General features: G+C 48.7%; 63 protein-coding genes and 1 riboswitch (1 of these 64 running past the window's edge). Of the genes, 23 read left to right on the top strand and 40 right to left on the bottom strand.

The window, feature by feature from the left end; all coding sequences use genetic code 11:
- Positions 1–102 precede the first annotated feature (102 nt).
- Positions 103–1,833 carry an acetate--CoA ligase gene (acsA, locus tag skT53_RS17670; RefSeq protein ID WP_200759084.1) on the bottom strand — a complete coding sequence of 577 codons (1,731 nt, stop codon included), beginning with the start codon at positions 1,831–1,833 and terminating at the stop codon, positions 103–105.
- A 195-nt stretch (positions 1,834–2,028) separates the two neighbouring features.
- Between acsA (skT53_RS17670) and skT53_RS17665 the strand changes: the two genes are divergently transcribed.
- The 10 genes from skT53_RS17665 to skT53_RS17620 all read left to right on the top strand — a co-directional run bounded on the left by skT53_RS17665 (position 2,029) and on the right by skT53_RS17620 (position 8,911).
- Positions 2,029–2,670: a GNAT family N-acetyltransferase gene (locus skT53_RS17665; RefSeq protein WP_200759083.1), complete on the top strand. Its 642-nt coding sequence runs from the start codon at positions 2,029–2,031 to the stop codon at positions 2,668–2,670.
- A gap of 11 nt (positions 2,671–2,681) precedes the next feature.
- Entirely contained in the window at positions 2,682–3,329 is a 648-nt protein-coding gene (locus skT53_RS17660; RefSeq protein ID WP_200759082.1) for a CBS and ACT domain-containing protein, read from the top strand.
- Positions 3,326–4,483, top strand: a complete 1,158-nt coding sequence (locus tag skT53_RS17655; protein ID WP_200759081.1) for an acetoin utilization protein AcuC — start codon at positions 3,326–3,328, stop codon at positions 4,481–4,483. The genes skT53_RS17660 and skT53_RS17655 overlap by 4 nt, the downstream gene beginning before the upstream one ends.
- A 211-nt stretch (positions 4,484–4,694) precedes the next feature.
- Complete coding sequence (locus tag skT53_RS17650) at positions 4,695–6,095, top strand: cbb3-type cytochrome c oxidase subunit I (RefSeq protein WP_200759080.1); 1,401 nt, start codon at positions 4,695–4,697, stop codon at positions 6,093–6,095.
- 30 nt (positions 6,096–6,125) lie between these two features.
- Positions 6,126–6,644 (top strand): cbb3-type cytochrome c oxidase subunit II, encoded by a 519-nt coding sequence (locus tag skT53_RS17645; protein ID WP_200759079.1) that lies wholly within the window; start codon positions 6,126–6,128, stop codon positions 6,642–6,644.
- Positions 6,645–6,655: 11 nt separating this feature from the next.
- Positions 6,656–6,811 (top strand): cbb3-type cytochrome oxidase assembly protein CcoS, encoded by a 156-nt coding sequence (ccoS, locus tag skT53_RS17640; protein WP_200759078.1) that lies wholly within the window; start codon positions 6,656–6,658, stop codon positions 6,809–6,811.
- On the top strand, positions 6,811–7,260 hold the full coding sequence (locus tag skT53_RS17635; protein WP_200759077.1) for a c-type cytochrome: 450 nt from the start codon (positions 6,811–6,813) through the stop codon (positions 7,258–7,260). Before ccoS ends, skT53_RS17635 begins: the two co-directional genes overlap by 1 nt.
- 39 nt (positions 7,261–7,299) lie before the next feature.
- Positions 7,300–7,773 carry a DUF1269 domain-containing protein gene (locus skT53_RS17630; RefSeq protein ID WP_200759076.1) on the top strand — a complete coding sequence of 158 codons (474 nt, stop codon included), beginning with the start codon at positions 7,300–7,302 and terminating at the stop codon, positions 7,771–7,773.
- Positions 7,774–8,000: 227 nt separating this feature from the next.
- Positions 8,001–8,672, top strand: coding sequence for a cell wall hydrolase (locus skT53_RS17625; protein ID WP_200759075.1), 672 nt, complete (start codon positions 8,001–8,003; stop codon positions 8,670–8,672).
- A 71-nt stretch (positions 8,673–8,743) separates the two neighbouring features.
- Positions 8,744–8,911 (top strand): hypothetical protein, encoded by a 168-nt coding sequence (locus skT53_RS17620; RefSeq protein ID WP_200759074.1) that lies wholly within the window; start codon positions 8,744–8,746, stop codon positions 8,909–8,911.
- A gap of 19 nt (positions 8,912–8,930) precedes the next feature.
- Here the strand turns inward: skT53_RS17620 and skT53_RS17615 are convergent, their stop codons facing one another.
- The 3 genes from skT53_RS17615 to hisC form a co-directional block, all read right to left on the bottom strand.
- Entirely contained in the window at positions 8,931–9,308 is a 378-nt protein-coding gene (locus tag skT53_RS17615) for a hypothetical protein (protein WP_200759073.1), read from the bottom strand.
- Between the two features lie 76 nt (positions 9,309–9,384).
- Positions 9,385–10,482 carry a bifunctional 3-deoxy-7-phosphoheptulonate synthase/chorismate mutase gene (locus skT53_RS17610; protein ID WP_200759072.1) on the bottom strand — a complete coding sequence of 366 codons (1,098 nt, stop codon included), beginning with the start codon at positions 10,480–10,482 and terminating at the stop codon, positions 9,385–9,387.
- Between the two features lie 156 nt (positions 10,483–10,638).
- A complete protein-coding gene (gene hisC / locus skT53_RS17605) occupies positions 10,639–11,760 on the bottom strand; it encodes a histidinol-phosphate transaminase (protein ID WP_200759071.1) in 1,122 nt (373 codons plus the stop codon).
- A 205-nt stretch (positions 11,761–11,965) separates the two neighbouring features.
- Here hisC and ilvA point away from each other — a divergent pair, with 205 nt between their 5' ends.
- Complete coding sequence (gene ilvA, locus skT53_RS17600; RefSeq protein WP_200759070.1) at positions 11,966–13,171, top strand: threonine ammonia-lyase; 1,206 nt, start codon at positions 11,966–11,968, stop codon at positions 13,169–13,171.
- A 23-nt stretch (positions 13,172–13,194) separates the two neighbouring features.
- Entirely contained in the window at positions 13,195–15,351 is a 2,157-nt protein-coding gene (locus tag skT53_RS17595) for a cell division protein FtsA (RefSeq protein ID WP_200759069.1), read from the top strand.
- A 40-nt stretch (positions 15,352–15,391) separates the two neighbouring features.
- Here the strand turns inward: skT53_RS17595 and skT53_RS17590 are convergent, their stop codons facing one another.
- Entirely contained in the window at positions 15,392–17,089 is a 1,698-nt protein-coding gene (locus tag skT53_RS17590) for a pyruvate oxidase (RefSeq protein WP_200759068.1), read from the bottom strand.
- A 167-nt stretch (positions 17,090–17,256) separates the two neighbouring features.
- On the opposite strand from skT53_RS17590, the gene skT53_RS17585 reads away from it, so the two are divergent.
- From skT53_RS17585 to skT53_RS17575, 3 genes are read left to right on the top strand one after another with little or no spacing between them, the layout of a single operon-like run.
- Positions 17,257–17,463 carry a spore coat associated protein CotJA gene (locus skT53_RS17585; RefSeq protein ID WP_200759067.1) on the top strand — a complete coding sequence of 69 codons (207 nt, stop codon included), beginning with the start codon at positions 17,257–17,259 and terminating at the stop codon, positions 17,461–17,463.
- Positions 17,463–17,723, top strand: coding sequence for a spore coat protein CotJB (locus tag skT53_RS17580; RefSeq protein ID WP_200759066.1), 261 nt, complete (start codon positions 17,463–17,465; stop codon positions 17,721–17,723). Before skT53_RS17585 ends, skT53_RS17580 begins: the two co-directional genes overlap by 1 nt.
- A gap of 18 nt (positions 17,724–17,741) precedes the next feature.
- Positions 17,742–18,311: a manganese catalase family protein gene (locus skT53_RS17575; RefSeq protein WP_200759065.1), complete on the top strand. Its 570-nt coding sequence runs from the start codon at positions 17,742–17,744 to the stop codon at positions 18,309–18,311.
- A gap of 457 nt (positions 18,312–18,768) precedes the next feature.
- On the opposite strand, the gene skT53_RS17570 is transcribed toward skT53_RS17575, so the two are convergent.
- The 5 genes from skT53_RS17570 to skT53_RS17550 all read right to left on the bottom strand — a co-directional run bounded on the left by skT53_RS17570 (position 18,769) and on the right by skT53_RS17550 (position 21,509).
- Positions 18,769–19,386 carry an MFS transporter gene (locus skT53_RS17570; RefSeq protein WP_200759064.1) on the bottom strand — a complete coding sequence of 206 codons (618 nt, stop codon included), beginning with the start codon at positions 19,384–19,386 and terminating at the stop codon, positions 18,769–18,771.
- Entirely contained in the window at positions 19,286–19,507 is a 222-nt protein-coding gene (locus skT53_RS17565) for a hypothetical protein (RefSeq protein WP_200761060.1), read from the bottom strand. The genes skT53_RS17570 and skT53_RS17565 overlap by 101 nt, the downstream gene beginning before the upstream one ends.
- A 192-nt stretch (positions 19,508–19,699) precedes the next feature.
- Positions 19,700–20,377: a LexA family protein gene (locus skT53_RS17560; RefSeq protein ID WP_200759063.1), complete on the bottom strand. Its 678-nt coding sequence runs from the start codon at positions 20,375–20,377 to the stop codon at positions 19,700–19,702.
- 267 nt (positions 20,378–20,644) lie between these two features.
- Positions 20,645–21,091, bottom strand: a complete 447-nt coding sequence (locus skT53_RS17555; protein WP_200759062.1) for a Fur family transcriptional regulator — start codon at positions 21,089–21,091, stop codon at positions 20,645–20,647.
- Between the two features lie 40 nt (positions 21,092–21,131).
- On the bottom strand, positions 21,132–21,509 hold the full coding sequence (locus skT53_RS17550; RefSeq protein WP_200759061.1) for a DUF502 domain-containing protein: 378 nt from the start codon (positions 21,507–21,509) through the stop codon (positions 21,132–21,134).
- Between the two features lie 342 nt (positions 21,510–21,851).
- Here skT53_RS17550 and skT53_RS18945 point away from each other — a divergent pair, with 342 nt between their 5' ends.
- Positions 21,852–22,517, top strand: coding sequence for a lytic transglycosylase domain-containing protein (locus skT53_RS18945; RefSeq protein WP_264175984.1), 666 nt, complete (start codon positions 21,852–21,854; stop codon positions 22,515–22,517).
- A 124-nt stretch (positions 22,518–22,641) separates the two neighbouring features.
- Here the strand turns inward: skT53_RS18945 and skT53_RS17540 are convergent, their stop codons facing one another.
- From skT53_RS17540 to acsA (skT53_RS17505), 8 genes are all read right to left on the bottom strand, one after another.
- Positions 22,642–23,889: an FAD-dependent oxidoreductase gene (locus tag skT53_RS17540; RefSeq protein WP_200759060.1), complete on the bottom strand. Its 1,248-nt coding sequence runs from the start codon at positions 23,887–23,889 to the stop codon at positions 22,642–22,644.
- A gap of 197 nt (positions 23,890–24,086) precedes the next feature.
- A complete protein-coding gene (gene cax / locus skT53_RS17535) occupies positions 24,087–25,127 on the bottom strand; it encodes a calcium/proton exchanger (protein ID WP_200759059.1) in 1,041 nt (346 codons plus the stop codon).
- A 28-nt stretch (positions 25,128–25,155) separates the two neighbouring features.
- A complete protein-coding gene (locus tag skT53_RS17530) occupies positions 25,156–25,410 on the bottom strand; it encodes a GIY-YIG nuclease family protein (protein ID WP_200759058.1) in 255 nt (84 codons plus the stop codon).
- A gap of 122 nt (positions 25,411–25,532) precedes the next feature.
- Positions 25,533–26,864 carry a solute symporter family protein gene (locus skT53_RS17525; protein ID WP_200759057.1) on the bottom strand — a complete coding sequence of 444 codons (1,332 nt, stop codon included), beginning with the start codon at positions 26,862–26,864 and terminating at the stop codon, positions 25,533–25,535.
- Positions 26,861–27,151: a DUF485 domain-containing protein gene (locus tag skT53_RS17520; RefSeq protein WP_226375469.1), complete on the bottom strand. Its 291-nt coding sequence runs from the start codon at positions 27,149–27,151 to the stop codon at positions 26,861–26,863. The genes skT53_RS17525 and skT53_RS17520 overlap by 4 nt, the downstream gene beginning before the upstream one ends.
- Positions 27,152–27,382: 231 nt before the next feature.
- Entirely contained in the window at positions 27,383–27,781 is a 399-nt protein-coding gene (locus tag skT53_RS17515; RefSeq protein ID WP_200759055.1) for a DUF309 domain-containing protein, read from the bottom strand.
- A 34-nt stretch (positions 27,782–27,815) separates the two neighbouring features.
- Positions 27,816–28,787: a magnesium/cobalt transporter CorA gene (gene corA / locus skT53_RS17510; protein ID WP_200759054.1), complete on the bottom strand. Its 972-nt coding sequence runs from the start codon at positions 28,785–28,787 to the stop codon at positions 27,816–27,818.
- Positions 28,788–28,928: 141 nt separating this feature from the next.
- A riboswitch (M-box (ykoK) riboswitch) is annotated at positions 28,929–29,098 on the bottom strand.
- Between the two features lie 86 nt (positions 29,099–29,184).
- Positions 29,185–30,867, bottom strand: a complete 1,683-nt coding sequence (gene acsA / locus skT53_RS17505; RefSeq protein ID WP_264175983.1) for an acetate--CoA ligase — start codon at positions 30,865–30,867, stop codon at positions 29,185–29,187.
- Between the two features lie 166 nt (positions 30,868–31,033).
- Between acsA (skT53_RS17505) and skT53_RS17500 the strand changes: the two genes are divergently transcribed.
- Entirely contained in the window at positions 31,034–31,525 is a 492-nt protein-coding gene (locus skT53_RS17500) for an inorganic diphosphatase (RefSeq protein ID WP_200759052.1), read from the top strand.
- A 106-nt stretch (positions 31,526–31,631) separates the two neighbouring features.
- Here the strand turns inward: skT53_RS17500 and skT53_RS17495 are convergent, their stop codons facing one another.
- Positions 31,632–31,889 carry a hypothetical protein gene (locus skT53_RS17495; protein ID WP_200759051.1) on the bottom strand — a complete coding sequence of 86 codons (258 nt, stop codon included), beginning with the start codon at positions 31,887–31,889 and terminating at the stop codon, positions 31,632–31,634.
- A 129-nt stretch (positions 31,890–32,018) separates the two neighbouring features.
- Here skT53_RS17495 and skT53_RS17490 point away from each other — a divergent pair, with 129 nt between their 5' ends.
- Positions 32,019–32,795: a cobalamin-binding protein gene (locus skT53_RS17490; protein WP_200759050.1), complete on the top strand. Its 777-nt coding sequence runs from the start codon at positions 32,019–32,021 to the stop codon at positions 32,793–32,795.
- 20 nt (positions 32,796–32,815) lie between these two features.
- On the opposite strand, the gene skT53_RS17485 is transcribed toward skT53_RS17490, so the two are convergent.
- The 14 genes from skT53_RS17485 to skT53_RS17420 form a co-directional block, all read right to left on the bottom strand.
- Positions 32,816–33,157 carry a rhodanese-like domain-containing protein gene (locus skT53_RS17485; RefSeq protein WP_200759049.1) on the bottom strand — a complete coding sequence of 114 codons (342 nt, stop codon included), beginning with the start codon at positions 33,155–33,157 and terminating at the stop codon, positions 32,816–32,818.
- Between the two features lie 59 nt (positions 33,158–33,216).
- Positions 33,217–34,356: a cysteine desulfurase family protein gene (locus skT53_RS17480; protein WP_200759048.1), complete on the bottom strand. Its 1,140-nt coding sequence runs from the start codon at positions 34,354–34,356 to the stop codon at positions 33,217–33,219.
- Between the two features lie 367 nt (positions 34,357–34,723).
- Entirely contained in the window at positions 34,724–35,329 is a 606-nt protein-coding gene (gene cysC / locus skT53_RS17475) for an adenylyl-sulfate kinase (protein WP_200759047.1), read from the bottom strand.
- Between the two features lie 35 nt (positions 35,330–35,364).
- Positions 35,365–36,519 (bottom strand): sulfate adenylyltransferase, encoded by a 1,155-nt coding sequence (gene sat / locus skT53_RS17470; RefSeq protein WP_200759046.1) that lies wholly within the window; start codon positions 36,517–36,519, stop codon positions 35,365–35,367.
- Between the two features lie 29 nt (positions 36,520–36,548).
- On the bottom strand, positions 36,549–37,259 hold the full coding sequence (locus tag skT53_RS17465; protein WP_200759045.1) for a phosphoadenylyl-sulfate reductase: 711 nt from the start codon (positions 37,257–37,259) through the stop codon (positions 36,549–36,551).
- 2 nt (positions 37,260–37,261) lie between these two features.
- Positions 37,262–38,344, bottom strand: a complete 1,083-nt coding sequence (locus tag skT53_RS17460; RefSeq protein WP_200759044.1) for a sulfate permease — start codon at positions 38,342–38,344, stop codon at positions 37,262–37,264.
- A complete protein-coding gene (gene cobA, locus skT53_RS17455; protein WP_200759043.1) occupies positions 38,341–39,108 on the bottom strand; it encodes a uroporphyrinogen-III C-methyltransferase in 768 nt (255 codons plus the stop codon). Before cobA ends, skT53_RS17460 begins: the two co-directional genes overlap by 4 nt.
- Positions 39,109–39,205: 97 nt before the next feature.
- Positions 39,206–39,451 (bottom strand): DUF3906 family protein, encoded by a 246-nt coding sequence (locus skT53_RS17450; protein WP_200759042.1) that lies wholly within the window; start codon positions 39,449–39,451, stop codon positions 39,206–39,208.
- Between the two features lie 31 nt (positions 39,452–39,482).
- Positions 39,483–41,111: a nitrite/sulfite reductase gene (locus skT53_RS17445; protein ID WP_200759041.1), complete on the bottom strand. Its 1,629-nt coding sequence runs from the start codon at positions 41,109–41,111 to the stop codon at positions 39,483–39,485.
- Positions 41,112–41,282: 171 nt separating this feature from the next.
- A complete protein-coding gene (gene trpS, locus skT53_RS17440; protein WP_200759040.1) occupies positions 41,283–42,266 on the bottom strand; it encodes a tryptophan--tRNA ligase in 984 nt (327 codons plus the stop codon).
- Positions 42,267–42,359: 93 nt separating this feature from the next.
- On the bottom strand, positions 42,360–42,950 hold the full coding sequence (locus skT53_RS17435; RefSeq protein ID WP_200759039.1) for a hypothetical protein: 591 nt from the start codon (positions 42,948–42,950) through the stop codon (positions 42,360–42,362).
- A gap of 111 nt (positions 42,951–43,061) precedes the next feature.
- A complete protein-coding gene (locus tag skT53_RS17430; protein ID WP_200759038.1) occupies positions 43,062–44,492 on the bottom strand; it encodes a sigma-54-dependent transcriptional regulator in 1,431 nt (476 codons plus the stop codon).
- Positions 44,489–45,775: a sensor histidine kinase gene (locus skT53_RS17425; protein ID WP_200759037.1), complete on the bottom strand. Its 1,287-nt coding sequence runs from the start codon at positions 45,773–45,775 to the stop codon at positions 44,489–44,491. Before skT53_RS17425 ends, skT53_RS17430 begins: the two co-directional genes overlap by 4 nt.
- Positions 45,772–46,935 (bottom strand): iron-containing alcohol dehydrogenase, encoded by a 1,164-nt coding sequence (locus skT53_RS17420; RefSeq protein WP_200759036.1) that lies wholly within the window; start codon positions 46,933–46,935, stop codon positions 45,772–45,774. Before skT53_RS17420 ends, skT53_RS17425 begins: the two co-directional genes overlap by 4 nt.
- Before the next feature lie 217 nt (positions 46,936–47,152).
- Between skT53_RS17420 and adhP the strand changes: the two genes are divergently transcribed.
- A complete protein-coding gene (adhP, locus tag skT53_RS17415; RefSeq protein WP_200759035.1) occupies positions 47,153–48,166 on the top strand; it encodes an alcohol dehydrogenase AdhP in 1,014 nt (337 codons plus the stop codon).
- A gap of 153 nt (positions 48,167–48,319) precedes the next feature.
- Here adhP and skT53_RS17410 read toward each other — a convergent pair whose 3' ends face one another.
- Entirely contained in the window at positions 48,320–49,003 is a 684-nt protein-coding gene (locus tag skT53_RS17410) for a sulfite oxidase-like oxidoreductase (RefSeq protein ID WP_200759034.1), read from the bottom strand.
- An 81-nt stretch (positions 49,004–49,084) separates the two neighbouring features.
- Complete coding sequence (locus tag skT53_RS17405) at positions 49,085–50,899, bottom strand: ABC transporter ATP-binding protein (protein WP_200759033.1); 1,815 nt, start codon at positions 50,897–50,899, stop codon at positions 49,085–49,087.
- Between the two features lie 163 nt (positions 50,900–51,062).
- On the opposite strand from skT53_RS17405, the gene skT53_RS17400 reads away from it, so the two are divergent.
- Genes skT53_RS17400 through skT53_RS17390 form a run of 3 tightly spaced genes read left to right on the top strand, consistent with a single transcriptional unit; the run spans position 51,063 to position 52,389 of the window.
- A complete protein-coding gene (locus skT53_RS17400) occupies positions 51,063–51,416 on the top strand; it encodes a DUF2512 family protein (protein WP_200759032.1) in 354 nt (117 codons plus the stop codon).
- A gap of 5 nt (positions 51,417–51,421) precedes the next feature.
- Positions 51,422–51,820: a DUF1540 domain-containing protein gene (locus skT53_RS17395; protein WP_200759031.1), complete on the top strand. Its 399-nt coding sequence runs from the start codon at positions 51,422–51,424 to the stop codon at positions 51,818–51,820.
- A gap of 41 nt (positions 51,821–51,861) precedes the next feature.
- Positions 51,862–52,389, top strand: a complete 528-nt coding sequence (locus skT53_RS17390; protein ID WP_200759030.1) for a YhcN/YlaJ family sporulation lipoprotein — start codon at positions 51,862–51,864, stop codon at positions 52,387–52,389.
- Here skT53_RS17390 and skT53_RS18940 read toward each other — a convergent pair.
- The 3 genes from skT53_RS18940 to skT53_RS17380 all read right to left on the bottom strand — a co-directional run bounded on the left by skT53_RS18940 (position 52,379) and on the right by skT53_RS17380 (position 54,075).
- A complete protein-coding gene (locus tag skT53_RS18940) occupies positions 52,379–52,831 on the bottom strand; it encodes an enoyl-CoA hydratase-related protein (RefSeq protein ID WP_264175982.1) in 453 nt (150 codons plus the stop codon). The two genes, skT53_RS17390 and skT53_RS18940, sit on opposite strands and share 11 nt — an antisense overlap.
- Positions 52,797–53,099, bottom strand: coding sequence for an enoyl-CoA hydratase/isomerase family protein (locus skT53_RS18935; protein ID WP_264175981.1), 303 nt, complete (start codon positions 53,097–53,099; stop codon positions 52,797–52,799). The genes skT53_RS18940 and skT53_RS18935 overlap by 35 nt, the downstream gene beginning before the upstream one ends.
- 538 nt (positions 53,100–53,637) lie before the next feature.
- Positions 53,638–54,075: a peptidylprolyl isomerase gene (locus skT53_RS17380; protein ID WP_200759029.1), complete on the bottom strand. Its 438-nt coding sequence runs from the start codon at positions 54,073–54,075 to the stop codon at positions 53,638–53,640.
- 126 nt (positions 54,076–54,201) lie between these two features.
- Here skT53_RS17380 and skT53_RS17375 point away from each other — a divergent pair, with 126 nt between their 5' ends.
- Positions 54,202–54,477, top strand: a complete 276-nt coding sequence (locus skT53_RS17375; RefSeq protein WP_200759028.1) for a hypothetical protein — start codon at positions 54,202–54,204, stop codon at positions 54,475–54,477.
- A gap of 313 nt (positions 54,478–54,790) precedes the next feature.
- Here the strand turns inward: skT53_RS17375 and skT53_RS17370 are convergent, their stop codons facing one another.
- Positions 54,791–55,663: a hypothetical protein gene (locus tag skT53_RS17370; protein WP_200759027.1), complete on the bottom strand. Its 873-nt coding sequence runs from the start codon at positions 55,661–55,663 to the stop codon at positions 54,791–54,793.
- 125 nt (positions 55,664–55,788) lie between these two features.
- Positions 55,789–57,154: the 3' portion of a class II fumarate hydratase gene (locus tag skT53_RS17365; protein WP_404828905.1), read on the bottom strand. Its footprint extends 38 nt past the window's final position; only the last 1,366 of its 1,404 coding nucleotides appear in the window; its start codon lies beyond the right edge, outside the window; the stop codon is at positions 55,789–55,791.

Genomic DNA, 57,154 nt, shown 5'->3' with positions numbered 1-57,154 from the left:
AATAGGCTTATAGCGCCCCAAAACAAGTTGGCTGAAAGACCCAATTTAAAACGCCGCAACCAATCACTATTGGTTGCGGCGAATTTTGCAGATTATAAACAATCAGTCTTCCAGCGTTGACAGATCGCCTGTTGGCAATCCCAATTCCCATGATTTCAAGACGCGGCGCATAATTTTTCCGGAGCGAGTTTTCGGCAGTTTGTCGCGGAACTCTATTTCGCGGGGCGCCGCATGAGCTGCCAATCCTTTTTTGACGAATTCTTGAATTTCTTTAATCAACTCATCGGAAGGCTGATACCCTTCCCGCAAGGAAATGAAAGCCTTGATGATTTCCCCGCGCACCGGATCCGGTTTTCCGATTACACCCGCTTCGGCGACAGCCGGGTGCTCGACCAGTTTGCTTTCCACCTCAAACGGACCCACCCGTTCACCAGCCGTATTGATCACATCGTCAACCCGGCCCTGGAACCAGAAATAGCCATCTTCGTCTTTATAGGCTGAGTCACCGGAAATATACCACGGCTGAAGGCGGAAGTATTCTTCGTATTTGGCCGGATTGTTCCAAATTTGCCGCATTATCGACGGCCAGGGAGCGCGAATCGCCAAGTTGCCCATTTGATAAGGCGGCAATTCGTTACCTTGATTGTCAACGATCGTCGCATAGATGCCAGGAAACGGTTTGCCCATCGAGCCCGGTTTCATTGGCATGCAGGGATAGTTGCTGATCAATTGACCGCCGGTTTCAGTCATCCACCAGTTATCGTGGATTCGTTTACCGTACACTTTCATCCCCCAACGCACCACTTCCGCATTTAGCGGTTCCCCAACGGACAAAATGTGCCGCAACGAGGACAGATCGAATTGTTTCATCAACTCATCGCCAGCCGCCATCAACATGCGGAACGAGGTAGGAGCGGAGTACCAGACCGTCACCTTGTATTTTTCAATTGTTTTGTACCAGTTTTCCGGCAAAAAGCGACCGCCTCGCACCACACTCGTTACCCCGTTCAACCAGGGGGACCACATGCCATAGACGGTTCCCGTCACCCAGCCGGGGTCTGCCGTACACCAGTAAATATCATCCGGTTTCAGGTCTAACACCCATTTACCTGTCTGCAAATGCTGGATCATCGCGTTGTGAACGTGCAATACGCCTTTCGGTTTCCCTGTGGAACCGGACGTATAATGAAGCTGCATACCGTCTTCCCGGTCCACCCACTGGATCTGCAATTCGTCCGACGCAGACTCCATTAACTTTTCATAACTCAGTTCCCGTTCGCCAAGTTCCCCTTCTGCCCCAACCACGATTACATGTTTTAAGGCGGGCAGTTCGGCAACCGGAATCCGGCTTTTTAATTGCGGGGTTGTTACAATCGCGACCGCTTCCGAGTCCTGCAGACGATCTTTGACAGCCCCCTCCATAAATGCTTCAAAAAGCGGCCCTACAATCGCACCGATTTTTACTGCCCCTACGTAAGAGGAATACAGTTCAGGGGAACGCGGCATAAATATGAACACACGATCCCCCTTGCTAATTCCCAGGGAACGCAGCACATTGCCGAATTTGTTTGAAAGGGCTTTCATCTGAGCGAATGTATAAGATTCATCACGGGTAGCATCGTTAAACAGGAGCGCAATCTTGTCGCCCCGTCCTTCATCCACATGGCGGTCTACCGCTTCGTAAGCTATGTTCACCTTACCGGTCTTCGACCAGCTAAATTCTTTCTCTACGTCTTCCCATTTGAAATTTTTATACGCTTCCTCATAATCTTGCAAATTGTTGTTTGTAGTCAGTACGGGAATCAATTCTTGTTCTTTCGCCTGTTCTGTCATATCTCCGCCCCCTTTTTCTCGAATGTTTTTGACTATTAGCATTACTTCGTTTATTTTATCATACTGACATATCGTCGACAATCCGAGCCTACACACGTGAAACTTTTCACGATATTTTCACAGACTTCATCAAACTGAAACATCAAGTTCGTATTGGCTCATGTATAATAACACTAGGAAACGGAGGTGGTTGGAATGACCAGCCTTGAACATAAAAAAACATACTATGCAAAAGAACTGTCTACAGCGAATGGAACGTTATTGATTGAAGGTCCCATAAGTCCCGAGGTGCTTGCCTCTCTTGAATTTCACGAAGGTCTGAAAGCATTCCGACCGGCACCCCAACAACATCAGGCGATGGTAGAAATTGCCGGACTGCCTGAAGGCCGCATCATTATCGCCCGCCAGGGAAAAACGGTTGTTGGTTATGTCACATACGTATATCCTGATCCGTTAGAACGATGGTCGGAAGCGCGGTTGGATGATTTGTTGGAACTGGGAGCGATTGAAGTGGTTTCCGAATTCCGTTCCCACGGCGTGGCGAAAGCATTGTTGGAAATTTCGTTTATGGACGACGCAATGAATGATTACATTGTGATCTCGACTGAGTATTACTGGCATTGGGATCTGAAAGATACAGGGCTCACCGTCTGGGAATATAAAGAAGTGATGCGAAAAGTAATGGGTTCCGTTGGAATGGAAGTATTTTCGACAGACGATCCGGAAATCACCTGCCATCCGGCAAACATGCTGATGGCGCGCATTGGCAGTCGAGTTCCGCAAACATCAATCGATCGTTTTAACAAGATCCGTTTTAAAAATAAAAATCTGTTTTAGGACGGTGCATTATGCTAGTCGAAAAAGTAATGACCGATAAAGTTCTCTGCGTGACCCCCAATACACCGATTGAGGAAGCGTTGGCCATTACCACTGTCAACCGCATCCGCCACCTGCCTGTAGTAGAAGGCGAAACGCTGGTTGGCATCGTATCTGACCGCGATATCCGCAATGCTATGCCCTCCACGCTGGGTGAGGAGCAGATCGCCTGTCTGAAGGACACCCCGATCCGCTCCATTATGCAAACGGAAGTCATCACTGTACATCCGCTTGATTTTGTGGAGGATGCGGCAAATATCCTTTATCAAAAGCGGATTGGCTGCCTGCCTGTTGTTGGCTGCGGAAAATTAGTCGGAATTATCACAGAACGAGACATTTTACACACGTTAGTTGAGATGATGGGCGTATCGTCTCCCTCCTCCCGCGTGGAGGTTGAAGTGCCTGACAAACCTGGAATGCTGGCCGCCGTGACCGATTTTTTACGTGCCCGAAACATTAACGTTACCAGCGTGATGGTGTTCCCCAGCCTCACCAGTAAAAATCAAAAGTCGATCGTCCTGCGCCTAAAAACAATGGATCCGCGTGGGTTTATTGCCGACGTCCAGAATGCAGGATATACCGTTGTGGAACCTCCTGTATCCAATGCGGAGCATGCATGATGGACCGCACAGCGTTTATTTACAGCGATGCGTTTCTTGCTTACAAATTTGGGGAAGAACATCCGTTTAATCCGAAACGCGTGGAGTTGACGGTTGATCTGATTCGGGAACTGGGTTTGTTGCAGCAAAAGCATATCTTTCAGCCAAGACCCGCCACTTTGGAGGAACTGTTTCGGGTGCACGACCCGAATTTTGTGCATGCCGTGCAAAAAGCGGGAAAGCTTCCACCCGGGCAGGATGGGTCCGATATCGGGTTCGGACTGGGGACGGAAGATACGCCTATTTTTCCGAACATGCATGAAGCGACCAGCCTGGTAGTCGGCGGCACCGTTGTGGCGGCCGATTTGGTCATGTCCGGCAAAGTCAACCATGCGTTAAACCTGGCAGGCGGCCTGCACCATGCCCGTCGCAGTGAGGCATCCGGCTTCTGTGTGTATAACGACATCGGTGCGGCCATCGCTTACATAAAAGACCGCTATCATGCGCGTGTGCTTTATATCGATACAGATGCCCATCACGGTGACGGGGTACAATGGATGTTCTACGATGACCCGGATGTGCTGACCGTCTCTTTTCACGAAACCGGAAAATATTTGTATCCGGGCACGGGAGATATCGAAGAACGCGGAACAGGACGCGGCTACGGGTATTCGTTAAACATTCCTTTGGAACCGTTTACAGAAGACGAATCCTGGTTGACGACGTTCGAATCGATCATTCCCCACCTGTTTCATAAATTCAGACCCGATGTCGTCATTTCACAAAATGGCTGTGACGCGCACCATTTCGATCCTTTAACACATCTGTCGGCGACTACCCGCATTTATCGGGATATTCCAAAAATGGTCCATCAGTTGGCACACGAAGTATGTGAAGGACGGTGGATTGCCGTAGGCGGTGGAGGTTATGATATTTGGCGCGTTGTACCGCGCGCGTGGACAATGCTCTGGGCAGAGTTGTCCGAACAGACACTGCCGGACGAAATCCCCCAAACATGGATCGACAAATGGCAGCCGCAAGCGCCTGTCACACTTCCCACTTCGTTCCTTGATCCGCCCGACCTGTTTCCACCCATTCCTCGTCGGGCCGAAATTGAGGAAAAAAATCGCATCACCGTCAGGCGCTCCCTGTTCGGTGCACCGTTTTTGTTGTAGGACGGACGGTAACCTTGTCTCCGCTCCCTGACGAGGGAAGACACCAAATCGAAAAGGCACGCCCGCAGAAAAAAGCACTGCAGACAGGATTGTTGGGAAACGATCCTGTCTGCAGTGCTTTTTTCTGTTTGCATACATAATTCCGGGCGACAAGGAAAAACTTTGATGGAAATCCAAACATTGCGACGAATACCGGGAGGGATTTGAATCGATGTCGACTACTGCGGTACGTCCGTATACGACTTCCAAAATGTTTATGTATTCTTCGATCGTCTGGTTACTGCTTGGCATGATCATGGCGCTTTTGGTTGCCATCAAATCGGTGCACCCCGATTTTTTGACGTTTAACCATTTCTTTCAACAATATTTTACGTATGGAAGAATACGCCCCATTCATACGAATATCGTGCTGTACGGTTGGCTCACACCCGCTTTTTTTGCGATGTGGTATTACATCACACCTGTATTGACAAAATCCCCCTTATACAGTGAACGGTTGGGAATAATGTCCGTTTGGCTGTGGAATTTCGTGCTGATCGTCTGGATTCTGTTACTGTTCATGGGCAAACAAACGCCGGTTGAATACCATGAATCTCCTCTTTTGATCGACATTATTGTCATTTTCCTGGCGGCGCTGGCAGGTTATAACCTGCTTCGCACGATATTAAACCGGAAAGAAAAAGTGATGTACGTTACTTTGTGGTACTATTTGGGAACCAGTATTTGGCTGCCCATGATCTGGATTGTCGGATTCATTCCCGAATATGCTTCGCTTCCCGGTATCGGCGAGTTTTCCATGGCCTATACGTGGGTACACAACATTATCGGAGTCTGGTTTACACCTGTCGGTGTCGGCACCATGTATTTCCTGCTGCCCAAATTAAGCGGCAAACCGCTTTACAGCCACAAACTGTCATTGATCGGGTTCTGGACGATCGCCACGTTTTACATCTGGAATGGGCCTCACCATCTGGTAAACGGACCGCTTCCACTGTGGTTGATGAAAGCGGGCATCGTACCCAGTTTATTGATGATCATACCCGTGTGGACCGTTCTGGCCAATTTTCTCGGGACAATGAAAGGCGCTTGGTATAAAGTAGCGGAGAATATTGAGCTGAAATTTTTGCTGACCGGAGGGCTGTTCTATTTCCTGGCCTGTATTCAAGGGCCATTTCAGGCATTAATGGCGCCCAACGCCATCCTGCATTTTACCTATTGGACGGTCGGTCACGCACATTTGCCTTTGTTCGGGGCATTTACGCTTGTGGCATTCTCCGGTTACTATTACGCTTTGCCGCGAATCGTCGGGCGGAAAATATACAGTACGGTTCTGATGAATTGGCATTATTGGCTATCGGTCATCGGATTCCTGATTTTTGCTTTTTCGATGTGGCTGGCAGGGGCGCTGCAAGGGTTTGGCTGGATAGACGGCAATCAGATCGGAGCCGGTTTCGTCAAACTGGTGGAATCGCTCCACATATATCTGTTCGCACGGGCGATTGGCGGCAGCATGATGTTCATGGGTGCAATCGTTTTCGCATGGAATATCTACAAAACGGCAACAGCCGGAAAACGGGCAGGAGCCGAAGAACCCATGCCCGCATTGCGATAACCAACAGATTTTGGGAAAGAGGTGAATGTTTTGTCCAGTCAATCGGAAAAACATATCGGTGTTTTGCTGGGGGGAGCCGTTTCCCTCTTTTTAATCGGGGTGATCGGTACATGCGTATTGCCATTCTTTGATGCATCTGTCAGCACCCCCACCGCCAACGCAAAAATGAGGCATTATCCGGTCAATTCAGCAGAAGCAAGGGGACGGGATGTCTACATCCGGGAAGGATGCATCTGGTGTCATTCACAGGCTGTCCGACCGGTCCAGGCGGATTCAAAATTAGGTCCTGTATCGGTGCCGGGTGACTATTACTACGACAGGCCACCTCTCATTATGACACAGCGGACAGGCCCTGACTTGACCTGGGTAGGCAGCCGTTACAGTCCGGAATGGCAATATCAGCATCTGAACAATCCGCAAAAATTTTATTCCGGTTCGATCATGCCAAAATTCAATTACCTGTCGGAACAGGATAAAAAGGATCTTGTGGCATACCTGATGAGTTTAAAACCGGCACCCGCTGAAAAGGCAAGAACGGCCAGTCACTAAGGGAGGAACTCATGACGATACAGGCGTGGATACTGTTAATCGTAATGCTGTCGATGTCGTTCAGCGCCGGGGCCATGTTCTATTGGGCCAAAAAGGGCGGCCAGTTTAAAGATACAGAATCGATCAAATATCGCATGCTTAAAGATCACGAGCGGGAGGGCTATTGATGGAGCAGGAAAAAAATCAAACCCGCAATGAAGAAGATGTATTCAAATACTATGGGGACACGGAAGAGATAAACGACATTCCAGTCAAAGAAACGAGGGTTCCCAAGTTTCTGAAAGCGACTTATGTCATATTGGCAGGTTGGGCGGCTTACTATGCCCTCACCGCCACCACCATTGATGACAGGTCGAAAGCGACTACTCCCGTGCAAGTCACAGCGGAAGCAGGCAAAGAAATTTTCAACACGACATGTACAGGTTGTCACGCCGTCACTTCACAACGAATTGTAGGGCCCGGTCTGTTGGGTGTCGAACAGCGATTGGGAGATCAAGGGCTGGATACGGTGCTACATAACGGCCGCCCGGAAAAAGGGATGCCCAACCCCACTTCGCTCGGTTTGAATGAAGATCAAATTCAAGCAGTTAAACTGTATCTGCAGACACTTAAGTAAAATCTTGTACGCTGGCAATCACGACGGGGGGGATCCGTTTTGAAACATTTGATAGGTTCGTTCGATCGAAGGGAAACGGCAGAAAGTCTGATTCAGGAACTTTCCAGACGAATTCCAAAAGATAAGATATCCCTGATCACAAAATCGGAACAGATGCCGGACACTGAAACACACCCAAAAGCGGACTTGCCGATTGATGGAGGCCTACTTGGTGCCGCCATTGGAGGTGCGATCGGAATCGCGTTTGCCGCCGGATCCGCTTTATTACCAGGCGGCTCTCCCTTGATTACAGGTTTTGGTCCTTTGTTCGGCGCACTCTACGGCGGTATGTCAGGCGGTATCGTAGGCGGATTAGTTGATCTGGGAATCAATCCGACATCCGCCAAAACACTGACTGAAGCAGTGGAGTCGGGGAGTGTTTTGGTGTCTGCCGAAATTTCAGAGCCGGATGTAAACGAGATGAAAAAAATTTTTGCAGAGTTCGGAGCCGATCATATCGCGGTTCAGGATTAATATTCCAATTAATATTAACCTGCCGGAAGCTTAACTTTATGCATATAATTTAACTTTTCCTGTTGTCAATTTGACAGCAGGATTTTTTTAGTATATTTTGGTTAAAGTGTCCAATTGGACATGGCCACGCGGAACCATTTTTTACCTAATGCCTTTCGTTTTCTGGGGGGAAACCGGAAGGTGCATCTTTCCGCTTTATCGCGGGGAGATGAAGAAAGGGGAAATCAATGAGGGAACAAACTGCTATGATGACGCTGGTCATGACGGTGGTGGTAGCCCTCACCGTCAGACTGGGTCCCGATTTGATGTCTAATCAGACAGGGATTCAGCCGGCTGGCGCCATCCATGCCTCTTCACCGGTCGCTGTTGCCGTAGCGGCAGATAACAGGAACCCGGTGGAAGGAAGTCCTGCAGCAACTCCTGTAGGACAAGCTGTGGAGCAATCCACTGCGGAAACTGCCGAGCAAAAGGAGCAAAATCCTGCGAATGCAGGTGTTTTGTCTTCCCGCAGCGGTCTATTACAAAATCAACAGCCTGCGTATACAGAAGAAGATCTTTATTGGCTGGCGCATGTGATTTCATCGGAAGCCAAAGGGGAAAGTTTAGAAGGCCAAATTGCAGTAGGAGCCGTCGTTGTGAACCGGGTGCGCGATCCGCACTTTCCGAAGACCATCAAAGACGTGATTTTCGCAAAGGGGCAGTTCGATCCTGTCCGCGAGGAAACGATTTACAACGAACCGTCTTCCTCTGCGGTCGAAGCAGCAAAACGAGTGCTAGCAGGAGAAAACCCCGTACCGGACGCTCTCTATTTTTATAACCCGAATACGGCAACCGATCCCTGGATTCGAAATCTCCGCGTGGTGGCGCGAATCGGGAATCACGCGTTTGCCGCCCGGTAAAAAGGTGGACCACGGTCCGCCTTTTTGCTTTTTTCAGCTCGTGTCGCGGCAGCCCGGGCGTATGGATATCTATGGCAAAAACAATTTTAATGGGGGAGTGTATACAACCGATCCTGCTTGATGAAGGGGTTTTCATGATGAGTGATGCCAATTTTTCCATTGATCCTAACATGATTCAAAAAGCAGTTGGCGCGATGGCCAGCGGCGATATGATGTTCGCTTTGAGGAGTCCTGATTAGCCCAGCAAAATCGGTTGGGCTATTCTTTTTTGTGAACTTTCAGCCTTGACAGCCTGTAATAATACCCGGCAAAAAAAATAATATGGCGACCGACCCAAGCGGGCAGCCAGCCCGCAAACAGATACAAACCGGATGCAATCACGAACAGAACAGCAAACAGCTGGTAGATTTTGATATTTTTACGATATTCCTGTTCACCGGCACGGTTCAGGAACCGCTCCTGCACTGTCTGCCCAACAGCCACTCCCAGCATCAACAACAGGACGAAATAAGCGATTTCCAATCCATAGCGAATCTGTATGTACCGGCTCGGACTTACGGATTGAATCGGCAAAAACGTTTCCGCAGCCAAAACCGCTGCCGCAGCCAATGCAAATACCCAATGCTTCCAGTTCACCAACATTCCTCCATTTGGAAAAAAGGAGCCGGTGCAAATCCCGGCTCCTCCTTGTTGTTATCACAATAGGCATAACTTATTTCACTGCAATCGGACTAACCCCTTGCAAATAACCGCTTTCCTGCAATCCTTTCATAAAGCGATTGAATTCCGGAATGTCCATTTGTTGTTTTGCATCAGACAGCGCGACGCTCGGTTCCGGATGGACTTCCACAATCAGTCCATCCGCTCCAACTGCCAATGCGGCTTTTGCAATGGGGAACATGATGTCTTTGCGTCCGGTCGAATGAGTAATATCAACGATTACAGGCAAGTGGCTTTCCTGTTTGAGAATCGGCACCGCCGAAATATCAAGCGTGTTGCGGGTCGCTTTTTCGTAGGTGCGAATGCCCCGTTCACAGAGGATTACCCGTTCATTGCCGCGGGAAACAATATATTCGGCCGCAAACAGAAGCTCTTCGATCGTGGCAGACATGCCTCGCTTCAGCAAAACCGGTTTGCGCACATTGCCCGCTTCTTTCAAAAGCTCAAAATTCTGCATGTTGCGTGCGCCGATTTGAATCACGTCCACATAGTCCAGCGACATTTCAATATCAGATGGCGATACAATCTCGGAAATCACAGCCATTCCGTATTTGTCAGCCGTTTGTCGAATCAGTTCCAGGCCTTTTTTGCCAAGTCCCTGAAAATCATACGGGGATGTGCGCGGCTTATAAGCGCCGCCGCGCAGCAGTTTAATCCCCTGCATCTGCAAACCTGCCCCGACTGTATCCATCTGCTCCCGTGTTTCAACCGAGCAAGGCCCCGCAATGATTACCGGTTGGCCGCCGCCGATGCGGACTCCGTTAATCTCAATGACCGTGTCTTGCGCCTGTTTCTTTCGGGAAACCAGCAGCGCTTTCTTTTCCTCTTCCATTAAACCAAGCGACGCTTGGAAAATTTGCTTGAACAAATGACGTACTGTATTGTCGTCAAACGGTCCTGGATTGGCTTCCACCAAGTTATCCAACATTTCCTTTTCACGAATCGGATCAAACCGTTCGGTTCCTTTTTGTTTTTTCAATTCGCCGATTTCCTGCACCAGCTCCGCTCGGCGAGATAACAAACCAAGAATTTCCAAATTGATTTCATCCAGTTGCAACCGGATTTCTTCCATTCTTTCACTTGTTTTCATTCGGTTTCTCCTCCTTGTGCTCCGTCACGGCACCTTTTGGGTGAACGGACGCTCCGCTAAACTAATCTCTGCTCAAACAGAATTACATAGAATAATAACACAAAATTGTCGCAATTGGCCTTTTTTTTACGAAAAATTTAGATTGGTTTTATATTCCTAAACGGTTGCCTTCAATTCCTGCAACGATACGGCCAATGCCTGCAAAAGGCGTTCATTTTCTTCCGGCAGCCCAATTGACACCCGAATCCAACTCGGCAATCCGAAAAAGCTGCCTGCACGAACAATCACACCTTCTTTCAATAACGACTGAAACAGTTGCATCGAATCCACACCGGCATTCACTAAAATAAAATTGGCTTCTGTAGGAATGTAGCGCAGCCCGAGTTTTGTGAACCCTTCGTACAAAACGCGTTTTCCTTGCGAATTGACACGACGGCTGCTTTCCGTATGTTCTTTGTCATGCAGTGCCGCAATGGCCCCCACCTGTGCCAGATGGTTGACATTGAACGGTTCCCGTACGCGGTTTACAAACCCGATTACTTCCGGCTTTGCCATCGTGTATCCAATTCGCAGCGCCGCCAACGCATACAGTTTGGAAAACGTACGCATCACCGCCACGTTGTACCCTTTCCGCAAAAATTCCAATCCCTGCGCACAGTCTTCCGATTCCACATACTCATTGTACGCTTCGTCAAGCACAACCAGAATATCTGGAGAAATGTTTTGCAGGAACGATTCCAGTTCCGCGTGTTTGATATAGGTACCGGTTGGGTTGTTCGGCACACACAGGAAAATCATGCGAGTCCGGTCGGTAATCGCCTTTGCAAAATCGGCCAGGTCATAGGCAAATCCTTCCCGCAACGGGACTTCCACCGTTTTCCCTGCCATCAATGTGGAACCAAACATGTACTCTGAAAAAGTAGGGCTCGGCACAATGATTTCATCGCCTGGCTCCAGGAACGTCGTACAAAAAAGTGTAATTACCTCATCCGAACCGTTGCCGACAATAATCATGTCTTCCGATATATTGTAAAATTTGGCCAGTTCGTGTTTCAATTCCAATTGGCCGCCATCCGGATAGCGATGCAGATCGCCAAGTGCCGCTTGAATGGCCTGTTGTGCATGTTTTGAGGGACCAATCGGATTTTCATTGGATGCCAGTTTCACAACCTCTGTCAATCCAAACTCTTTTTGCACTTCCGCAATCGGCTTGCCGGGAATGTAAGGTTTTAATCCATGCAAAGAAGGGCGAACAAATTTTAAAACATCTTTTGACATTTGAATCCACACTCCCGTAGTCCGAAACTTTTTGGTATATTAGAACGTATCGTACCACAATATTGTGTTTTCAGACAATGGGGTATCATTCGCAATTTGACAGCTTGTTGCGGCGGAAAACCGCCAGGTCGCTAAGCACCCAACGGGCACAAGTCTCCCCTTGGTGGCATAGCCACCAGGTCTCGCTAAGGAGGATAAAATGTAAATGTTGCAATTGGATGACTTTCAAGCCGCTCGCCAAAAACTTTCCGATATCATACATCTTACACCGCTCGAACACTCACACACCTACAGTAAGATGACCCATAACGACATCTATTTAAAAATGGAGAACCTGCAGCGCACAGGCGCATTCAAAATCCGTGGCGCCACCAATAAAATTCTGTCATTGACAGAAGAGGAACGAAAACGGGGCGTGATTGCCGCGTCTGCCGGCAACCATGCGCAAGGTGTCGCTTATGCGGCGAGCCGTCTCGGCATCCCCTGTACCATTGTGATGCCAGAAGGAGCTCCCCTGACTAAAGTAGAGGCTACGTCCAGTTACGGAGCGAAAATTGTGCTGCATGGCGCCAATTACGATGCGTCCTACCAGTATGCTTTGCAACTGCAGCAGGCAAACGGCATGACATTCGTACATGCGTTTGACGACGAGGCAGTGATCGCCGGGCAGGGAACGATTTCTTTGGAAATTTTGGAACAGCTGCCGGATGCGGATATCATCGTCACACCAATCGGCGGCGGCGGCTTGGCAGCCGGAGTGGCGCTGGCCGCAAAACTGGTCAAGCCGAACATTCAAGTCATCGGCGTCGAGGCGGAAGGAGCCGCCAATATGCTAACATCCCTCAAATCCGGACGCGTCGAAACACTGGATCATGTGGAAACAATTGCGGACGGAATCCAGGTGAAACGACCTGGTGATTTGCCATTCGAATTGGTTCGGAAATACGTTGATCAAGTGGTTACTGTGGGTGACGAACAAATCATGAAAGCGATGCTTTTGTTGATGGAACGAAGCAAACTGATCGTGGAGGGGGCCGGGGCGGTCGGGTTAGCCGCCATGCTCGACTCAAAGATCCACTGCATCGGCAAAAAAATCGTCGTGCTGCTGTCCGGCGGCAATGTTGACGTCAATCTTCTCTCGAAAATTATCGAACGCGGTTTGGTAGAAGCAGGACGTTATCTGCGGCTCGTAACAATTGTTCCGGATCGCCCGGGTATTCTTTTGACAATGGCAAAAATATTTGCGGAAGAAAAATCGAATGTGATCTCCATTCATCATCACCGCCACGGTGAGCGAATCGTCCTGGGCCAGGCGGAAGTGGAAATCAATTTGGAAACAAGGGATCGCAGCCACATCGAACGAATTCTTAGAAGACTGAGTGAAGAAGGCTTTATTTACACGGTGCACTAAGGACCGGCAGAGGAGTGGCAAATATGGCAGGCACAGACCTGATTTTCGCGCTGGACATCGGAACCCGATCTGTGGTGGGACTTGTGGGCAAATACGAAGAAGACGGTTTGCAAATCATCGCTACCGAACAGAGTGAGCATGCCAACCGTGCGATGCTTGACGGACAAATCCATGACGTGGTGCAGGTCGCGTCTGTCATTTCAAAGGTCAAGAACGCATTGGAAGCAAAGGTCGGTCCCCTGCACAAAGTAGCGGTGGCAGCCGCCGGGCGCGCCTTGAAAACCATCCGCACCAAAATCGAACGGGACACAAACAACCAGCGGTTGACAAAAGACGATGTGCTGGCGATGGAACTGTCAGCCGTCCAACAGGCAGAACGGGAATTGCAAGCTACAACACCGGACGCTTCCCGTTACCATTGTGTCGGCTATACGGTCATGCATTACCGGTTGGACGACTCGCCGATCGGCTCACTGGTAGATCAGTTGGGTCTGCAAGCCAGTGTGGAAATTATCGCTACCTTCCTGCCGCGGGTGGTTATCGACTCGCTGCAGTTTGCGCTGGAACGGGCAGGACTTGAAATGGCCGCCCTTACGCTAGAACCGATCGCTGCCATCAACGCCTTAATTCCTCCCTCCATGCGAAAATTAAATTTGGCGCTCGTCGATATCGGTGCCGGAACGTCCGATATTGCCATTACATCCGAAGGCACGGTTACTGCATATGGAATGGTGCCATTTGCCGGCGATGAAATCACGGAAGCGCTGTCCCATAAATTTCTGTTGGATTTCCCGGTGGCGGAATCTCTCAAACGGGAGCTGCTTACAAGCGACACCGTTACGTTTAGCGATGTGCTGGGTGTCATAACCGAAAAGCCGTCACGCGATGTAATTGCCTCCATTTTGCCGGAAGTCACCGATTTGGCGCAGCGAATCGCCAATGAAATCCGCAACTTGAACGGCCAGTCACCACAGGCAGTCATGCTGGTAGGAGGCGGTTCCCAGACGCCGCTCTTGCCGGAGCGGCTTGCTGACATTCTCGGGCTGCCAAAAGAACGGGTGGCCATCCGTGGAGCGGACGCGATCGGCAAACTGATCACCAAACATGAAATATTGGCCGGACCGGATGCCGTTACACCGGTTGGCATTGCGCTGGCTGCCATCCATGCGCCGATTTCATCCGTTTCCATCCGGGTCAATGGACAAGCTATCCGGTTATTTGAGTTTCGTCAGGTAACAGTCGGCGATGCGCTGCTGTCAGCTGATATCGATATCCGCAAACTGCACGGCCGTCCCGGGATGGCGCTGACTGTAAACATTCATGGAATGGTGAAAGTGCTGAAAGGGTCGATCGGTACCCCCGCCACCCTGCTCTTGAACCAACAACCCGCCCGGCTCGACGATATTATTCAACATGGGGACGAAATCGAAATTCTGGAAGGTACGCCCGGCATTGATGCACAGGCGACAATCGCCGATATATTGACTGAATGTGAACCATATTCCCTTATCGTAAATGGGCAGGAGCGGTTGATTCATCCGATTGTCCGCATGAATGGAGAGGTAGTGTCTGCCGATACACCGCTTGTGGATCGTGCCGAAATCACCATCCATGTACCGGAAGCCCTGCTTGACGTGCTGCCGATTCTCGGATATCGGCCAGAATTATTTCAGTCTGCCACCCTGTCGGCTGTTGTCAACGGCGAAACTAGAACCGTGCGGCAGGATGCGGCAACACTCCTGGTAAACGGCACTCCGGCTCCGATCCATAAAACGGTCAAACCCGGCGACCGAATCGAAGTGCGGACAGCAGAACGCAAACGGGCCACATTGCGGGACATTCTGCACGAAGAGGAATACGAGCGGCAAAGCATACAGGTGATTGTAAACGGAAACCGAGTCCAATTGTTTGCCCCCAAACCCGTTTATGAACTAAACGGAAAATCGGTTGATCTCGACACCGTTTTACCTGAGTTTGCAACGATCAACCTGGTTACGGAGGAATGGACTCCCGTCTTCTCGCACATTTTCCAGTATGTCCATGTCGACCGGGAACGTCCTGCGAACGCGGTAAATTTGCGTATGGAACTCAACGGCGAGAGGGCGGAATTCACCACCCGCCTGAAAGACGGCGACGAAATCCTGATTGAATGGGTGTTGAAAGACCAAAACCTTTCTTAAAAAAACACTCCATGCCAGCCGATCCGTTTGGACCGGCTGTTTATATCGGCAAATCGATTCTCCTTTCTGCAAACAGTTCTTTGACCATATGTTTGGCATATCCGGCAGCCTGACCGAAAGTGATTTTTGCCGGCATAGGCGCTTCATTTGCATCCACCAGCACATCGATAATACAAGGTTTCGTTTGTGAAACCGCTTGCTGGAACGCCGGCAGGAGATCGCCAGGCTGTTCCACCCGATAACCGATTCCTCCGCAAGCTTCCGCATATTGGGCAAAGTTCGGGTTTACCAGATTCGTGCCAAACTCCACGTTTCCCATTACTTCCTGTTCAAATTTGATCATCGCAATCTTATGATTGTTAAGGACCACGACCACAATCGGAAGATCATATTTTACGGCTGTCACAAAATCATTCATGGTCATCCCAAACCCGCCATCTCCGCAGACGGCAAACACCTGCTTGTCCGGATAGGCGATTTTACCGGCAATCGCACCAGGCAGTCCACACCCAAGCGTCGCTAACCAACTGGAAATAATAAATTGTTGCTCCGTCATCCGAAAATGACGCGCCATCCAAACGGTTACATTCCCGACATCCACAGACAGGACGGCATCCTCATGTGCAACCTGCTGTAACGCTTGTATCACCCGTTGCGGTTTGATGGGAGTCGACGAATTCTCTGCTTGTCGTTCCATTCTGGCCCACCATTGCTTCATGTGCTGTTGACAGCGCTCCAAAAATGAACGGTCATGATGCCTGGTTACGTGCGTTGTCAGCCATTTAAGAGTTTTATCCGCATCTCCTGCAAGACCGACATCCACCGGATACCGTTTTCCAATCTGTGAGGGGTCCGTATCGATTTGAATGGTTTTCGCGGAGTTCGGCAGAAAGCCTGTGAAGGGATAGGAAGTACCCACCATCACCAGCGTATCTGCTTCTCTCATCGCCTCATACGCAGGTTTGGTTCCTATCAGCCCCAGTCCTCCCAAACAAAACGGATGCTCATCCGGGATCACTCCTTTTCCCGGCAATGTAATCACAATCGGAGCTCCTATTTGATCGGCAAAAGACAGCAAGGATTCCCTCGCCCCCTTGGCTCCCTTCCCGGCAAGAATAACCGGCTTCTCGGCCCGCTCCAACAATTGTCTGGCTTTCTCCAGATCAAACTCACGAGCAAAGATTTCCGACCTGACAAAAAAGGAGCTTGTGCCGCGCGCTTCCGATTCGACTTCAAACCTGGGAATATCGTCTGGAATCGTTAATACGGATACGCCTTCTTTTGTGTAAGCCGTACGAATCGCCTGATTCACAACAGCAGGTAACTGTTCGGCGGACATGATGCGTTGATTGTAAACAGCAACATCATCAAACATCCGCTCCAAGTTCACTTCCTGAAAAAAATCGGTTCCAAGCAAATCCGATTCGACCTGTCCAGTAATCGCCAAAACAGGAACCCGGTCCAGTTTCGCGTCATAAAGCCCATTCAGCAGGTGAATTGCACCGGGCCCCGCGATTGCCATGCATACCCCGATTTTCCCAGTGAGTTTCGCGTACGACGCTGCCGCCAAAGCCCCGGCTTCCTCATGCCTGACTTGAATAAATTTGATTTTGTCCTGTACCTTTCGTAACGGCTCAATAATCGAGTTGATCGAATCGCCGGGCATTCCATAAATATGGTCAACGCCCCATTCGATCAACAAGTCAATCAGCACTTCCCCCGCCTTCTTGCGAAACATGCACGTCGCTCCTTTTATCAATTCATTATCGGTATTTTGTGCTTTTGTTGGATTATTTATGACAGTATTCCAGATTGGAGATTCCAATAGGCACTCGCCCATCACACCCACTGGGTATTTGACATATGGTGAAATGTCTATATCTTTGACTGCGAGGAGGTTTCGAGGTGAATCCTCATTACCGTTTTTGGCATCCGTATGTCAGTCCGTTTGATCCGTGTCGGCCGCAAACTGTCAAACATTATTCGGTGCCGCCGAATCTTTTTATCGGCTATCAACCGCCAAACCTGCCGCAGTTTTCCCCGATGGATGCATTGAAACACGGAACGTTGTGGCCTATTTTGTACAGTCCGTATGAAAGGCGGGAGTTTTGATGCATCAAATGGATGAACGATATTACCAACTGTTGCAGGAGTTGCAGGCAATCGACTTCGTGCTGGTGGAGCTGAATCTATATCTGGACACTCACCCGGAAGATGTGAATGCCATCCAGCAATACAATCAGTGCGTGCAGGAACGATGGAAAATTGCGCAAGAGTTTGAGGCATGCTATGGACCTCTGCAGCATTTCGGACACAGCTACTCCAGTGCGCCATGGCAATGGGACAATACACCCTGGCCTTGGCAAGTCTAACAAGGAGGCAACCCATCCATGTGGATTTATGAGAAAAAACTTCAATATCCAGTCCGCGTCTGCAAATGCGACCCGATGATGGCCAAATTATTGATCGAACAATACGGCGGTGCAGACGGAGAATTGGCAGCCGCCCTCCGCTACCTGAACCAGCGGTATACGATTCCCGATAAGGTGATCGCTCTATTGACTGATATTGGCACTGAGGAACTCGCGCACCTCGAGATGATTGCCACTATGGTCTATAAACTGATGAAAGACGCGACACCCGATCAAATAAAAGCGGTCGGGCTAGCTCCTCATTTTGCCGACCACGATAAAGCGCTATTTTATCATAATGCCGCAGGCGTCCCTTGGACTGCCACTTATATTCAGGCAAAAGGCGATCCGATTGCCGATTTGTACGAAGATATTGCAGCAGAAGAAAAAGCGCGGGCCACTTATCAATGGCTGATCGATATGACAGATGACGTGGATCTGCAGGACGGCTTGAAATTCCTGCGTGAGCGGGAAGTCATCCACTCGCAGCGATTCCGGGAAGCGGTTGAAATGCTGAAAGAAGAACAAGACAGAAAAAAATACTTTTAAGGAGAGCAGTGTCGATTGAAATCGACACTGTTTATTTTCTGAGAGTTTCTCTTACTCATTTGACTTTTCCGCAGCACCATAGTTATAGGTCATAGGATGCTCTGAATTATGACTCAACATAAATTTTCGGTTCATTGAGTTCTCCCCTCTGCAATGTCCGCCTTATCGTTCACCATTCTCCCCATTGGCCTGTTTAAGGAAATGGAGTTTCTACGCGTTGTCAATTTGACTGGAAAATTGAGATTTTGATAGAGAAATAGAGCAGGAATGACGGAAAGCAATCCCAGAATGATCGATACAAAAAAGGCATTCTGAAAAGCCAAAACATTGGCCTCCGCTTGAATTTGCTGAATCATAGTCGCAATACCCAATTGATGCGATTGCACTGATGCATACCCGATTGATTGAAAATAAGAGATCAGTTGCTGTAAGTACCATTCCTCATTGGACCCAGATGTTACGGATTCCGACAATTGAAGAAAGAAAGTAAGCTGAAACCGGACAAAATAAACAGAAAAACGATGCTCGCGGATGTCCATCCTTCAGTTGCTCCATTGCTAATCGCCAACAATAATGCGGCAAATCCGATGGCTGACAAAATAAATCCCCATACATCCAATCTCTTTTTGACAGTTTCAAACTCTCTGATTAACGTGTACGAAAAATAGGCAGCCAGGCAACCGATTGGAAGATTGATCCAAAAAATCCACCTCCAACTGAGGTGTTCCACCAGATAACCACCCATGGTAGGGCCCATGGCAGGGGCAATCAATAAAGGGATCCCCATCAATCCCATCGCTAGCGAGAGTTTCTTTTTATCAAATGTTTTCTCGATAATAGACAATGCCAACGGCATAATCATGCCTCCGCCAACCGCTTGCATAATGCGAAAAACAATCAACGATTCGATATTCCAGGACAGTGCGTATAACATGGAACCTAGCATAAAAGTCAAAAGACTTATGATATAAATCTTATTCATTCCCCGTGTATCGGCCAAATACGCAGTAATTGGCTCGAAGAGTCCAATGGACCATATACGCAGTGATGACGTATTGCACCAAATCAATATCACTGCCAAATTGAATCATAATTTGAGGAATTGCTACATTTATAATGGTCATATCCAGGAGATCCATCGAGAGTCCCAGAACGATTGGAATGAGAATTAGCCATTTTCGCGACTTTCCAAACATTTTCACACCTTCCGTCCTCACGCAGCTAATATGCGTCCCACATGTAACGGCCCTGTGTTACATCAGAGAGTTTTAGGCAAATTGGCCATATCCTATAAAAAACACACAAACACAAAGCACAAAGCACAAATTACACAAAAGACCCAAAAAATCAGCCGAATAATTGGCCAAGGTATAAAACCTTTGACCAATTCAGGCTAACGCTTCATTTAGCAAATCGGAAAGCATTGTCCTTTCATTTTCAGAAAGGTCCAGGATCGACTTCAAGTACCTTCCAACCAAATCAGAGACCTCAACCCCAATTTCGTGATTCATTGTTTGAATTACGGTTCCAACAACTGTCCCCACAAACACGGTCATCCTCATTTCGTTTGTTGGTGCGTTTTGAACAACACTTTTTATTAAAGTTTCAGTCCTTCCTCCCAACTTGCGAAGATAAACAAGAAGAAGACCAATAATGTAAGCGCAAAAGGCAATCCGAAGCTTTACTTTCGGAATCTCCTCCAACACCTTTTGTATGGCATCGCTCAAGCTGTAATCTTTTAGACTGTTTAAAAAATGCAGTAACTGATTTTTGGAATCATACCATTCTTCCGGATTTATTACTTCAAACCGTTTTTGTTCGAATAAGTCCCCAGCTTTAACAGTTGGCAAAAAAACGATTTGAGAACGTCCTGCTTCGCCTCGGGTTACGGTATAGTCTCGGGTCAGATAGCCAAGTTTTTCAAGTTCTTTTAACATGTCGTACGCCGTCCACTTACTTACACCAAGAGCTTGAGCCAATGTTTCATAGTGAACTGGCAAATTTGTGTTTTTATACAAGTCGATCAACTTATGAAGAAATTGTTTTCGGCGTTCAGTCAAAACCAAATGCACTCACCCCCAAAAGACCAAAAATCATTTTTTATCAAACTTAATTCACTTTTAGGTTATTGTCAACAAGATCGTTCCAACCGTGTTGTTCTTCTGTAACTGTGCATGAGTGCGATGAACGACCTTACGAGGCATTGAGAAGGTCACCATACAGGCGATGCCTACTTTTTTGTGAAACACCAAAAAGACGTGTTGCTTAACACGCCTGAACCGTCCCATTTATTCAAATCTGTTTCGCGAATTTATTACAACTTTTCGAAACTTTTAATTGCTGGCCGTTTTCTCGCTCGTTTCACACTCTTTGCATCGCCCATAAAACTCAAGACGGTATGAGTGTACGGAAAAACTCTTTTCGTTAGCCGTAGCCGGTAAAATGTCTTCCAAGTGCGGGGCTTCTACATCCATGACGGCGCCACAGCTTTCACAGACCAAATGCGCATGTTCAGTATCGTTTCCGTCATAACGGCTAGAGCCGTCACCGTATGCCAGTTCGCGAATCACGCCCAATTTTGTCAACGTATGCAGCGTATTGTAGACGGTTGCCAGAGAAATACCGCCCAAAGCTTTCGACACTTCCTGATGAACCTGTTCAGCCGTCGGGTGATGATGAGTTTCTTTTAGGTAACGAAGAATCAGTTGACGTTGAGGCGTTAAGCGAACACCGTTCGAACGAAGTTCCGCAATTGTCTCTTCAAAACACGTTCGCATCATCGGCTCCACCTACTCTTCCTAAATTCTACTATAATTTTAATCAATGTATGCCAAATATGTCAAACTGCTGCTTCCTCATTTTGGCTGTGACTGCTGACCCCTGCGGACAGAATAAAACGCATCGCGCTTTAATAATAGAGTAGAGACTTTTGATGATCGGAATTCGATCCACGATCCGCTCCAGCCAGTACAGCAACGACTTGGAAACATATCGGGTCGCCGACCATCCTATCAAAGTGACCAGCACGACACTGATAACCAAACCGATACCCGGAATATACTCTGTCATCCTTGTTTTCAAATATTGTCCCAACAAATTGTCAATAAATTGAAACAATTGGATTACAATATAAGCGACCAGTCCGATCGGTGCGACTGTCACAATACCGTTGACAAAATATGTGACCAAGCGTTTCACAACAACCCCTCCCTATGAGAACTGGCGCGTCAGCGCCAAGGCGAGACATAGCGCAATCTGATATCTTTGATACCTGACGCGACTTGTGCCCTTTGGGTACTTGTGCCGTTCATAGCACGACTTGGCATCAAAGATGCCAAAGCGTGACTTGCCCCCCCTATGGGGGTGGGTGCATAGCGCAACTTGCCCCTTTCGGGGATCTGTACAACTAAGGTAACAAGTTGCGTTAGTTGTGTATCATGCCCTTTTGGGTACTAAAGTCCCATGACTTCATTCAGATTACCGTGTATTATTTTATTTAGTAAACTAGTATTTGTCGAATGGTTACAAAGGTGGTTTCAAATGGACCCAAAAATCCTTGGCGCATACATGCAATTGAACGCTTGGCAGTCGATGTCTGTTTCGGATAACGCCACAACCAGCGGGGATTCCGGGCTGTTCCATGATTATTTAAACCTTCTGCTAAGTCAACAGATCGGCGATCAAAATTCTCCATCGCCCTCTGCATCCTACCAGCAAACGTCGATTGGCAAACCAAAACCCATTCGTTATGTAAAGCCGTCTGAGTTGAACCTGACGTTTTCAAAACCTTTTCCGGCAGTGTCTCCTACATCTTCACCCATGCCGCACGATATGGATCAGTTGATTCAAAAAGCGGCCGCCAAATATGATGTAGACGCCAATTTAATCCGCGCGGTCATTCGGCAAGAATCCAATTTTCGAACGGATGCCACGTCTCCGGTTGGAGCAATGGGACTTATGCAATTGATGCCCTCCACCGCGAAAGAACTGGGTGTCAGCAATGCCTACGACCCTGCTCAAAATATCGATGCTGGCACCCGCTATTTAAAAGGATTGCTGAATCGGTATAACGGCGATGTTCAACTCGCTTTGGCCGCCTATAATGCCGGCCCTGGCAATGTAGACCGGTACAACGGGATTCCACCCTTTTCTGAAACGCGCAATTATGTGGCTGCGATCCTGAATCATTACAACAATATGGGTTAATCTGATATTGATACAATGCACAAGCCCTCCGCCGGTGTTCTAAGTGGAGGGCTTGCTTTTATTCGGACTTTGGTGTGAAACCTGGCCTCACCTGCGCCAGAGGCTTGGCGAAGCCATGCTTTCTTTAGCTGTATTGAGGGATCAGCTTTTTCCGTTTATTTACATAAGCGTCTGCACTCATCGCTGCAATCGCACCGTCAGCAGCCGCAACGACCGCCTGTTTTACCGGAGTTCGCCGCGCGTCTCCGCCCGCATAAACGCCCTCGACGTTCGTTGCCAAAAATTCGTCCACTTCAATATAGCCTTCCTCGTCCCGCTTTACTTGATCTGCCAGAAAATCGGTATTTGGTTTGTTGCCGGACATGTAAAGGAATACACCGTCCAGATCATATGTGACCTGTTCCCCTTCCGGATTTTGCACCAACACGCCTTCAAATTTGTCGGTGCCAACCACTTCCCGAACCCGATGTTGCCAGAGCACCTCGATATTCGGATAGTCTTTCACTGCGTTGATATCCGCTTCGCCGTGCAGTTTCTTGGTCGGTATGAAGAAAAATACATGTTTCGCAAATTTCGCCAGCGAGATCGCTTCCGTCAACGCTTCCTCATTGTCACCCGACACACCGACGACCCGTCCCTGGAAAAACGCGCCATCACAGGTTGAACAGTAGCTGACGCCGCGCCCCGTAAATTCTTCTTCCCCTTTAATCTTTTTACTGTTTCCGCGCGCCCCGACTGCGATAAATACAGCCTTTGCCTTAATGATGCCTTCCGGTGTCTCCAGTTCTTTGATTTCACCCTGCAAACGGGTCGAGAGTACATTGGTGCGTACGAATGCAGCCCCGAAACCGACTGCCTGCCGACGAATGCGATCCACCAGTTCCAGACCTGTCAGCTCTTCACCAACGCCCGGGTAGTTGGCAATTTTATGTGTAATCGCCAGAGCTCCTGCGCCAGGCGCTTTGTCAAGCACGATGGTTTTCATCCGACCGCGCGACGAATACACGGCTGCCGATGCTCCCGCCGGCCCCGAACCAATAATCGCCAGATCATACACCTCTTCAAACATTTCAGGCGCCACGGCGGAGTAAATCTCCGACGTCTCTTGCTCCGGCTGATTTGCATTGTTACTTTCCGTTTCCGTGATGCCCAGATACTCTTTCATCTTATTTGGACGATAGCCGATAAACGACTGGTCATCAATAAAGGTGACCGGCGTTGAAAAAATCCCTTTTTCATGCAGATCATTGAAATAATCAGGGTTTTCCGTTACATTGCGCTCTTCGTATTCAATTCCCCATTCTTTCAATTCTCGTTTAATTTTTTCACAATAGGGACATCCTGTACTGGAATATACGATCGCTTTTTTCATGTTATTGCCTCCTTCGTCTGCTTTTACAGTCTCCATATCAGTTTTTATTGATCAGTTTAAAATAATTCTAATTTTGTATTCATTTTATATAATTCGATCCAAACTGTCAATCAATGGATCTCAGAATGTAAGGCAGAACACGTTTTATCAAAAAAAGCTTCCCGAAGGAAGCTCCAGAAGGTTTGTTTGGTTGCGGTTTATAAAAAGTAAAAGCCAAACCCCACTATGATGTAAGCGCCGATCGCCATCGCTCCTTCCAGCCAGTTGGATTCCCCATCATTACAGAGAAATGAGATCAATAGGACAGATAATGTCATGGCAATCAACTCGGGCCAGGTAAACACAAGCGGCAGCGGATTTCCGAAAAACCAGCCGACAAAAACAAGGACGGGAGCTACAAACATAGCCACTTGCAGGGAACTGCCAACCGCAATCTCCAGCGCCAGATCCATCCGGTTTTTCCATGCCATTAACACCGCAGAGCTGTGTTCCGCTGCGTTTCCTATAATCGCAACGATAATCACCCCGATAAACACTTCCGACCAGCCAAGTTGATGAGATACCGCTTCGATCGTATGCACCAGCGTTTCCGATACATACGCAACCGCCAATGTACTAAGCGCCAGAATGATAGATGCCTTGCGTAATGTCCATTCTGCTTCCTCTTCCATATCCTCCGTAAAATGAAACACATGACGGTGCGTTACCAACGAGAAAAACAGCCCCAATAAATACAGGGCCAGTGTTACAACGGCCACAACGAGACTTAACTGATTGGCAATGGTGTCATTCTGCAAAGTAAAAATAGCCGGGATGACGAGCGCCACCACTACCCCCAACATCATCATCGAGGTGTTTGTACGGGCAATAGAGGGATTAAACTTCTGTATCGGATACTTAACTCCGCCAACCAGAAAACTTAAGCCTGCTACCAAAAGCAAATTCCCGATAATGGAGCCGGTGATTGAGGCCTGCACGACCTGTGTCAATCCCTGTCGTAACGCCAAGAACGCAATAATCAGTTCCACTGCGTTTCCAAATGTGGCATTTAACAGCCCGCCAATTCGCGGTCCGCTGTGAATGGCGATGCTTTCTGTGGCTCTTCCCATAATGCCCGCTAAAGGAATGATTGTGAGAGAGGCCAGCCCAAACAGAAGAATTTCATTAAAATGCATCAAATTGCCGATAATTGTTAGCGGCAAAAAAACAATCAACATGAAGCTAAGAAACTTTTGCATGATGTTCCAACTCCGATCTCCACAGTTCCTACAAACTCAGTAAACAAACGGAAGCAATCAAGGTTTCCTTTTGTTTTCTGTTTAATTTTTTAATCTGTTTTTCTCGTTTCAAAGCGGTAGATTTATCGAAACAAGGTTCCACATATCGCAGGTTCACCGGCTGCCTCCCTCGCGTATACTTCGCTCCCGAACCGTTATTATGCATCTTGATACGGTTTTTAATGTCCACTGTATAACCTGTATAAAGAGTCCCGTCTTTACATTCCACAATGTAAACGTACATGCAATCACCATGAGTTTTTCCAAAATATATCACATTTATCTGAGACAGATCAAAGTAAAAATGACCGTCAAGAGGAAATTGACGGTCAAGAAAAGGAAGTTTCCTGTTCATTATATCTGTAATCAGTTCGTCGGTTTGATGCCTGTATGTGCTTGCACAAAGATTTCCTCAAACTTCTGTTCATCATCCGCCTTAACCGGGGCGCTTAACACTGTACCCAGGAAGCAAGCGATAAATCCAAGCGGCACAGAAATAACTGCCGGATTTTTCAACGGGAAGATGGCTGCCGCCCCAAGCGCCAACAGAATCGAGAAAACTGCAATGCCTACAGAAGCCCAACGGGCCGCTTTCATCTGCTCCTTCTCCGTTGCCTTTCCACCGCGCAGTACGTTGGAGTAGAAGTCGTGCGCAAAGGCGCTTGCTGCTGAAATTACGAGACCCGCTACAACGGCCAGAATGGTTGCAAATGCAACCGCCGAGATAAACGCCAGGAAAATGTTTCCGCCCAGCTGTTCAGCCAACTGCGGAGCTGCCAGGTTGCCGGCCGCATTTGCCTTCCTGATAGCATCAATACCTACAAAGTAGGTGGCACCGTAGCCCAGAATGGGGGTCATCAGATAAAACAACCCAATAATCCAGGTGGCGAATACAATTGACCGGCGCGCAGTCGGGGCATCCTTAACGGACAGAAAGCGGATCAGAATATGCGGGAGTCCGGCTGTACCGAGCACCAATGCCAGATTCAAGGACACGGAATCAATTCCAGCCAGGAAAGTGGTCGGTGCAGGAGGCGTTATCATTTTGTCGCCCGCTTTTGCCGCAACCGCGTTGAACAGTTCAACCACATTAAAGTGAAAATGGGAGAGAACCATAAGAGATAGAGCGATGGTGCCGCCCATCAGCAAAACAGCCTTAACAATCTGCACCCAGGTAGTAGCCAGCATACCGCCCGCCACCACATAAACGGTCATTAGAATACCAATAATAATAACGGATGTTTGGTAATTTAAGCCTAACAGAAGTTTTATAATGGCACCTGCCCCTACCAACTGGGCAATCATATAGAACGTGCTGATTGCCAGAGTGTTCAAGGCAGCCACAGAACGGATTTTCTTTGCATTGAAACGAGCCGCAATCATGTCAGCCATCGTATATTTACCCAGGTTACGAAGCGGTTCCGCCACGATAAACAATACGACCAGATAGGCAACCAAATAACCGATGGAATAAAAGAATCCATTAAAACCTGTTAATGCAATGGAACCGGCAATTCCAAGGAAAGATGCGGCTGACATATAGTCTCCCGCAATCGCAAGACCGTTCTGCCATGCCGTAATATTGCCGCCTGCCACATAAAACTCACTTGTCGATTTGTTCCGTCTGGCAGCAAAATAGGTGATCAAAAGCGTAACCAATATGATAGCGACAAAAAATGAAAATGCCGTGGTGTTCACTCTGATTTTGCCCCTTTCGCGCCAAATTCTTGTTTGATCTGGTCGACTAACTTGTCATATCCGTTTGCTTTGCTCATATACAGGTGGCATAAACCCCATGTCATGATAAACTGTGCAAAAGCGTATAGATAAGCCCAGTTAATGACACCGATTACTTTTCCGTTGAGCGAGGTGGTAAATCCGGTTAGAATCGGCAGAATAAAGTAAAATACGAGAAAGAAGACAGTTGCCGGTACGATGAAGTTGCGTTTCTGGGCAATCAGCGATTGGAATGCAGAAGATTGCATCACCTCGCTTGACCAGCCGCTTGCTTTTCCCGCCCTAATGGAAGCGTTTACATTCTTGTTCAAATCGGGTTGCATATTCTTCCCCCTTTTCGGTAAATTTTAAGCGGAATTTTCAGAAAAAAATCCGTAGTGTGACCTAACCGACTTATCTGATAATTCCGCTTGTGAAATTAATATAGCATGTTCCCCGGTTAACGACAATGGCAATATTTTTAAATCATATTAAAGTTGTCAGATTTCCAAATTATTGAACACAATATGCGGATTTTGTATCCCTAAGCGTTCGACCTCATTTCTCTCCAATTCGGTTACGTCAGGTATAACCTGTAAACAATCATTCAGATAATCAATCAGGCAGCGGACATCTACGCGTCGGTATGCGGGAAGACAGGGCGTCAGCAAATGCCTTGCCCGTTTAAACAAATGTCTGGCTCCTTTGATGTTCCCATTGCGCAGATGAAACAAGGCCACCGCAATCTGGATCAATCCTTTGTAAAAATCGTTTCGGTCGCTGTGCCACAACTCCTCCAGCACTTCATGCGCGTCAAAGTATCGGCTTTCTTTCATATACTGGACATAATCAAGCAATTCTTGCGGGATCGATTCCTCCATATCGAAACATCCTTTCAAACAGCAATCCCCCTTAGGAGAAAGGGGGATCAGCTCAAATCCATTTTTTGTTGCGGAACACTTTTAACATCCAGACGGTCAACAAAATCATCAGAATGGTGATTCCAGCCGTTTCCCACCCGTGCGATTGAAACGGAATCGGCACATTCATTCCAAAAAATCCGGTTATGAACGTCAGCGGCATCATAACCGTCGATATGATCGTCAGCACCCGCATCGCCTCGTTGGTCCGGCTGGTAACGAGCGAATAATAGGTTTCCATCGCACCGGATACGAGGTCACGGAACACTTCGAGCGAGTCGGCTATTCGCTCCAAATGGTCAACCAGGTCGATAAAATAGGGGACGTTCTCTTCCTGCACGTCAAACGAATAGCGGCCACCCACATTGGCGAAGATCCGTTTTTTCGGCTGAATGACCCGGCGGATCAAGACAATGGTGCGTTTCAGCGCGAGGAACTCTTCGGTGATCTCCTGGGCCGGATGTTCATACATCTCGTCTTCCAATTCGTCAATCCGCGTGGAGATTCGTTCCATGATCGGAAAATACTCGTCCGTAATCCCATCGACAATCGAATATAAAAGAAAATCAGGACCTTTGTTCATAAAATGCGGTTCCCGCAGTGAGCGAGCCGCAATTCGTCCGATTGAATGAAGCGGATTTTGATGCACCGTAACAATATAGTTTTTGCTGAGAAACACGTTCAACTCTTCTGTAGTGATCTCGCGCTCACTTTCTTCGTCATAACGCAGCGCGTGGAACACGAAGAAATAATAATCGTCGTAATTGTCCACTTTCGAACGCGGCGAATCATGCAGACAGTCCTCAATCGCCAATGGGTGAAAATCGAATATGTTTCCCACAAACTTCAGTTCGTCAACCGTACAGTTGTATAGATCGATCCACAGCAGGTTCTGTTCGTTCTGCAAAAGCTCCCCTTTGCGCAGAAGATCGACATCGTGGTACATTTTCTTTTCTTCATGATTATAAAAGTAGGTTTTAATCATAGCGCGACCTCCTTTCCGTTCGGAACTCCATGGGGTTAGGATGTGCAAAAAATGTAAAAAGAGCCTTCAAAAATTGAAGGCTCACAGCAAACATAATCGTAATGAATCATCAGCAAAATCACCGAATGATTCACAACCATTCGCCTTCTTCACTCGTCCAAGCTTTAGCACATACATAGCTAGAACCTTTCGGCTCAGCCACATTAGGTAAAACCTTAAGCCGGTAATACCTGTTAACCCATTGGCGTCTCTCGACGTTTCCGGGCAGTGGCGTCTGATCTATGCAGAAGCCTCACCTAACGAAGAAATCGTATAAATCTGAATGGAAGTCATTCCTATTCCGATTATAATGTGTTTATTAAATGGTAGTCAACCGTTTCCGCCAATCTGTTATCCATCAGTCTTCCATCGTGGAAAGGTCGCCTGTTGGCAGGCCCAGCTCCCATGCTTTCAACACCCGCCGCATGATTTTTCCGGAACGTGTTTTCGGGAGTTTATCGCGAAATTCGATTTCGCGCGGAGCGGCATGAGCGGCCAAGCCCGTTTTGACGAACTGGGCAATCTCTTCTTTCAATTCATCGCTTGGTTGATAACCGGTACGCAGTGAGATGAACGCTTTGATAATTTCTCCCCTGACCGGGTCCGGTTTGCCGATCACACCCGCTTCCGCGACAGCCGGATGCTCGACCAGACGGCTTTCCACCTCAAACGGGCCGACCCGTTCGCCAGAAGTGTTGATTACATCATCGATTCGTCCCTGGAACCAGAAGTAGCCATCTTCGTCTTTATAAGCAGAGTCCCCTGAGATATACCAACCTTTTAAACGGAAATATTCTTCGTATTTGGCCGGATTGTTCCAAATCGCCCGCATCATGGCCGGCCATCCGGTACGGATAGCCAGATTACCCATCTGGTTGGGCGGCAGCTCATTGCCTTGGTCGTCAACAATCGTTGCATAAATGCCGGGTACCGGTTTCCCCATTGAACCGGGCTTGATTGGCACCGACGGAAAATTGCTGATCGTTGTCGAACCGGTTTCTGTCATCCACCAGTTGTCGTGAATACCGATTTTAAACGCTTCCAATCCCCACCGGTAGACTTCCGGATTGAGCGGCTCACCCGCCGATAAAATGTGGCGCAGGGAAGACAGATTGAATTTCCGCACTACATCAGCGCCGGCCGCCATCAACATGCGAAACGCGGTGGGAGCTACAAACCAGACGGTCACTTTAAAACGTTCGATCGTATCGTACCAATCTTCCGGATTAAAGCGACCGCCTCGCAACACCACCGTTACCCCGTTTAGCCAAGGAGCAAACATACCCGCCGATGTTCCGGTTACCCAACCGGGATCTGCTGTACACCAAAATACGTCTCCCTGACGCAAATCGTATGCCCACCTGCCGGAACGATGCTGATGAATCATCGCATTGTGAACGTGCACAACCCCTTTCGGTTTTCCCGTTGAACCGGAGGTGTAATGAATGATGTAAGGATCTTCCCGCTGCATCCATTCGATCTGAAAATCGGCCGATGCGACAGCCATTTCCCTTTCATAGGAAATTTCGCCGGGTCCGACTTCTTCTGTTCCGACCAAAATCAGATGTTTCAGATCGGGAAGCTGATCCCGCAAAATTCTTTGTTTTAATTTGGGCGTCGTGACAACCGCTACCGCTCCGCTGTCCTGCAGCCGGTCTTTGACCGCTTCCTCCATAAACGCTTCAAACAAGGGACCGGCAATCGCACCGATTTTGACAATCCCCAGCAGCGCGATATACAGCTCGGGGCAGCGCGGCATGAAAATAAACACGCGATCCCCTTTGCTGATGCCGATTTTGCGCAGGACAACAGCGAATTTATCCGAAAGCGCTTTCAATTCTGCGAAACTGTACACTTCTTCCCGGGTGTCATCTTTAAACAGCAAGGCTGTCCTGTCTTTCTGGGATGATAACGCATGGCGATCAATCGCTTCATGCGCAATATTGACTTTCCCGGTTTCATGCCAGGAGAAAAACCGTTCTTCCTCCTGCCAGGTTACGTTTTTGACCGCTTCGTCATAATCTTTCAGATTGTGCTCCACACGCCCCACTCCTTGATTCAAAATTATTTTAATATTTGAACATATTGTAGCATACATAAAATAAAACCGTCAGCCCACTGCGGTCATCAATCAACCCACCGATTGTCACTCCGTCTCTTTGTTGTTATAATGAGGGATGAATTTGCTTAAGGAGGATATTATTTACATGTCCAATTCGTTAGTAGTAGAAGCTTTGATTGAAATCCCGACTGGCAGCCAAAACAAGTATGAATTCGACAAAGAAGCTGGCCGTTTCAAACTGGATCGCGTTTTGTTTTCCCCCATGCACTACCCAACCGAATACGGATATATTGAAAACACATTGGCAGAAGACGGCGATCCGCTTGATGTGCTGGTGCTTACCACATTCCCGACGTTTCCGGGCTGTGTGATTGATGCGCGCGTCATCGGAGTTCTGATCATGACCGACGATAAGGGGAAAGACGAAAAATTGCTGGCTGTCCCGACAGAAGATCCCCGCTTTAAGGAAGTACATAGTTTGGATGATGTGGCACCGCACGTTTTAAAGGAGATCGCCCACTTCTTCCAGGTGTATAAAGATCTCGAAAACAAAAAAGTATCGATTGAAGGCTGGCAGGGAGTTGACGTGGCAGCCCGCTTGATTGAAGAGTGCAAAGCCCGTTATCAAAAACAATAAGGATCTATTCGCAAAATCACAACAAAATCCCGAACCAACGAGCGGTTCGGGATTTTCGACTTATCCGGCAGTTATCGACTCTTCAGCAGCTATCGATTTTTTGTGATTATTGGAACATGCGAAATCCGCGGTTTTTTAAAGTGCGAATCGTCATCGAGCTGGCAAACGAACCAACCGCAAGCAATGCCAAAAGCAGCCAATCTCCCCCTTGCAAACCGCCTTGCACTCTTACCATAATGTAAATAAATAGAGCAACAAATACGATACTGCTGGTCAGATAGAATTTCGTTAACATGTTTAAGATAAACCCGACGCCAAACGAGACGATCAGCGCCAGCAGCGCTAAAAGAATAATCATTACCATATGTATAATTCACCTCTGTCATTAACCCTTGCTTTTCCCATTGTACATGACCGGCCTGGGAATCACAATTGTCTATGATTCTTTGTACTTGGAGATTTGGTGAACAAATTTGTTTTGGGGAGGTTTCTCATGCGGATTATTTCAATTTGCCCCAGCAATACGGAAATTTTGCATGCGCTTGGTATACTGGATCAGGTGGTTGCCATTGACGATTACTCCGATTGGCCTGTCGAACAAACGAAACAGCTCCCCCACCTCGGTCCCGATTTGTCGATTGATATGGATAAGCTGGAGTCTTTTCGGCCGGATTTGGTGATCGCGTCACTTTCTGTACCCGGTATGGAAAAGAACGTAGAACAGCTGCAAGAACGGGGAATCCCCCATGTAGTGTTAAATCCGAAATCAATTGAGGAAATTTATGAGGACATCCGATTGCTGGGACATGCAACCGGAACGGAGAAACAGGCAAACGAACTGAATATTTCCTTACAGGAACGAGTAGCCCGTGTCTGTGAACAGGTTGCAGATCGCGCTTACACGCCCAAACTTTATTGGGAATGGTGGCCCCGTCCCTTTATCTCACCGGCAGCCAATTCCTGGTTGACTGAAATCAGCCGTCTTGCTGGCGGAACGAATATATTTGGCGATCAACCGGGTGATCGTGTGGTTGACCAGACGGGCGAACAAATTATCTCATCCCGCCCGGATTTTATGCTCATTTGTTGGCCAGGAGTGGATCCCAAACGAATCGATGTGAACAAAATTGTTTCCCGGCAAGGTTGGCAGATAATTCCGGCCATACGCAACAATCGAATTCATGTGCTGGAAGAGGGACTCTATTGCCGTCCGTCGCAACGCTTATTTGACGGTCTCGAACAGTTGGCTTCCTTGCTGCATTCGGTTTGATCATTGCTGCATTTTCAAAATCAATCTGCGCCTGTCGCTTTCATATACCGTTCGATTTCACACATGCCGCCGCGAACGTTTGTCACGTCAGAATAACTGTTTTCCAGCAGGTACATGGTTGTATAATAAGATCGAATTCCGTGAGCGCACAGACAATAAACCGGTTTGTCGCGGGGAATCTCATGAATCCGCGCCGGAATCGTATGCATCGGGATCAAAACGGCTTTATCCAAATGAAAGTCCGACCATTCAAACGGTTCCCTTACATCCAGCAAAAAAGCATCATCCAGTTCGCCACCCTGCATTTTACGCAAAAATTCTTTCGGTTCTATATGCTTTTCTTCCGCCTTGTTTTCTTGCATACAACCAACTCCCCAACTGCAAAAGATGCCCGATACGGTTATAAACGGGACCTGATGCCTTACGAACGCAACATCTGCACCGTCTCCCGCAAAGCAGCTGCCGCATATTCGACATCCTCTTGGGTTGTCAGCACACCAAGACTGAAGCGGACAGAAGCAAGCGCGGTGCCGCGTTCCAATCCGATGGCAACCAGTACATGCGACGGATCTACCGAACCGGATGTACAGGCGGACCCGGTTGACACGGCGACTCCTTTAAAATCAAGTCCCTGCACTAACATTTCGCCGTCCGTACCGGGAAATGAAAAGTTTGCAATGTGCGGCAGCCGCATCGTGGGATGTCCGTTCAATCGGGTATCCGGAATCGAGTGGATCACCTCGTCGACCAACCTGTCACGCAGCCCGGATAATCGTTCCGCCTCTTCTTCCTGTTCGGAGGCAGCAAGTCGGATGGCCGTTCCAAAACCGACAATTCCCGCCACATTTTCCGTGCCGGGACGGATCGACTTTTCTTGCCCGCCACCGTGTACAAGCGGATCGATCTTGATCCCTTCCCTTATAAATAAGGCTCCGGTACCTTTCGGACCATATATTTTATGCCCTGTAACGGTCAGCAAATCGACGTTCAGCCGATTGACGTCGACCTTTATTTTTCCTAAACTTTGAACCGCATCCGTATGAAACAGGACACCGCGTTCGCGACAAATGTGGCCGATCTCCTCAATCGGATTGATCGTACCAATTTCATTGTTGGCATGCATGATGGAAACAAGAATTGTATCGTCACGCAGAGCGCTCTCTAACTGTTGAGCTGACACCTGCCCAAATTGGTCAACAGGCAATACCGTGACCTCAAATCCCTGCTTCTCCAAAAAATGGCAGGCATCTAATACGGCATGATGCTCCACTGCCGAGGTGACAATATGTTTGCCTTTTTCGGCATGAGCCCGAGCAGCCCCCAAGATCGCCAGATTGTCTGCCTCCGTGCCACCGCTCGTAAAATAGATTTCCTTCGGCTTCGCCTGAATCGCCTCTGCTGTATTGCGGCGTGCTTCCTCCACCCGCTTGCGGACCGTTCGACCGAACTGGTGAACGGAGGAAGGGTTGCCAAACGACTCCCGCAAAGCATCGGTCATCGCTTCAATCACTTCCCGTCTGACCGGTGTAGTTGCTGCATGATCCATATATATATTGCGCAAATTCGCTCACTCCCTCTTGTCAGTATATCAACAATTGAGGTACTTCAACAATCTTCTTGCCAGTCCGGAAACAGTCTTCCTTTGCAAAAGTACCGCGCTTAGCAGACAGGGTTGCCATCGCCCGGAACGGAGGTTCGGGTACCGCTTGCGCGGACTCAGATGCGATGCTTTCCGGGCGGGAAGAAGAAACCGGCTTCGTTTTGAGACAAGTGAGACACGGCGTATGTGATACGTCGTCAAAAAGTCGGTTTCGAATTTCTGTCATGGAAGCAGTTCTTAGCATCTGTCCGGAAAAGCGATACCTGCACGTCCGCTGTAGAAAAAAGACCAACCCAGTAAGATTGGCCTTAGGAACAACAGACGACGCTTAAACGATGCCTCTGTTTTTTAAGAAGTCAACAATCTGATCCACACACTCATCGACTGTCAATTGATTGGATTCGATAACCAATTCGGGTGAATCCGGTTCCTCATATGGCGATGAAATACCTGTAAAATCAGGAATTTCTCCGCGTCGGGCCTTCTTGTACAATCCTTTCGGATCCCTTTGCTCGCACTGTTCGATCGGGCATTTCACGTAAATTTCGATGAACTCCCCTTCTTCCAGCAAATTTCGGGCCAATAAACGGTCCTCACGGTAGGGGGAGATAAATGCGGTAATCGAAATCGTACCGGCGTCAACAAACAGTTTGGCAACTTCAGCAATTCGACGGATGTTTTCTTTCCTGTCTTCCGGACTGAAACCCAGCGATTTGTTCAATCCATGCCGAATATTATCTCCATCCAGAACGTAGCTTCGGATGCTCATCTCATAAAGTCGTTTATCCAATGCGTTGGCAATTGTGGATTTACCGGAACCGGACAATCCGGTTAACCAGATCACACAGCTTTTATGATCGTTCAACCGGTGGCGATCCTTTTTCGTTACAGCAGCAGAATGCCAATGAATATTGGAAGTAAGGGAAGCTGACATTTCAATCACCTGTATCCTTTCAATAGAGAGATAGTTTATACGGAGGATGCAGGGCTGGTTTGCCTCATTCCCCGGATTAATACTTCGACCACTTCCGGTCGGCTGAATTCCGGCGGGGGTGTAACGCCATTGCTCAACATTTCACGAACTTTCGTGCCGGACAGAATCACACGATCTTCCTTGCCGTGCGGGCAGGTTTTTGTTGACGCCATGTTGCCGCATGCTTTGCAGTAGAAGCTGTGTTCAAAGAACAAGGGGGTAATTCCCAACTCTTCCGCCGTGAAGTTTCTAAAAATCAGCTGCGCATCATAAGTGCCATAATAATTGCCGACACCGGCATGGTCGCGGCCGACAATAAAATGGGTGCATCCGAAATTCTTGCGAACCATCGCGTGGAAAATCGCTTCGCGCGGTCCGGCATAACGCATAGCCGCCGGAAATACCGCCAAAAACACGCGGTCTTGCGGGTAATATTTTCGAAGCAGCACCTGATAGCTTTCCATGCGCACATCTGCCGGAATATCATCTGCTTTGGTTTCCCCGACCAACGGATTCAGAAAGAGACCATCCACGATTTCCAGCGCCGATTTTTGAATATATTCGTGAGCCCGGTGAACCGGATTTCTCGTTTGGAAACCGACGACCGTTTTCCAGCCCCGTTTCGCGAATTCCTGTCTGGTTTCACTCGGATCCAGATGAAACTCGGCAAACTTTTTTATCTCCGGCCGTTTGATCATGGTGATAGGACCACCCAGATACACTTCAGGCCGTTCAAACAGTTTCTTGACGCCCGGATGAGCCAATTCGGTTGTCCGATAGACATTTTCCGCTTCCACTTTTTTGTCGGGACGGTAGATGTCCGCCAGTTCCAAAACGCCATATACGGTGCCGTTATGTGTCAGTTTTACCCGTTCTCCGATCGAAAGCTGATCGGCTGTTTCGGAGGTCACCGGCAAGGTGATCGGAATACTCCAAATCAGTCCGTTTGCCAGGCGCATTTGTTTGACCACACTGTCATAATCGGGCTGTGTCATAAAACCGGTCAGCGGACTGAACGCACCAATCGCAATCAGTTCCAAATCGGACAGTGAAAATGCATCCAATTCCACCGATTTTTCAATTCCGATCAGATCGTAATTGGAATCAAAGCGATTTACCAGTGTACCTCCGTGCGGTTGAATCAAACTCATTGTGTTCTCTCCCCCTATAGCTTATCTAGTTACTGATGAAGCCCACATTCCGTCTTGTTAAAATTGGCCCATCTGCCTGCACGGGAATCCCCGCCCTCTTCGACAGGCAGCGTGCATGTTTCGCAGCCGATACTCGGATACCCCTGATCGTGCAGCGGATTGTAAGGCAATTCATTCAGTCGGATATACATCCAGACATCGTCCCAGGTCCAGTGGATCAGAGGACACACTTTGATGGACTGGAATTTGTTGTCTTGATTGACATACTGTGTATTGGCACGGCTCGCCGATTGATCCCGACGCAAACCGGACAGCCATGCGGGCACACCCGTCAATATCTTCGCCATTGGCTCCACTTTGCGAATTTGACAACATTGATTCGGGTTTGTTTTCCATAATTCATCGCCAAACTGTTCCGCCTGCTGCTCCAAGGTGATCAAAGGTTCGACAATCTGGATCTGCAATGTCGGGTATTTTTCCCGCACACGTTCGATTGTTTCATATGTCTCTTTAAAATGTTTGTTCGTGTCGAGAAACACGATCTTTGCGTCTTTCCGGACTTTACTGATCAAATCGATCAATACGATTCCTTCCGCCCCGAAGCTGCAAGCATAAACCAGTCCATCGCCAAACTGGTCATACGCCCAATGCAGTACGTCCATGGTGTCTTTCTTTTCCAATTCCTTATTGATTTGTTCGAATCCCTCTGCGGTAAGAGTTTGATAGGATAACAGACCCATAATTAAATCCCGCCTCCTTGATCCTGAAACGAACTTTTCTCTCTACGGACCGCTCTGTACAGACTGATTAGCCCGACTGTCGTGATAAAAGCACTGATAATGACTGCCACCGTATAAAAGTCACGGATTAATACAACGTATACCAATGCGTACGACACGACCAACGCTGAAAAAGGCGATACGATCCATACCTGTATAATCTGTTTGATGACGCTTTTTTGCCAGAGGCGGAATCCGTTTTTCGCTGTGCCTATTCCAAGAATCGCACAAGTAGTAGCTTGTGTCAAAGGAACAGGGACACCGAAAACAGACGCGGCAATTACCAAAGTTCCACCCGTGAAGGAAACCGTGCTTCCCTGCAGAAGAGACAGATTTGTGATCCGCTTGCCGTTTGTTTCCAACACTTTGCCGCCCAATAAAAAAGCGCCCAGAGCAACAAACAATCCCCCTGCCCAAATACCTGTTGAGGCTTCCATGATACCCGCACCGACAAGCGGCCCGACCGCATTTGCCACGTTGTTCATGCCGGCTGAAAATGCTTCCAGAAACCCGCAGGCAATCAGCAGATAACCTAACCAACGCCTCCACTTGCCTTGCCCCTTTAGAGTCGACCAACGTTGCTCCATTCGCAGGATTCCTTTTCCAATCAGCCAGGCAATGATAAACGCGATCAGCGGGATTAACACCCAAAAGAGCAGAATGACCAGTATCTTTTCTACATAGAAGGCGTGAAACGCAATCCCTACCCCAACGACTGCACCCACTGTGACTTCGCTAGTCGATAGAGGAATTCCAATCAGATTGGCAAAGAACAGTGTGAATGTAGAAGACGCCAGAATGATGATTACAGCTTGAACTGTTAAAACATCCTTCGGAAGAAGTCCCTGGCTGATCGTCTTCACCACTTCTCCGCCACCCAGAACCGCTCCCAGAAATGCTCCAACCGCCACAACCGCCATAGCGATTCGTTTATTTTGGATGGCACCGCTTCCATAGGCAGCCCCCATCGAGGCAGCCGTGCCGCTTGCTCCAATGTTCATGGCGAAAAAGAACCCGATTACAATCGCAACATAAGTCCATATCATATGGCGCTCTCCAATTCGAACGTATTCCCGCTAAACCAGTCTAACGTACCGTGCAGTTTGACTACATCCCCCACTACAATGATGGCGGGCGACGTGAAATTAGACTGTTTGACTTGCTCGGCAATATTCTGCAGAGTCCCTACCAGTCTCTGCTGTTCGGGCAACGTACCCCATTTGACAAGCGCAACCGGAGTATCAGGGGATTTGAAACGCAGCAGCTGCTCCTGAATTTGCGGCAGATTTTTAACTCCCATATAGATTACAAGCGTATCCACTCCGGATACCTTTTCCCAATCGACCTGTTTTCCTTCGTTCCGCTCGCAAAAGTGGCCTGTTAAAAAAGCGACAGACGAGCTGTAATCGCGATGAGTGAGCGGGATTCCGGCATAAATGGGAGCGGCTATGCCAGATGTGATTCCCGGTACAATTTCAAACTGAATTCCATGCCGGACACATTCTTCCGCTTCTTCACCCACACGTCCGAACATACTGGGGTCTCCCCCTTTTAACCGAACCACCGTATGGCCTGCTTGCGCTTCCTGAATCAAGAGGAGATTGATGTCTGCTTGTGGAATCGAGTGATGACCCGCTTCCTTGCCGCAGTAAATCTTTTTGGCATCCGGTTTTGCATACTGCAGAAGTTCCGGGTTCACCAAACGGTCATACACGATCACATCCGCTTTTTTCAAAAGTTCCGCTCCGCGGACGGTAATCAACTTCGGGTCGCCCGGTCCGCCCCCAACAAAGTATACAGTTCCCGCCATATTGCTCACCGCCTTTCTGAATCGTTTGCTTAAACAATCGGTTTAGTAGGAATAATATTCATAGAAACAGGGAGAACCATGTCCTCCCTGTTTTCGCTTACGAATCGGCAAACTGAGACGTTTCCACCACGTAGCCGACGCCTCCGCGTCCCAATGGCTTTTTCTGGACAATGCCAAGCTGCTCGATTTTCGGCGGGACAATCGTGTGCCGAACAATATTGTTTTCTGCATACGCAAACGCTTTTTCGTCTGAGTCGGCAATTACAATGACAGTCAGCAACCGGTCTGCGGGCAAGACTGCTTCCAACTTGTAGAGATAGAATTCCTTTTCCGGTTCTGCCACGAATCACACAACTCCTTTGGTCAGAATGCCATTATACCGCATCCGCACTCCGTATGGCGTCCAATTGTGCCTGAATATGCTCGACGCCTACCCGGTCTACATACTGCCAGTATGCTTCCCCAGGCACGCGCTCTTCGGCAAAAACGCCGATCAGTTGAGCGAGTACGGGTCCCAATTGTTCCGCTTCAATTCGTCCGTTCAGCTTTTTATTAAAACGGGCGTTCTCTCCCAGTGTTCCGCCGATATAGATATCAAACGCATCCACCATGCCGTTTTCCGTTTTGACCAATGCGCCTTGCAATCCGATGTCGGCAATTTGTCGTTGACCGCAGGAGTTTGGGCAGCCAACCATATGGAGACGCAGCGGCGTATCGAGCTGCGGCGCCGTTCTGTCGAGATATTCGGCCAATCGGCGCATCCGTTCCTTTGTCTCAACAATCGCCAGATTGCAATATTCCGTTCCTGTACAGGATACCGCATATCCAACATATGTGTTCGGTTGCAGTTTGAACCGGTTGACAATCAACTCTTCCGATTGGAACGCGTCGACCTTGTCGGCAGGGATATTGCGAATCAATACGTTTTGTGAGTTACAGGTGCCGATTGTTCCATCACCATAACGCTCTGCCAGATCGGCCAATTGTTCAAATTCCTGTGCGCTCATGCGTCCGACCGGTACGGAGAGACCCGCGTAGTAGAAACCTTTCTGTTTTTGCTCATGGATCCCGTAGAAATATCCGGCTTTCCATCCTTGCGTCAGATCTTCTCCCCGCGATTCGAGAGGTCCCGTAACTTTCAGCAGTTCTTCCTTGAATTTATCGGCTCCCCAATCGGCTACCAAAAACTTCAGACGTGCATGAGTTCTCTTTTGTCGATAGCCAAAATCGCGGAAAAGAGTGGTAACGCCGATCGCCACTTTAAGCACTTCGTCCGGACGGCAGAATACGTCAAGTTTTTGCGCAAGATACGGTTTGGCCGAAAGTCCGCCGCCTACCCAAACGTGAAATCCGATCACTTCTTCGCCATTAATCGTTTTCTTCGCGGGTGTAAACGCCAGGTCGTTGATCTCTGCATGGCCCGTATTGTAGACGTTAGCAGAAATGGACATTTTGTATTTCCTGGGAAGGTTTGAAAAATCCCGATTCAACACGAAAAATTGTTCCAGTTCTTTCACAATCGGCCGTGTGTCGAGTACCTCATTCGGGTCAATGCCTGCCAGCGGGTTGCCCACAATCGTCCGCGGGCAGTCACCGCACGCTTCAAACGAAGACAGTCCGACTGCTTTCAGCCGTTCAAAAATATCGGGGATCGTTTCAATTGTCAGCCAGTGAAACTGAATGGCTTGGCGTGTCGTCACATCGATCAGATCACGACCGTAATCGCGGGCAATCCCGGCGAGCGCCCGGGCCTGCTGACTGCTTAGAATACCGCTCGGAATTCGCACCCGCATCATAAAGTGACCATCTTTCGGACGTTGCTGATAAACGCCTGCCCACTTGAAGCGGTCCATATCGGTTTTTTCGATCGAATCATAGCCTTCCTTCGAATACTTTTCAACGATGGTTTCGATCACATCCAAACCGTCTTTGACCAGCTTTGCCTGCTCCATATCATTGATCGTGGGATCATCTGCCCATTTCCATTGTCTCACGTTCGCCATTGTCGATACACCTGATCCTTTTCTTAGTTATCCGCTTGGATTTATTGGTATTAGTTTATTACAGGGGTTGTAATCCGTCAATACGAAAATGTTACGGATTTTCAAATCGTAATGGGCGAAACAAAAACGGTCAACCGGCATTCTTGCCGATTAACCGTCACAAATCGATGTTTACCCCAGGAGCAGACCCATTTTTTCTTTTGCCGCCTGAACTGTTTTGGCCGCCTCCGCGCGAGCCCGCTCGGCTCCATTCCGGAGCACATCAAGCACCTCGCCCGATTTTTTCAACTGTTGCAATCGTTGCTGGATCGGCTGCAGGTGGTTGACGACCACTTCTACCAGCTCTTTCTTCAACGTGCCGTATCCTTGGCCCGCCAACCGTTCTTCCAGTTGGGGAATCGTTTCACCGCTAAACAAGCTGTAGATCGTCAGTAAGTTGCTGATCCCCGGCTTGTTGACCGGGTCAAACCGGATTTGATTGTCCGTATCGGTGACCGCTTTCATGATTTTCGACTTGATTTCGTCAGGCGTGTCCATCATCGTGATCCGATTATAGGGACTTTTCGCGCTCTTGCTCATCTTTTTGCTGGGATCGTCCAGTCCCATAATACGCGCCCCGAATTCGTTAATCAGCGGATCGGGGACGGTAAACGTGTGGCCGAACCGGTTGTTGAACCGTTCCGCCAGATCGCGCGTCAGTTCCAGGTGCTGTTTTTGGTCTTCCCCCACGGGCACCAGATCCGCTTGGTAAATCAAAATGTCGGCTGCCATCAACACCGGATATGTATACAACCCGACCGACACGTTCTGCTTGTCTTCGCTTTTTTCTTTAAACTGGATCATGCGCCCCAGTTCCCCAAAATAGGCGATGCATTGCAAAAGCCACGTCAGTTCCGTATGTTCCGGAACGTCTGATTGGGCAAAAATCACACTTTTCTTCGGATCCAATCCGACTGCCAAATAAAGGGCCGCCAAATTGATCGTCTTCTCTTTCAACACCTGCGGGTCTTGCGGCACCGTCCACGCATGTAAGTTCACAATCATAAAATAGGGATCGGTCGTATCCTGCAGGTCAACGAACCGTTTGATGGCTCCCAAATAGTTGCCGATTGTGACATCCCCGGTAGGCTGTACCCCTGATAATACGCGTTTCATCTTTTACCTCCAAAGACATGCCGATATGTAATACCCAGTATAGCAAATGATTGCATATACGGGTACAAATTTCAGATGTAAAATCCTGCTCCATCATGTGCGGCGATTGTCCAATTCATAAAAAGCGACATGTATACGGCCGCTGCCGAGCCAGCTTTTGATCAATACCGGTTTGTCGAGCGGGTTTCGAAACTGTATTCGATGTTCGCCGACTTCCATATGAGCGTCTGAAGCCGCCTGGTTGAGTGCTGAAAAAAAAGGTTGTTGCAACGACAAATTGATTGTCCCATTAAATACAAACTGTTCTCCCGCCTGGACCACCACATTTTCGATCCGGTTCGCTGCTGTTTGAATCAGTTCCAACTGTTCCTCCGACTGCTGCTCGTATCGAACGGAAGATTCCGATAAGTGACGGGCCGCAATCGGCACCGGCTGGTGCACTTTGGTCGGCGTTTGCTTATTGGTTGGCGTTTGCCTAGATGTATCATCTGAGGGCAGCTGATTCGCGTCTGCTCCAGTCGAATGGACACCTATCCGATCTGCTTGGCGGGGATTTGACCATCCCTGATGATTCGTAAATAATTTCTCGATTTGGGGAAGCAACTGTTGGATACCCGTCGTCACGTTCAACATCAAAAACATGCCTGCTCCCAGCAGTGCCATTCGGTGTTGAGACGGCCTCATCAAGATCACCTCCTGCCATTTTATTTTTCACCCCTGTCGGCAGGTACACACGGACCAGATGATGGGAAAAGCGAACCACCACTTGAACCATTCGGGCAGGTTTTTTTACGTTTATTTTTCATTCAGGATATAACGAAGGGTTCGTTCCGTAATCCGGAGTTTGTGACTGAGCAGTTGTCTGTTTCCCGCTGTTTCAGACAAGCCTTTTTGGATGATCCTTCGACCGATCTCTCCTTCTATCTTTTTGATTCTCTTCATCAGACTCGGGAAATCAATGTGGTCAACGGTAGCAATCCCATTTGTGATGTTTTCGACAAACAGCCTGATCTCGCTTTCCAGGAAAGATTCCAGTTGTTTTTGAAGGGAAGTTTCTTCCTTATTGGCAACTGCCTTCTGAATCAGCCAGGGTGGCAACTTATCGGGTTTTAACGTATGACATTCGTGAATGGAGTGGGTTTGATTCAGCACATTCAGCAATTGTCTTACATTTCCAGGCCAGTCATACCGTTTCAGGATCTCAACAGTCTCCGGATCCAACCGACAGGCCCCGCCAAACTTTTTCTCAAGATAGTGGTTTGCAATTACGGCAATGTCTTCCCTCCTGTTCCGGAGAGGCGGGATGGTTAACTTTACGCCTTCCAACCGGTACAAAAGATCGGCACGAAACCTGTTTTGTTCCGTCTCCAATTCAAGATTGCGATTGGTGGCCGAAATAAACCTCACATTGCTTTTGATCGTTTCTTCACTACCTACCCGCATGAATTCGCCTGTCTCAATGGCACGAAGCAATTTCACCTGGATCGAGGGCGGCGCTTCTCCGATTTCATCCAGAAACAAGGTCCCGTTGTGGGCCAATTCAAAGTATCCCTTACGAGTTTTCACCGCTCCGGAAAAAGCCCCTTTTTCATGGCCAAACAATTCACTCTCCAGCAGTGATTCCGACACTGCGCCGCAGTTGATGCCCACAAACGGATGAGACGCCCGCAAACTGACGCCATGAATGAATCTGGCAAACAGTTCCTTGCCGGTGCCCGTTTCCCCTTCTATCAGCACATTTATCGCTTTCTTGGCCAGCTTATCCGCTATCGTTAATAATTTCTCCATCTCACTGCCCGGAGTATAAACGATCCCGTAACTTGCAGCCATATGGTTGAACAGGTCTTCCTTGCCCACCGATCGTTGCAATAAAGATTGAATGATCCCCCCAAGGCTCTCCAGATTATCAAACGGTTTCTCCAGGTAGTCTCTGGCCCCCGCCTGAATTGCCAGAACTGCAGTTTTGACCGTGCTGTAACCGGTCATAATGAGAACTTCACAAGTAGGTTGCCGATTTTTGATCTTAGACAACAGGTCCAATCCATTTGCGTCAGGCAATTTCAGATCCACCAAAGCCAGATGAAAACAGGCTTCAGGTGATTGCAGCAATTGATCCACATCCCGTCCAGAATTGGCAACGGTCACTTCACACCCCTTGTCTTCCAGGAAATATTGAAAAAAAGAGGTCACTTCCACTTCATCATCCACCACAAGGACACGGTTCATTCCTTGTCCCCTCCTTCGTGATCCGGGATTGGCAACAGCAGCGAAAATTCGCTGTACTCACCCGCTTTGCTGTCCACAACAAGCTTTCCACCGTGGGATTCGGCAATGCCAAGGCTGACGGACAGCCCTAGACCAGTCCCTTTTGTTTTCTCTTTGGTTGTAAAAAACGGATTGAAGATCCGTGCGAGATGCTGCTGTTCAATGCCGACTCCGTTGTCCCGCACGTATATGGACAGGTAATCTCGTTCCAGCTGGACCAGACGGGTTCCTATGACAATTTCCGCGTTGGCTTTCCTCTGTACAGCGTCTCTTGCGTTTAACAGAAGATTGACAAGCACCTGTTCGATTTGATGGCGGCTTCCTTTGATAGGGGGAAGTGTGACATCCGTATGTTTCCTGACCGTGATTCCAGATACGGACAACTGATACCCGACAAGGCTCAGTGTATCTTCCACCACGTCACAGGGATGGATGGACTCAAACTGATACTCTTCCTGTCTGGAGAAGGCCAACAGGTTTTGAATGATCTTCTTGCTTCTGAGTCCGCACTGATAGATGTCTGCCAACATCTTGCCGGGACGGCCTTCATTGATGGTTCGTTTAAGCAACTGAACATTGCCAAGAATGGCAGTCAGGGGACTGTTCAGTTCATGGGCGATGCCTGCAGCCATTTCACCCAGTGCGGCCAATTTGGCGGATTGAATCAGTTGCGCCTCGATTTTGACTTTCTCGCTGACATCCTTAAACAACAGGATATTCTCGATCGACACACGCACATGTTCCCCGACCCCCTTATAAAACTGAAGCTCTTTTGCAGTATAGGAGACATGGGTTCTGGTAAGCAGAGTCAAAAATCCGATTACTCTGCCCATCTGATTGATTAAAGAAACCGAAGTTCCATAATGGTCAGGGATTTCCTTCAGCAACAGCTTTTCAAAATCGGCAAGCGTCATAAAGGAGGCATCCGGCATACGACGTTTGACCAACCGGCAAGCCCAATCCTCATGCTCCAGTAGAGCTATGTAAAAGTATAAATCGGAGCCATCCAGCAAGGTCAGAACAAACCTGTCAAAACGGAGAACCAACGACAGCCTGGAGGCAATATAGGTTGAGACTTCCTCCCACGATTTATTGACATGAATTTGTGTCAATTGATTGATCACTTCCAATTGCATATTCTGTTTCCGCATCTCTTCCACCATGGCGCTTAACTCGCTGTAATAGCTTTTGCGTGAGGAACGAATGCCTGTGAGTTTATCGATCAATTCCTGTTTTTCGTTCATTGACGGCCACTCCCCAACACCTTCTGGAACAGCATCTTCACGTCCTCTGCCGACAAGTCTCTTGGATTGGTAATCATGCAGGCATCCTGAACCGCATTTTGGCTCAGCAAACTGATTGTATCTTCCTCCAGATTCCTGATTGGCAGTGAATGCGGAATTCCGAGATCGTCGGCCAGGCTTTTCACCGCTTTAATTGCCAGTTTGGCGGCATCGGCGGGACTGGTCGAATTGACGTTTTCCCCAAATGCGCAAGCGATCTTTTTGTATTTCTCCGGTGTGGAAATCAGGTTGAATTCCATCACATGGGGAAGCAAGATGGCATTCACCTCCCCGTGGGGCAGATCCAACAACCCTCCCAGTTGATGGGACATGGCATGGACAGCACCCAGGATCGCGTTGGAAAATGCGATGCCTGCCTGTAAACTTGCCATGGCCATCGCTTCTTTCGCTTCACGGTTATGCTGGCTGGCCACAGAAGGTCTCAGAAATTCGGAGATCAATCGTATGGCCTGCAGCGAATACCCTTCTGTCAAGGGTGTGGATGCCAGAGAGATGTAGGATTCGATGGCATGCGTCAGCGCATCCATGCCGGTATGAGCGGTAAGCTTCCGGTCTTTGGTCATCAATGTCCGGGGATCCACAATCGCAATATCGGGGATCAGTGACTTGGAGACGATTGTCATTTTCACTTTTCTTTCCGTGTCCACCACAATCGAAAACTGGGACACTTCCGAACCGGATCCCGCAGTTGTGGGCACCATCACCATCGGGGGAAGCGGGCGGTGAACAAGATCCACTCCCTCATACTGACGGATGGATCCTCCGTTGCTTCCCAGCAAAGCAACCGATTTGGCCGCATCAATGGCGCTGCCACCCCCGATCCCCACCACCGCATTGCAACCGCATTCCATGTATTCGGCAACACCTGCCGCCACTTCATAGTCCTTCGGATTTGAAGTGACGTTTGTCCACAAGCAGTAGTCAAGCTTGCATTGCCTAAGGTAATGAATGGCTTCCTCCACCCACCCCGCACTGACCACTCCCGGATCGGATACGATAAAGACCTTTTTTGCTCCCAGACGAAGTACGCTTTCCCCGATCTGTTCCAATGAGTTGAAACCGAAAATAATTTCCGGAGCCATAAATTTGGAAACTCCCACGTTCAATCCCCCTTTGTCTTCTAGTTTATAAAATTCGGACAATTTTGCTAAGTACAAAAAAATGTCTCCGTTGCCGTTTTTTTGTCATATCTGCCAAAAATTTTGGCTCCAGCTGATTGCATGCCCGTCTAAAACCGCTATAGGAGGGTTGGCACAAACCTTGCTTTTCTACTGTATGCGGATACAAAGTCCACATTTTTTCCAAGGGGGAAGAGAAATGAAAGCGGCTGTCGTCAACCAGTTTCATCAGGCACTTGAAATCAAAGAGGTACCGGTTCCTGAAATCGGATACGGTGAGGTATTGGTGAAGATCAAAGCATGTGGAGTATGCCATACCGACTTGCATGCCGCGCACGGAGATTGGCCGGTCAAACCAAAACTGCCGTTAATTCCGGGTCACGAGGGAGTGGGGGTCGTCGAAAAAGTCGGTCCCGGCGTCACTTCTCTAAAAGTAGGGGATCGCGTCGGGGTACCCTGGCTTTACTCAGCCTGCGGTGAATGTGAATATTGTCTGACCGGGTGGGAAACGTTGTGCAAGAACCAATTGAATGCCGGGTATTCGGTCGACGGTGGGTATGCGGAATATTGCAAGGCACCTGCCGCATATGTGGCAAAAATTCCGGACGGTCTCAGCTACGAGGAAGCCGCTCCCATCTTCTGCGCCGGTGTAACCACCTACAAGGCCCTGAAAGTATCCGACGCCAAACCGGGGGACTGGGTCGCCATCTATGGCATAGGCGGACTGGGTCATGTGGCTCTCCAATATGCAAAAGCAATGGGATTCAATGTCGTTGCCGTCGACATCCAGGATGAAAAGCTTGAACTGGCCAGAAGTTTGGGTGCCGACCTGACTATTAACGGCAAGACGGTAAGCCCGGATGAAGAAATCCAGAGACAAGTGGGAGGAGTGCAGGCAGCCATTAGTGTGGCAGTAACACCAAAAGCGTTTGAACAAGCATACCGTTCGATTAAACGGGGCGGCACACTCGTAGTTGTAGGACTGCCCACGGGTGACATCCCGCTTCCGATTTTTGATACGGTGCTGAACGGGGTCACAGTCAAAGGATCCATCGTCGGTACTCGGAAAGATCTGCAGGAGTCACTGGAGTTTGCGGCCCAGGGAAAAGTAAAACCGATTATCGAAACATTTTCATTGGATGATATCAACGAAGTATTCGACCGCATGGAAAAAGGACAAATCAACGGTCGTATCGTGCTGACACTGGAATAGGGCTATAGATAAGGAAAAAGGGGAATCCGGCTGCCTCATAGGGTTGGGGCAGCCCTTTTTCTGTCGCCCGTACATGACAATATCCGTATCCTTTTCGATCTTGAGAAGAACGTAACGGCACTCTGTCGCTCAGCCTGTAGACTTTACAAGCGCTCATTTGCCTGTTGATTGGTTCTTGTTCCGTTCCGCCATTTCCTTTCGAACTCTTGCTTTGATCGTTTTGTAATATTCTTCCGTGTTAAGCCCGGTTTCCTCCCATTCCGGATCGTCCCGGTAACGCTGTTCCAGCCAGGGATCGGCGTATAGATGATAGCCACGTTCTTCCCAAAAACCCGCTTGGTCTTCTTCCCTAAACTCGATCCCCCGCACCCATTTTGCGCTTTTCCAGAAATAAAGGTGCGGCACGACAAGCCGCAATGGCCAACCGTGGTTGGGACTAATGGTTTGGCCGTCGTGTTTGTGAGCAAACAGCACATTGTCATACAACAGGTCTTCCAGCGGAAGGTTGGTTGTCCAGCCTTCCTCCGCATGGACAACGACAAATTTGGCCTGCAGCTTTACACGAACCAGGCTCATTACATCCCGAAACAGCACACCTTCCCACACATTATCCAACCGGGACCAAGTGGTCACACAGTGGATGTCGCTTTGTGATTTGGTTTGCGGCAGGTTCATGAACTCCTGATAGGTGAGCGTCTTTTCTTCATCCACCAGACCAAAAATTCGAAAGTCCCACGTATCCAGATTGACGCGCGGCACCGTTCCAGCATGCAATACAGGCCATTGCTCAGTCAAAAATTGCCCCGGCGGCACCCGATCTTTCAGGTTTGGATTCACGATCTATCGCCTCCTAAAACTGTATCCTACTTCTTAACCTATTGTACGGTTAGGCTATCGCACTCTTAACATAAAGCACCATTAACGTACCGCATCTGCCGTCAGACGGTTATTCGCGGCAAATTGCTGGTGATACAAACTCGCATAGAGCCCGTTTCGATTTAACAGTTCCGCATGTGTTCCCTGTTCGACAAGATGGCCTTTGTCAAGCACCAATATGTTGTCTGCCGCCAGAATGGTAGACAAACGATGTGCGATCACAAGGCTGGTTCGTGATTTCATCAACTGCTCCAATGCGCTCTGCACCAAAGCTTCCGAGTGGGAGTCAAGCGCGGAAGTGGCCTCGTCAAGCAATAAAATAGCCGGATCTTTCAAAATTACGCGGGCAATCGCAATCCGCTGCTTCTCGCCCCCGGACAGTTTATGCCCTCGTTCCCCCACCATCGTATCATACCCTTGCGGCAAACTCATGATCAAATCGTGGATATGAGCCGCTTTCGCAGCCTGAGTCAATTCTCGGTCTGTTGCATCCAATTTGCCATACAGCAGATTATCACGGATCGAAGCATGAAACAAAAACGTTTCCTGTGACACGATTCCGATCGATTCGCCAAGCGATTCCAGCGTCACATCCCGTACATCATGCCCGTCAATTCGAACAGTTCCTTGCGTCGGATCATAGAACCGCGAAATCAGATTGGCCAAAGTGGTTTTTCCTGCACCGCTCGGCCCGACCAACGCGACCAGTTGACCCGGCCGGATAGTAAAGTTCAGATTTTCCAAAATCGGTCGGTCTGACTGATAGCCAAACGATACGTGCTCAAATCGGATTTCCCCTTTTACATTCTGCAGCGGGATTGCATTTGGCCTGTCTTCGATCTCAACCGGCATATCCAAATATTCGAACAATCGTTCAAACAAGGCAATCGAGCCAAAAATATTGACCTGTGTGTTCGCAAGCGCCGCAATCGGTCCAAACAGTCTTTGCAGATAAGCGGTAAACGCCACAACCGTTCCGAGTGAAATCGTTTGGTCAATTACAGCATGGCCTCCATACCAATAGATAATGGCCGGTCCGGCCGTAGACAAAAAACCGATCGATGCAAAAAACCATCTGCCGATCATCGATTGTCGAATCTGCCATTTTTTCAGTTCTTCATTTACCTTGGCAAATCGCTGCCATTCCCATTTTTGCCGGACGAACGCTTTGACTAATGTGGCCCCGCTGACCGATAATGTCTCTTGCATCAACGAAGACAGCTCGCCCATTTTTTGCTGTGTGTTCTTCTTGACTGCAAAATTGAGCCTGCCTACACGCAGTGTGGGCCAGACAAATAACGGGAGAATAATTAACGAGAGCGTCGCCAGCCGCCAATCAAGCGCATACATCGTGATAATGGTGGAAACGGCAATCGTAAGGTTGGTGATTGTGCTGGATACCGTATCCGTCACGACATTTTGCAAACCGTTCACGTCGTTATTGACGCGCGACATGATATCTCCAGTCTTGGTGTTTGTAAAAAACTGCAAAGACATGCGGTGCAAATGGCTGTACATGCTGTTGCGGATGTCATACATAACACCCTGGCCGATCCATGTATTAAAATACGTCTGCGCGACCCCCACCAAACTGCCTGCGACCGCCGCCAACACCATAGCGACAATCAAACCGTTCAACAAGCCCTTATGTCCGGACGGAATCGCGTCGTCAATAATCCATTTGATAATTAAAGGTTGCAGCAGCCCCAGCAAGGCGGACAGTGCGATACAGATAAACACCAGTACAAACTGTTTTCGATAAGGAATCAGAAAACTTGCTATCCGCTTCAAAACCGCTTTCTCAATGTGCGGCTTCGTTTTTGAATCTCCCCAATCATGCGTCGAATAAAACCGCATTGTTTTCACTTCCTGCCCTTCTGTTACCTCCATTCTACATGTCTTAACAAAAATCTGCCAACCATTTCCCCATAAATTGCCATAGACAAGCATACATGAACGATTTTCGTCAATCGCAAACTACAGGTATCAAATGAGAATTGAGGTGTGGGAAATGGGGAACATGGGGAAACTGTTAGTTAAGTTGATTACCTTTTTTCTTGTTATATATGTGGTGGCCGCTTTGTTGCCTGCCGTCCGGATCACGTTTTCGTATGCGCTCGTGACGACTTTGCTGATTGCAGGTTTAGATTGGATCGCCGACCGATTGCTGCTGCCTCATCTTCGAAATGTTGTCGCATCCGCGACAGATGGGCTGTCCGCCTTCCTTATTCTGTGGATTGCCGATTTATTTGCGCCAAACTCGGCTGTGACGTTTACCTATCTGCTGTTAGTGGGCGTGATCATTGCCGGATTTGAGTTTATGTTTCACCGTTCGCTTTTCAAAATTGAAAATTATGATCGGAAAGGGGCGTAACCGGAATGGAAAAAGGCGATGCTTACCCGCGCGTAAAGTGTGTGGTGGATACGTGTACGCACTATATAACGGGGGATTATTGTTCGGCGGGAAACATTGACATTTTATTTGAGGAAGAAGGCCGTATGGCCCAAACGATTGAGCAAACCATGTGTAAAACTTATGCACATGCTTCCTCGGTAGCTAACATGATCGGCTCGATGGACAACGTCAATTGGAGCGGAACCATGAGTCACCTGTTTACGGGCGATCAGGTTCGTCCAACGATCACCTGTGTCGTCAGCTCCTGTGAATATTGGGCAGACGGGAATCTCTGTGTAGCGGAAGCGATTGAAGTAACGGGCCGTCACGCGAACGAATGTCAGGACACAAACTGTCAGACCTATCGGAAAAAGCAATCGTAAGATTGTGATTCGCTTTTGACTAGATAGAAAGGGGACATTGGATGATGAAGCCGGTGACTCTCATTCTTTCGGCAGTTGTTTTGCTGTCGACTGCCGCCTGCACTCCGGCAGCCAACCAAAGCAGAACCAACAATCCGCAAGGTTTTAGTATCCTAAACGCGCAAAATACGGGACAGACCTATATTTCACGACCTGATCTGGCGGAACAGGTCATGCGCAAAGTGCCCGGCATTTCGTCCGCTGTCGTTGTGGTTCGCCAGCGAACCGCTTATGTGGCCGTCAATGAAGCTGTTCAAAACCAATACGGCATGGCCGGTCGGGCGGCCAATTACCAAACCGCCCGTGACAACAACGGCACCCCATCTACATTATCGGCGGCCACACAGCAGCGGATTGAAGATGTGGTTCGCAATGCGGACCGCTCGATCGGAAACGTCTATTCCTCCAACAATCCCGCTTTGATAAGCCGGTTTAACCGTTATCAAAGCACCGGTCCCAAACCGATAGAAACGGTCAATGATTTGAGCGAGATCATTCAACGTGTGTTTCCAGCCGCCATCAGAAAGTAAGTGAAATGAAGCAAGTTCCTCTCGTTGGAACTTGCTTTTCAAACGATTCCAGTATGATTTGCGCAATTTCCGGCGATTCTTCCGTTGCTCCGTTAAGAATTTCCGCAATAATCCGTTTTGTGCCTTTCACGGCCAATTGTGCACGGGATGCGATCAATTCTGCATACTCGTATGTTTTCCCGACAACTTCTTCGTTCTTGTAGACACGATCGATCAGGCCGATCTGATAAGCTTCTGTCGCATCCAGCAGACGTCCTGAATAGAGAATGTCTTTCGCTTTGGCGGGGCCTACCAAGTCGACAAGGTTTTTCGTTCCCGATAAATTATATATTAATCCCAATTTCGCCGGTGTAATGCCAAATAGGCCGTTTTCCGAGGAAAACCGCATATCGCAGGCAAGCGCAATTTCACAGCCGCCCCCTACACAGGACCGTTGGACCATGACAATGGTCGGTTTGGTATAATCGAGCGCCTTCCACCGTAGACCGGACGGTTGTAAACTCGGAGATATCCGCTCCTGCAGCAAACGCGGTCTCGTCGATTCCACGGAAAATAACCACTTTTACTTCCGAATCATGCTTCAAATCCTCCATTATTTTTGGAATGGCCGTCCACATTTCCATGTTCAGCGCGTTCCGCTTCTCTGCCCGATTGAAAAAGACAGTCGCAATGGCTCCTTTTTTTTCTGCAAAAATCAATGGTTTGCCCATCCGGTTCCTCTCCTTTTCATGAGTTCATAGAATTCCTTGCTTACCGACTGTTCGATCTGCGTCTCCGAATAACCAATTGAAGGAAGCACTTCTGTCAAAATGCTGACCCAGCAGAGGTGCAGGTGACCTGATGGAATAGTCTCGACCATGGCGGACCCGTTTGTAAACGATTCCCAATTTTCCGATAACTTAGGGTCGAAAATTCTCCTCACGAACATCTGCCGTCCGGAAACCGCTCGATCTTAATCACTTCTGCTGTGCTCTTCGGGTACATACATCTGCCACGTTTGACATGCAAAATATATACCAAACGGGCAACCGCGACAACTCGCTATTTGATCAGCTTGGACATGTTTCAAATTGAAACAAATTGAAACACCTCTCTGGAACATCCTGAAACAAAAAGTCAAAACGCAAGTCGCACAACTGACCGGATTTTGGGGAAGGCGACACGAATCGTGCATGAGTAAACGCACCAAACCAAAACTTAAATCGCCCCCCTATGCAAACGGAAGGGCGATTTTTTATATATTACATCCTACTTTTCATCCCACACTTTAACTTCTTCCATAATATCGCCTTGGTGAATCTGATCGACGTACTCCATTCCTTCCACCACTTGGCCAAATACGGTATGTACGCCATCCAGATGAGGCTGCGGTTCATATACGATAAAAAACTGGCTGCTGCCCGTATCTTTTCCGGCATGCGCCATCGACAAAGAGCCGCGAACATGCTTGTGTGGATTGCCTTCTGTTTCACATTTAATTGTATAGCCCGCGCCGCCATACCCTGTACCTTGCGGGCAACCGCCCTGCGCCACAAACCCTTGGATCACTCTGTGAAACTTCAAACCGTTGTAAAATCCGGAGTTCGCCAATTTTTCAAAGTTTGCCACCGTATTAGGTGCCGCTTCGGGAAAGAACTGAATGATCACTTCGCCGCCGTTTTGCAGCCGAATGCTTCCTTTTTTCAATGTAAAACCTCCGTTCAAATTGATTGGCTTAAATCACCTCTCTATTTTGTTGTTTTACCGTCCGGTTGTCAATCTGATGGCGTGTGGGTATGATATACCTAAATCTTGTGAAGGAAGAGGATCCGAATGGCAAGAGAGACCAGAGAAGCCCGTGAAATCACGACACCACCGCCTGATCTTCAGCAGGAAGTATCCGAAATTGCGGAATATTTGGAGCTGCAAGTAGGCCCGGTGGCCGATGCGCATAGAAAATTACTGTCTGATCTGGTACAGCGGTATGGTGCGGCAGCTGTCACCTTAACACTCGTTTCAGAACTCAGTCAACTCGATATGGTTACCGCTTTGCTGCAGCAAAGCAAGGAAACGTTAAAAAAACGGAAACGTACACCATCAACCCTCTGAAATCTGAGCAAACGCCCTTTTCCCGAAAATAGGGCTTCCGTCCTGTACAGAAAACAGCCCATCCGCATTTTATATACTATCTTCGACTAGAAGAAACCGAACAATCTAAAGGAGGGCTTTTGATGTACGGAATATTTGGCGGCTACACACGTTGGGCGGTTGTATTCCTGATTATCTTTGTATTGTTCTTCTTGCTGGTTCCCGGTTATACTGCTGCTGCCGCTCCCGTTTGCTAAGTAAAAAAAGCCGACTGTGTTGTTTCGTGAAAAGCGAAACCGAAAACCTCCTGCCGGGGTGACAGGAGGTTTTTTGCTTACCACCAGAATGGTCCACCAAACGGGAATGGCCGATAGGGACCCCAAAACGGAGGAAATCCGAAGCCAAATGCCGGGTAGAACGGCCTAGGCCCAAAAAATGGCGCAAACCTGCTCTCTTCCGAAACGCTTGATTCCGAGATTTCGAAGTTTTCCATTTGCTCGGATTCGCTTGCTCGATAAGGAAATCCGTAGTGACCTCCTAAATGGGGATGATACCCATAGCCATAATGCCAATGATGATATGGATATCCACCATACGGATGATATCCACCATACGGATGATATCCGCCATACGGGTATCCGCCATACGGATGGTACCCACTATATGGATATCCGCCATATGGGTACCCGCCATACGGATGATATCCGAATGGTCTTTGCATCCACTGGCGACTTGCCTCTTCCTGTTCGTCACCCGTTTCGCCGTTCTGTTCATAACGATACGGGAAGCCGGGGAAATGGCTCCAAGGCACTTGATACACTTGCGGGTAACCACCCCCTGGCGCCATATGGAAAGGTGGTGCATAGGGAACCTGTTGCCAATAACCTCCTGGTTCACCGTCGTGTTCAATCGTTTCACCATCACTCGGCATAGTGCCGTATCCCGGTGTGCCACCCCCCGTCGGTACAGTGCCATAACCTGGTGTACCACCGACACCCGGCATAGTGCCGTAACCTGGTACACCACCGACGCCCGGCACCGTACCGTAACCTGGTACACCACCGACGCCCGGCACCGTACCGTAACCTGGTACACCACCGACGCCCGGCACCGTACCGTAACGTGCCACACCTTCCTGACCTACCCAACTGTTTTCATCGACTGCCTGAAATCCGTTATCCGTCAGATTCCGATTTTCTTCTGTCATAAGGCATACTCCCCTCCATGGTCCATCGCCTATTCACGGCATACTCCAGATTATGCGGCAATCAAAAAAAGGGCGCTTGCCCTCAAAAAAATGGGCAAACACCCGTATGCCTTTTGATCTTCCAGTTAATGACCTGTCATTTCCCGCAGGTCAAGATATTTATCCAGGTCCTGTTCGCTGATTCCCGTCTCGCGGGCTGCCTCGCGCACCGTTTTGTTTTCGCGGAACGACTGTTTGGCCAATTCGGCCGCTTTGTCATAACCGATCAGCGGATTTAGCGCGGTTGCCACTGATGTGCTCATTTCTGCGTAATACCGGCACCGTTCTTCATTTGCTTCCATGCCGACAATGCAGCGATCCGTAAACGCCCGGACCCCGGTTGCCAGAATATTGATTTCATGCAGCAAATTGTAAGCGATCACCGGCATCATTACGTTCAGTTCCAATTGGGAAGCAGATCCGGCTGACGATACGGTCATGTCGCAGCCCAGTACCTGATAGCAGATCATGTTCATCATTTCGGCCAAAACCGGATTTACCTTGCCTGGCATAATGGAAGATCCCGGCTGCACCGCAGGCAGTTGAATTTCGGCAAATCCGGTGCGCGGACCAGATGCCAGCAGGCGAATGTCATTGGCGATTTTCATTAATGTAACGGCGAGCGCCCGGAGCTGCCCGCTGATTTCCACCGCCGCATCCGGATTTTGAACAAATGTGAAGAAATTACGCGGTTTTTGGAACGGCAATCCTGTAAACTTGGCGATTTCCGCTATGGCTCGTTCCGAATATTCCGGATGGGCGTTAATGCCTGTGCCGACCGCGTTTCCGCCAAGCCCGATCAAAAGCAACCGACGGCTGACCTGCTCAATCATTTCCCGGCGCATTTGAACAGCCGTCGCATATCCCGAAAATTCCTGTCCAAGCCGCATCGGAACCGCATCCTGCAAATGTGTGCGACCCGATTTTATGATAGGATCCCACTGTTTTGCCTTCTCGTTAAGTTCATCTTCCAAGTGACGGAGACTCGGCAGCAGATCATGCGTAATGGCCTCCATCGCGGAAATGTTGATCGCCACATGGATCGTATCATTGGTTGACTGTGCCATGTTGACATGATCGTTCGGGTGTACGAGCGACGTGTCGCCCCGCTCGCCTCCCAACAGTTCGCAAGCACGGTTGGCGATCACTTCGTTTGCATTCATGTTCTGTGACGTACCGGCACCCGCCTGATACACATCGACCACAAATTGGTCGTTCCACTTTCCATGTATCACTTCTTCAGCCGCTTGAATAATCGCATTCGCCTTTTCGCGGTCAAGTTCTCCCACATCGCGATTGGCTATCGCCGCAGCCCGTTTGATAATGCCTTGGGCCCGAATAAAACGGGGCGGCAGATACAATCCGGAAATCGGGAAATTTTGCCGTGCCCGTTCTGTCTGCGCCCCGTAGTAAGCACTGGCGGGAACCTTTACTTCTCCCAGCGAATCTTTC

It is taken from the genome of Effusibacillus dendaii, assembly GCF_015097055.1.
Lineage (GTDB): Bacteria > Bacillota > Bacilli > Tumebacillales > Effusibacillaceae > Effusibacillus > Effusibacillus dendaii.
This window is presented reverse-complemented; position numbering and strand designations above follow the sequence as displayed.

Excerpts from the sequence above, each read along its gene's own strand:
- acsA (WP_200759084.1), bottom strand. The coding sequence starts at position 1,833 with ATGACAGAACAGGCGAAAGAACAAGAATTGATTCCCGTACTGACTACA.
- skT53_RS17665 (WP_200759083.1), top strand. The coding sequence starts at position 2,029 with ATGACCAGCCTTGAACATAAAAAAACATACTATGCAAAAGAACTGTCT.
- skT53_RS17660 (WP_200759082.1), top strand. The coding sequence starts at position 2,682 with ATGCTAGTCGAAAAAGTAATGACCGATAAAGTTCTCTGCGTGACCCCC.
- skT53_RS17655 (WP_200759081.1), top strand. The coding sequence starts at position 3,326 with ATGATGGACCGCACAGCGTTTATTTACAGCGATGCGTTTCTTGCTTAC.
- skT53_RS17650 (WP_200759080.1), top strand. The coding sequence starts at position 4,695 with ATGTCGACTACTGCGGTACGTCCGTATACGACTTCCAAAATGTTTATG.
- ccoS (WP_200759078.1), top strand. The coding sequence starts at position 6,656 with ATGACGATACAGGCGTGGATACTGTTAATCGTAATGCTGTCGATGTCG.
- skT53_RS17635 (WP_200759077.1), top strand. The coding sequence starts at position 6,811 with ATGGAGCAGGAAAAAAATCAAACCCGCAATGAAGAAGATGTATTCAAA.
- skT53_RS17625 (WP_200759075.1), top strand. The coding sequence starts at position 8,001 with ATGAGGGAACAAACTGCTATGATGACGCTGGTCATGACGGTGGTGGTA.
- skT53_RS17620 (WP_200759074.1), top strand. The coding sequence starts at position 8,744 with ATGGCAAAAACAATTTTAATGGGGGAGTGTATACAACCGATCCTGCTT.
- skT53_RS17610 (WP_200759072.1), bottom strand. The coding sequence starts at position 10,482 with ATGAAAACAAGTGAAAGAATGGAAGAAATCCGGTTGCAACTGGATGAA.
- hisC (WP_200759071.1), bottom strand. The coding sequence starts at position 11,760 with ATGTCAAAAGATGTTTTAAAATTTGTTCGCCCTTCTTTGCATGGATTA.
- ilvA (WP_200759070.1), top strand. The coding sequence starts at position 11,966 with ATGTTGCAATTGGATGACTTTCAAGCCGCTCGCCAAAAACTTTCCGAT.
- skT53_RS17595 (WP_200759069.1), top strand. The coding sequence starts at position 13,195 with ATGGCAGGCACAGACCTGATTTTCGCGCTGGACATCGGAACCCGATCT.
- skT53_RS17590 (WP_200759068.1), bottom strand. The coding sequence starts at position 17,089 with ATGTTTCGCAAGAAGGCGGGGGAAGTGCTGATTGACTTGTTGATCGAA.
- skT53_RS17580 (WP_200759066.1), top strand. The coding sequence starts at position 17,463 with ATGCATCAAATGGATGAACGATATTACCAACTGTTGCAGGAGTTGCAG.
- skT53_RS17575 (WP_200759065.1), top strand. The coding sequence starts at position 17,742 with ATGTGGATTTATGAGAAAAAACTTCAATATCCAGTCCGCGTCTGCAAA.
- skT53_RS17565 (WP_200761060.1), bottom strand. The coding sequence starts at position 19,507 with ATGTTTGGAAAGTCGCGAAAATGGCTAATTCTCATTCCAATCGTTCTG.
- skT53_RS17555 (WP_200759062.1), bottom strand. The coding sequence starts at position 21,091 with ATGATGCGAACGTGTTTTGAAGAGACAATTGCGGAACTTCGTTCGAAC.
- skT53_RS18945 (WP_264175984.1), top strand. The coding sequence starts at position 21,852 with ATGGACCCAAAAATCCTTGGCGCATACATGCAATTGAACGCTTGGCAG.
- skT53_RS17540 (WP_200759060.1), bottom strand. The coding sequence starts at position 23,889 with ATGAAAAAAGCGATCGTATATTCCAGTACAGGATGTCCCTATTGTGAA.
- cax (WP_200759059.1), bottom strand. The coding sequence starts at position 25,127 with ATGCAAAAGTTTCTTAGCTTCATGTTGATTGTTTTTTTGCCGCTAACA.
- skT53_RS17530 (WP_200759058.1), bottom strand. The coding sequence starts at position 25,410 with ATGTACGTTTACATTGTGGAATGTAAAGACGGGACTCTTTATACAGGT.
- skT53_RS17520 (WP_226375469.1), bottom strand. The coding sequence starts at position 27,151 with ATGCAATCTTCTGCATTCCAATCGCTGATTGCCCAGAAACGCAACTTC.
- corA (WP_200759054.1), bottom strand. The coding sequence starts at position 28,787 with ATGATTAAAACCTACTTTTATAATCATGAAGAAAAGAAAATGTACCAC.
- skT53_RS17500 (WP_200759052.1), top strand. The coding sequence starts at position 31,034 with ATGTCCAATTCGTTAGTAGTAGAAGCTTTGATTGAAATCCCGACTGGC.
- skT53_RS17495 (WP_200759051.1), bottom strand. The coding sequence starts at position 31,889 with ATGGTAATGATTATTCTTTTAGCGCTGCTGGCGCTGATCGTCTCGTTT.
- skT53_RS17490 (WP_200759050.1), top strand. The coding sequence starts at position 32,019 with ATGCGGATTATTTCAATTTGCCCCAGCAATACGGAAATTTTGCATGCG.
- skT53_RS17485 (WP_200759049.1), bottom strand. The coding sequence starts at position 33,157 with ATGCAAGAAAACAAGGCGGAAGAAAAGCATATAGAACCGAAAGAATTT.
- cysC (WP_200759047.1), bottom strand. The coding sequence starts at position 35,329 with ATGTCAGCTTCCCTTACTTCCAATATTCATTGGCATTCTGCTGCTGTA.
- sat (WP_200759046.1), bottom strand. The coding sequence starts at position 36,519 with ATGAGTTTGATTCAACCGCACGGAGGTACACTGGTAAATCGCTTTGAT.
- skT53_RS17465 (WP_200759045.1), bottom strand. The coding sequence starts at position 37,259 with ATGGGTCTGTTATCCTATCAAACTCTTACCGCAGAGGGATTCGAACAA.
- skT53_RS17460 (WP_200759044.1), bottom strand. The coding sequence starts at position 38,344 with ATGATATGGACTTATGTTGCGATTGTAATCGGGTTCTTTTTCGCCATG.
- cobA (WP_200759043.1), bottom strand. The coding sequence starts at position 39,108 with ATGGCGGGAACTGTATACTTTGTTGGGGGCGGACCGGGCGACCCGAAG.
- skT53_RS17445 (WP_200759041.1), bottom strand. The coding sequence starts at position 41,111 with ATGGCGAACGTGAGACAATGGAAATGGGCAGATGATCCCACGATCAAT.
- trpS (WP_200759040.1), bottom strand. The coding sequence starts at position 42,266 with ATGAAACGCGTATTATCAGGGGTACAGCCTACCGGGGATGTCACAATC.
- skT53_RS17435 (WP_200759039.1), bottom strand. The coding sequence starts at position 42,950 with ATGAGGCCGTCTCAACACCGAATGGCACTGCTGGGAGCAGGCATGTTT.
- skT53_RS17430 (WP_200759038.1), bottom strand. The coding sequence starts at position 44,492 with ATGAACCGTGTCCTTGTGGTGGATGATGAAGTGGAAGTGACCTCTTTT.
- skT53_RS17425 (WP_200759037.1), bottom strand. The coding sequence starts at position 45,775 with ATGAACGAAAAACAGGAATTGATCGATAAACTCACAGGCATTCGTTCC.
- adhP (WP_200759035.1), top strand. The coding sequence starts at position 47,153 with ATGAAAGCGGCTGTCGTCAACCAGTTTCATCAGGCACTTGAAATCAAA.
- skT53_RS17405 (WP_200759033.1), bottom strand. The coding sequence starts at position 50,899 with ATGCGGTTTTATTCGACGCATGATTGGGGAGATTCAAAAACGAAGCCG.
- skT53_RS17400 (WP_200759032.1), top strand. The coding sequence starts at position 51,063 with ATGGGGAAACTGTTAGTTAAGTTGATTACCTTTTTTCTTGTTATATAT.
- skT53_RS17395 (WP_200759031.1), top strand. The coding sequence starts at position 51,422 with ATGGAAAAAGGCGATGCTTACCCGCGCGTAAAGTGTGTGGTGGATACG.
- skT53_RS17390 (WP_200759030.1), top strand. The coding sequence starts at position 51,862 with ATGATGAAGCCGGTGACTCTCATTCTTTCGGCAGTTGTTTTGCTGTCG.
- skT53_RS18940 (WP_264175982.1), bottom strand. The coding sequence starts at position 52,831 with ATGGTCCAACGGTCCTGTGTAGGGGGCGGCTGTGAAATTGCGCTTGCC.
- skT53_RS18935 (WP_264175981.1), bottom strand. The coding sequence starts at position 53,099 with ATGGGCAAACCATTGATTTTTGCAGAAAAAAAAGGAGCCATTGCGACT.
- skT53_RS17375 (WP_200759028.1), top strand. The coding sequence starts at position 54,202 with ATGGCAAGAGAGACCAGAGAAGCCCGTGAAATCACGACACCACCGCCT.
- skT53_RS17370 (WP_200759027.1), bottom strand. The coding sequence starts at position 55,663 with ATGACAGAAGAAAATCGGAATCTGACGGATAACGGATTTCAGGCAGTC.